The sequence below is a fragment of the Pantoea sp. SYBGC1 genome, from assembly GCF_057197005.1.
On record NZ_JBXUNM010000002.1, the window covers coordinates 1 to 57,671 of the forward strand.

A 57,671-nucleotide genomic window follows, 5' to 3' on the forward strand; every position below is an offset into this window, starting at 1 on the left:
CAGGGTCGCATTAATGCGACCCCTACGGGGCATCTGTAGGGGCGGCATTCATGCCGCCCTGGTCACGTTCCGCACCTGACCCCAGGGTCGCATAAATACGCCAGGGTCGCATTAATGCGACCCCTACGGGGCATCTGTAGGGGCGGCATTCATGCCGCCCTGGTCACGTTCCGCACCTAACCCCAGGGTCGCATAAATACGCCAGGGTCGCATTAATGCGACCCCTACGGGGCATTTGTAGGGGCGGCATTTATGCCGCCCTGGTTACATTCCGCCCCCAACCCGCATCGCATCAAAATGAAAAATATGGTTTTTTTATCGAATTAACGGGTGTCTGAAGCCGTAACATTTTCTTGCAATAGTAATCTAAATGAGTATATTTCTCATTTGCTTTCTTAGCTATGCCTGCTCCAGGTGACCAGCAGGGTGCGCTGACAGATAATCAAAATGAGAATTAAGGATGGCTATGTCTTTTAAACCGATGCGCGTCCGGGCTGCGGCTGCAACGGCACAACCCGCGCTGAAAATGTCATTGCTGGCGATGCTGATTGCAGCCGGTGTCGCACAGGCGGCGGAACAGACTCTGATGGTGGAAACCAGCGCGTCTGACGTGGAAAATCAGAACGATCGGGATTACAGCATACCGGTAACGCGCGCAGGGACAAAAATGGCGCTGACGGCGCGCGATATTCCCCAGTCGGTATCGCTTATCAGTAAACAGCGTATGGCCGATCAGCAGCTGCAGTCGCTGAATGATGTTCTGTCCGACACTACCGGTATCAGGGGTGTTTCAGCGGATATGGATCGTACCAGTTACTACTCGCGCGGCTTTCTCATTGACAACTATATGGTAGACGGGATCCCGACTGCGTTTGCATCGCGCTGGAACCTGGGTGATGCCCAGACCGACATGGCGCTTTATGAGCGTGTCGAGGTGGTGCGCGGCGCGACCGGATTACTCACCGGACCGGGTAATCCTTCTGCGTCGATAAATATGGTACGTAAGCACGCTGACAGTAAAACCCCCACCGGATCGCTGGAAGCGAGCTACGGCAGCTGGAATAAACAGCGCTATGTTGCCGATCTCTCTGCGCCACTCACCCCTGAGGGTAACGTGCGCGGGCGCGTTGTGGCTGGCTATGAAGATAAAAACAGCTTTATTGAGCGCTACGGCTTTGAGAAAAAATTCATTTATGGCGTGATAGACGCCGATCTGACTGAGAGCACCACGCTTTCCGCGGGCTACGAATTTACGCAGGTCGATACCGATTCGCCAATGTGGGGTGGAGCGCCGCGCTGGTATACCGATGGCAGCCAGACGCATCTGCGTCGCGGCTATAATACCGCGCCGGAGTGGGCTTACAATGATAAAGAGAACCGCAAGGTTTTCGTCAATCTGCAGCAGAATTTTGATAACGGCTGGAACATTACGCTCAACGGCACGCATAACGAAATGCTGCTGGACAGTAAGCAGATCTATCTCGACGGCTATTTCAATAAGGTGACCGGCGCAGGCAGCTCTGCCTACGCGAATTATCCGGTCATCGGCGGAACTGGTTATAACACCGGCAAGCGCAAAGTGGATGCGGTAGATGCCTTTGCCAGCGGCCCTTATGAGCTGCTGGGACGCCAGCATCAGCTGATGCTGGGGGTTAACTACAGTCGTCAGGACAATAAATATTACAGCGCCTGGACCAACATCTCCTCTGCTGAACTGGGTAACTTCAACGACTTCAACGGCAACTATCCGGAGCCTGACTGGTCGCCGCGCGAACCTGCCACGGACAGCCAGCTGGTGCGGCAGAAATCGGTCTATATGGCTACGCGCCTGACGCTCGCCGATCCGCTGCATCTGATTGTCGGGGCGCGATATACCAACTGGAACCGTCAGGGCATTACCTCTGAACTGGAAGAGAACAATACCACGCCGTATGGCGGGCTTATCTGGGACATCAATGACGCCTGGTCAGCGTTTGCCAGCTATACCTCGGTCTTTCAGCCGCAGGATAATCTGGATGCCAGCGGCAGTTTCCTGACGCCAGTTGTCGGTAAAAACTATGAGACCGGGGTTAAATCGGACTGGTTTGATAGCCGTCTGACCACCACGATCTCTCTGTTCCGAACCGAGCTGGATAATGCGCCGGTTGATACCGGGCGTTACAGCGAGAGCGGAAGCGCTATTTATGAAACCACCGATGGCGTTGTCAGCCGCGGCGTTGAATTTGAGATCAACGGTGCGCTGACGGATAACTGGCAGATGACGTTTGGCGGTACGACCTACATAGCAAAAGACAGCAAGGGTGAGGCCTATAACTCCCAGCTGCCCCGTACCTCTTTCAATCTCTTTACGCACTATCGCCTGCCTCAGTTCGATAAACTGACGTTGGGCGGCGGCGTTAACTGGCAGTCAAAGACCTGGAAAGATATCGGCGGACCTGAGGGTAACGGAACCTGGCGTGTGCGTCAGGGAAGTTATGCGCTGGTGGACCTGTTTGCCCGCTACGACGTGACAAAAAATCTCTCCCTGCAGGCCAACCTGAAAAACCTGTTTGATAAAGAGTATGACGAGAATGTGGGCAGCAGCGGCATCGTGTATGGCGAACCGCGCAGCTACTCGGTAACGGCGAGTTACCGCTTCTGATCCCGGCAGGCGCGTGCTGAACGCGCCTCTTCTCTTCAGCCGGCTAATGGTTTATGTCCATCGCACTCCGCTTCCCCTTATGCTAAAGCGCAACCAGGCTGCATGGATCTTTTAGGCTCCGGACAAAGTCACGCACCTTACTGTTTAACGCGGTTATGCATTGATTCGCCTCTTTTGCCTGTATCACAGGCAGTCGCATGCAAATGCTTCCTGTGATGAATCAGGCCTGAAAGGCGCGGCCACGTTTAAAAGTATGATAAATAAAAGCAATATCCATCTCACTTACTTTTTCCGGCCCGTCATTAAGGATTAAATCTCTGTCTGGTATCAGATTATGCCAGGCGGGCTAATGTTATCAGTGCTAATCAAAAGATGATTTAATGATCGTTAATTTTAATTGATTGATAATGTCCGCTATGCATTCTGAAAGGGATATTTAATTAGCAAGCTATCAGTCATTGTGGTTATTTTAATATCTGCCGTAAAGATAATTAATATAAAATAACATGCTGAAATGCTTTTCGGGGAATAATCCGAATAAAAAATATGAAGGCTAATAAAGCATTATACTCGTCAGGCGATCTGCAATTTTTAACTTTTTGAATGCCGGGTTTGTAGTGCTTAAAGTTTATGGCCGGAGTCTAAAATGAAAATCATCATTAGCGGCAAGGGATATCCCGAAAAAAGAAATATTGTTACTGATGTTAAGAAAACGTATATCGATTTTCACTCCAGAAATATCTGGACGTATATTAATGCGTTCCGTGGGAAAATTCTTAAACGTAATAAGTTGTTTATATTTTCCGCTCCGCTGTGGTCAGCCGGTAACGAAAAAAAGGTCGTTCATCTCTTTAATGAAGTGTCAACCAGCCGTGAGCGCTGGGTGTCAACCTTTGAAACCGAGCTGCCGCGGGTATTGCCGGTACCGGGCGTCGTCAAAACAGCTAATCCGCTGTTAAAAAAGCTGATGCACTATGTTGCAGCACCGGAATGTGCCGGCATTATTGCTATCTCAGAGGCAACGCGAAAGATTGAGCTGAAACTGCTGGACGCTTTTCCCATTGAGCGGGAAGCGATTAGCGACAAACTGCATGTGCTGCACCCGCCGCAGCCGGTGCTCTATGAGGGCGGACGCACGCCAGCGGCCGATAAAATGATCTTCACCTTTGTTGGTAATGAGTTCTATCGCAAAGGCGGAGCCGAAGTGGTAATGGCTTTCTCCGAACTGATGGACGAGGGTGTGATATCAGCCGACCAGATCGGTGTTAACCTGATCGGCGACATTAAAAAGCAGCATAATATTGCGCATCGCGAGTGGCAGGACGATGCCGCTTTCCATCATCAAATTGAAACTCTGATAGCCGATCGCTCCGTATTCACCCACCATACCGCATTGTCCAATGATGAGGTGATGCAGCTGCTGCGTGAAACGCATGTCGGATTGCTGCCAACCTGGCAGGATACCTATGGCTTCTCCGTACTGGAAATGCAGGCGTGCGGCTGTCCGGTGATTACCACCAACGTCCGGGCGCTGCCGGAAATTAATCCGGCTCAGAGCGGCTGGCTGATCAACTGTCCGCTCAACGATATGTTTGAGCTAAATGTGGATACGCTGGCGGAGAAAATGGCGCTGCGCATATTAATTGTGTCGCAGCTCAAGGCGCATATTAAAGCGATACTCGAAGACCGGGCGCGCGTGGCTGATTATTCCGCGGCAGCCGTAAACAGGATCCGTCAGCATCACGATCCGGATAAATTTAACCGCGCGCTCTCTGCCATTTATGGCGCAAAAGATACGCATGGTTCATTTGATAGCAGTAAAGCAGGCGCACTTAAACGCTCTTAATCTATACCCGACAGGTATTCTTTTTTTAATCTGACTCCTGCAGCTGCTGCTGCAGGAGTTTTTTATTTCTGTTCCGATTAGCCGGGTGATATGCGCAAAACAGCAATAGAACTAACAATATGATGTTTTACGTAACGGAATCATAGCCTGCAAACTAAACGCCATATTCATCAGGACAAGGACAGGGCGTATGTCTTACCAATTAAGCGTGCTCGATAAGTCGCCGGTTGCGGCAGGAGAAAATGCGACACAGGCGCTGGCGCGCTCGCTAAAACTGGCGCAGCGGGCTGAGAGCTGGGGCTATAAGCGCTTCTGGGTTGCAGAACATCATAACAGCGAGCAGCTGGCCAGTCCGTCACCTGAGCTGCTTATCGCCTGGATCGCCGCGCAGACGCGCACCATACGCATTGGCTCTGGCGGCGTCATGCTGCAGCACTACAGCCCCTATAAAGTTGCAGAGAACTTTAATCTGCTGGCATCGCTGGCACCGGACCGCATCGATCTCGGCGTGGGCAAAGCGCCCGGCGGTTTGCCGCTTTCAACGCGGGCGCTTCAGCTCGGGGTTAACCCGGCTGAAAAAGGCAGTTTTGCTGAACAGCTGGCGCTACTCGATAACTGGCTGAACGTATCTCCCTCCGCTGACGAAGAGACGCTGCGCGCCACGCCACAGCCACCGCATCCTGCCAGCCGGTTTCTGCTGGGTGCCAGCGAAGCGAGCGCCGGGCTGGCCGCAGAGCTGGGCTGGCAGCTGGTTTTCGCTGCGCACCATAACGGCGATCCGCAGCTGATGGCGCGCGTTCTGCAGCACTATCATGCCCGCAGCCGCGGCGACCGTGCGCTGGTAGCGGTTCAGGTGGTTGTGGCGGATTCGCCGGCAGAGGCTGAATTGCTCACTGATGCGCTGCGTCTTTATCACGTCAGCGTGAAAAATGGCCCGGCGGTTAATGTTGCCAGTCTGGAACAGGCTGAACGTTACGTTCGCCAGGGAGGATACGCGGATTACGTGATAGAGCCGCGCACGCCGTCACTGCTAAAGGGCACGGCTGCACAGGTGCATGCTCAGCTGGAGTCGATGCATCATCGCTACGGCATTGACGAATTTATTATCGATACGCCACTCGCTGACGAAGCCGCCCGGTTTAAATCCCTGGAGCTGCTGGCCACCGCGCGACTGGTTGCGGCCTGAGGATAGCGTAATGATCCGCTCCGCTTTTCTTATCTGCTGCGCATTCTGGCATCGCTGCGAGCGATGTTGCCCGGTACCGATCTGATTCTGCCTGCATAACAACGTTTACCTTTTTCGCCCGGCAACCTCTGCGCTGCCGACGGCTCTGCTTTGTCAGGAGTTTATAATGAGTAAAAGAGAATTACGTCTCGGTACGATGCTACACGGCGCGTCAGGCAATATGTCCGCCTGGCGGCATCCGGCTGCGCAGGCTGACGCCAGCATCAGTTTTGACTATGCCAGAAAAATTGCGCGCAAGGCGGAAGCGGGCAAACTCGATTTTCTGTTTGTCGCTGACGGTCTCTATATCAATGAAAAATCGATTCCGCACTTCCTCAATCGCTTTGAACCGCTGACGCTGCTCTCAGCGCTGGCAGCTGTCACAGAGCATCTTGGCCTGGTCGGCACCGTTTCAACCTCTTACAGCGAGCCTTTTACCATCGCCCGGCAGTTCGCCAGCCTTGACCATCTCAGCGGCGGTCGCGCCGGCTGGAACGTTGTGACCTCACCGCTGGAAGGATCGGCGAAAAATTTCTCGCGTCAGCAGCATCCGGAACACGCGCTGCGTTACCGGATTGCGGATGAGTATTTGCAGGTGGTGAAAGGCCTGTGGGATTCCTGGGAAGAGGGCGCCTTTATACGCGACAAGCGCAGCGGTCAGTTTTTCGATCCGGCAAAGCTGCATACGCCCGATCACCGCGGCGATTTCTTTCAGGTGCAGGGGCCGCTGAATATTGAGCGTACGCCGCAGGGGCGACCGATCATTTTTCAGGCGGGCGCCTCCGGCGACGGACGGCGGCTGGCCGCGCGCCATGCGGATGCGATTTTTACCCACCATGCGACCCTGGAAGAGGCGCAGGCGTTCTGGCGCGATGTCAAACAGCAGCTGGTTGAAAACGGACGCGCCGCAGATGACCTCCATATCTTTCAGGGCGTCAGCGTGATCGTTGGTGACGATGCCGCAGATGTTGAGCGGCAGTACCAGGCTACCGCGCAGCTGGTCTCAGTGCCGGATGCGCTTAATTATCTGGGGCGGTTCTTTGACCACCATGATTTCTCACGTTACCCGCTGGATGAACCTTTCCCCGAACTGGGTGATATCGGCCAGAACAGCTTCCGCAGCACCACCGATGAAATAAAACGCAACGCCCGCGCGCGCGGTCAGACGCTGCGCCAGGCCGCGCTGGAAGCGGCCACGCCGCGACCGCTGTTTCACGGTACGCCAGAACAGGTCGCCGATGGCCTGCAGCACTGGTTTGAACAGGAAGCCGCTGACGGTTTCATTATCCAGGGCGGGACGCCCGACACGTTTGAACGCTTTGTCGATCGGGTTATCCCGCTATTGCAGGCGCGCGGGCTCAGCCGGCGCGACTATCCGGGCACCACGCTGCGCGCCAGTCTGGGTCTGCAGACCCCCGAAAATCAGTTCACATCATAATAACGATCAGGATGAATGCTATGCAGAAAAAATCATTGATAGCGCTGCTGTTACTGGGGCTAAGCAGCGCAGCCGGGGCGGAAAACGTCGCCGTTAACGGGCAGCAGGTCAGCGTGGAGGCGAATAAGACGCCCATTAACACCGCAAAAAATGCAGCGGCTATCGCGCAGATCCCGGCCGGACACCGGTTTGCTGTACCTGGCGCGTTTACCGTGGCGGTGGCCGCCCTTAATTCCCCTCCGCTTACGGTGTTCAGCGACGACAACAAAACGCTGCTCGGCAGCGAAGTGGATATGGCGCGTCTGGTGGCGGACAGCCTCGGCCTGAAGCTCAACGTCGTGCCGACCTCCTGGGAAGACTGGCCGCTCGGCGTGGCGTCCGGCAAATATGACGCGGCGATCACCAACGTAACCGTCACTAAGGCGCGCAAAGAGCGTTTTGATTTTGCCACCTACCGCAAAGACTCACTGGGCTTTTATGTGAAAAAGAGCAGCCCAATCGTTTCGCTCAGCAAAGCAGAAGATATTGCCGGCCTGCGCATTATTGTTGGCTCCGGGACCAATCAGGAGGCGATCTTACTGGCGTGGGATCAGGAAAACCGCGCAAAAGGCCTGAAGCCGTTTATCCCGGTTTATACCAAAGATGACGCAGCGCAGACGCTGTCACTGCAGGCCGGACGCGCGGATGCTTACTTTGGTCCCAACGTCATCGGCGCCTGGAAAGCGGCGCTTAACGGGCAGACCAGGCTGGTGGGCAGCGTGGACGGCGGCTGGCCAAAAGCGGCGCACATCGCGGTGACGGTGAAAAAAGATAGCGGGCTGGTGCAGCCAGTCAATACGGCGCTTAACGGCGTGATACAAAACGGCGACTACGACAAGGTGCTGAATCGCTGGGGCGAAGGCATTGAGCGGCTCGACCGCTCGGAAATCAATCCACCGGGCCTGGGCGACTAAGGGGGCAATATGCATTTTTTTCGTGACGTTTCACCCGCAGCGGCAGAGCTGCAGCCGATTATTACCGGCCTGTTTGGTGAATATGCTGCCCGCTACGGCGACTATTTCAGCAGCCAGAATGAGGTGGAGCAGGATGAGTGGTTTCTGCCTGCGCAGGGAGGCCTGTTTATTGTACTGGAGCGGGATGGCGAAATTATCGCCATGGGCGCCTACAAGCGCTATGACGCACAGACGGCGGAGCTGAAACGGATCTGGACGCGCGCCGATCTGCGCCGGCAGGGCCTGGCACTACTGATCCTGCAGGAGCTGGAGCGTCGTGCGCTGCGCGCCGGCTATCAGCGTGTCTGGCTGACCACCGGTTTTCGTCAGCCGGAGGCGGTGCGCCTCTATATCGGCCACGGTTATCAGCCGCAGTTTGCCCTGCTGGATGATATGGAGATCTACGGCCGGCCACCCCACGACGGCCGCCTGCGCTTTCTGAAGATAATTGATGTCCACGCTGCGGCGCAGGCGAGCTGAGGAGCTGAAAATGAGCGAGACGCAAAAACTGACCGTGGTGCCGGCGCGCTATCCGGCGCGCAGCCTGGGCGCCGTAGCGGCGCTGTTTATTCTGGCGGCGGTGGTGGATTCCATCGCGTTCAATCCGCGCTGGGAGTGGGGGGTGTTTGCGCGCTGGTTTTTTGACCCGGTGATCCTGAATGGGCTGGGTCAGACGCTGCTGCTGACGCTGGCGGGCACCGTACTGAGTCTGATTTTCGGCGGTCTGCTGGCGCTGGCCCGGCTCTCCTCCTCGTGGCTGCTGAGCACGCTGGCGTTTGGCTATATCTGGCTGTTCCGCTCGCTGCCGCTGATTGTGGTACTGATCATTCTCTATAACTTCTCCTACCTCTATGACACGTTATCGCTGGGGATCCCGTTTACGCCCTGGTCGTGGGGACACTTCCAGACCATTAATGTGCTGGGGCAGTTTCCGGCCGCGGTGATTGGCCTGACGCTGGTGCAGAGCGCCTATAGCGCAGAGATTATCCGCGGCGGATTCCTCGGCGTGGATCACGGGCAGTTTGAGGCGGCATCAGCGCTGGGGCTTTCTTCTTCGCGCCGGACCTTCCGCATCATTCTGCCGCAGGCATTGCGCGCGATCATTCCAACCACCTTCAATGAAATCATCAGCCTGGCAAAAGGCACGTCGATGGTTTACGTGCTGGCGATGCCAGAGCTGTTTTACACCATTCAGATGATCTACAACCGCACTCAGCAGGTGATCCCGCTGCTGATGGTAGGCGCCGCCTGGTATCTGATTATTACTACGGTGCTGTCGCTGCTACAGCACAGCGTTGAACGCTCGCTGGCGCGCAGCGTAACCCGCGAGCCGCAGCCATCGCGCTGGCGGCAGTGGCGTAATCGTTATTCAACCCCTGCTGTTATTGAGGAGCGCTCTCATGTCCGAAGCCATTGATTATCGCCCGTCCTATGCTGCCGGGGCGGTTACCATTACCGGCGTCAGCAAGTCGTTTGGTAAACACAAAGCGCTGGACGCGGTCTCGCTGTCGCTGGCGCCGGGATCCGTAACGGTTATTCTCGGGCCTTCCGGTTCGGGTAAATCAACGCTGCTGCGCACTATTAATCACCTGGAGCGGGTCGATGAGGGCTTTATTCAGATCGATGATGACTATATCGGTTATCAGCGCCGCGGCGATAAACTCTATGAGCTTAAAGAGCGGGCGATACTGCGTCAGCGGGTCAACGTCGGCTACGTTTTTCAGAATTTCAATCTTTTCCCGCACCTTACCGTGCTGGAAAACCTGATTGAAGCGCCGATCGCACATCGTCAGCTTACGCGACGCGCGGCCATCGAACGCGCCGGTGAGCTGCTGGACACGGTGGGACTGCGGCATAAAGCTGACGCCTGGCCACGCCATCTTTCGGGTGGCCAGCAGCAGCGTATCGCGATTGCGCGTGCGCTGATGCTTAATCCGCGCGTGATGCTGTTTGATGAGCCGACGTCGGCACTGGATCCGGAGCTGGTGGGTGAAGTACTGGATGTCATTAAAAAGCTGGCGCGCTCCGGCACCACGCTGGTGATTGTGACGCATGAGATTGGCTTTGCGCGTGAAGTGGCAGACAACGTGGTGTTTATGGTTGACGGCCGCGTGGTTGAGCAGGGCAGCAGCGTGCAGGTGCTGAATCAGCCACGCCACGAGCGCACCCGACGTTTTCTGGCGCGGGTGCTGTGATGAAGCGGTTTGTTCTGACGCTGGTGGCATCCGGCCTGCTGCTTTCAGCTGCACAGGGCGCGGCGCTGGATGCGGCTAATAATGAAATGGCGATTCATATCGCCGCCGATCCGCAGGCGATTGCCAGAATTCCGGCAAACTTTGCGTTTGTTCACCCCGGTTTTCTGACGGTCGCGACCAGCGCCACTAACTCACCACCCATTGGATTGTGGGCGTCAGATAACAAAACGCTGATTGGCAGCGATCCCGATATGGCACGATTGCTGGCTGAAAGTCTGGGCCTTAAGTTGAAGCTGGTGCCCGCCTCGTGGGAGGAGTGGCCGCTCGGCATCAGCGCCGGCCGCTATGATGTTGCCATGTTTAATATCGCCGTGACCGAGGAGCGTAAACGCAAATTTGACTTTGCCACCTATCGGGCTGACAACCACGCCTTTGCCGTGCGGAAAGGGAGTGCCATCTCTGCGATTACCGGACGTCAGGATGTCGCGGGCCGGCGCATCATTGTCGGGTCCGGTACTAACCAGGAGAAGATCCTGCTGGGCTGGGATGCGAAAAACCGGCAGGAGGGATTAGCGCCGGTGCAGCCTGTCTATCTTAATGATGACGCCTCTGCCACGCTTGCGCTGTTGTCCGGACGCGCCGATGCCACTTTTGGTCCGCAGGCGGTGGCGGCGTGGAAAGCGGCGTCGCGCGGGCAAACAGCGGTTGTTGGCCACGGACCGTACCGGGCATGGGTGGCAGTTACAACCAAAAAGGGTAACGGGCTGGCTCCGGCGCTGCAGCAGGCGGTCAATCACGCCATTACCAGCGGACAGTATCAGCAGGTGCTGACGCGCTGGGGAGAGCAGGATGAGGCGGTAGCGCAGTCGCAGATCAATCCGCCGGGAATTGTCTATCAGTAAAGACGGGTCGCGCTGCGGCCCCGTTTGTCACCCTGATATTTTTTCACCCAGCTTATCACCTCTGCCGCTGGCAGAGGCCGGGCAAAGTAATAGCCCTGAAAGAGCTGGCATCCCCGGCTGCGCAGATAGTCAAACATCTCTTCACTTTCAACGCCTTCAGCCAGCACGTTCAGCCCCATTTCGCGCGTCAGCTCAATGGTTTTATGTACCACGATAGCGGCAGATTCATTTTCAAAAATATGCATAATCAGTGACTTATCAATTTTAATATCATCAATCGAAAAATCGCTGAGCGATTTCAGCGAGGAGTAACCGACGCCAAAATCATCGATCGCCCATTTGACGCCGAGCTGGCTGAAGTGCGCGATAACAGAGCTGATATGCTGCTGATCGTAGATAAAGGTGCTTTCGGTGATCTCAAATTTAAGCCGCTCTGGCTGGATCCTGTAACGCGAGAGCAGCAGCAGGGTTTCAGCGGTAAAGTCGCGATGCATTAGCTGCAGAGGACTGATATTGACAGAAAACACCAGGCTATCGGCGTGCCGGAGATTCTCCCAGGCAGCCATATGCTGCAGCGTTCTCTCCATAACCCATCGGCCAATATCAATCATCAGGCCGCTCTTTTCCGCTACCGGGATAAAAACGTCCGGTGCAATAAATCCTTTAACCGGATGTTTCCAGCGCAGCAGAGCTTCAAATCCGATCAGATGTTTACCGGCATCTACTTGCGGCTGAAAATAGAGTTCGAGCTGATCCAGGCCGATAGCGGCAGAGAGCTCGCGCTTTATCAGATCGGTTTCAGAGTAATCGCCGCGGAAAGTGAGCGCGGTCAGCAGCAGAGAGACCACGGGCACAATAGAGTTAACGATGTAGAAACTCGCTTCCGCTGGCAGCGTAAAATGAAACGATCCCTGCTGCCAGCTCAGGCCGGTCAGGGTAAAAATGAGGTAACAGGCGAGGCAGATTAGCGGAAATATTTTGCTGAGATAACGCGGCTGCTGCCGCAGGACGAGCGCCGAGCCAATGGTCAGGGCGATCAGATAATTACAGGCAGAGGGTTTAACGGCAGGATGGTCATTGTCCAGCAGCAGCAGAGCTGTAATGATAAACAGCAGCGCATGCGTGACGATCGCCAGATGCCGCTGCAGTTTGCCGTGAAAGGCAACGGCGCAGATATAGAGACCCAGCGCCGCGCCCAGATAGTAGAGCGACGGTATTGCTGGCGAATGGCTATGAGCGTTAAGCAGCGCCATACAGATGCCTGAGGTAGTGCTGGCCACACCCGCAATCAGCAGCGTAAAGCGCAGCTTCTTTTCTGCGCTCTCTCCCTTCAGGCTAAAGGGCAAATTACGTACACGCGAATAGCCCGCAGTCAAAAACGCGATCATCATTCTGCTCTGTAATTGATTAGTTTTATTGTATTCAGGAGCGCTATCTTAGCGCTAAGCGAAGCGGCTGTCACAGCGCTTTCTCTGTGCGCTAATCTGCTCCGGAGATTTGACATTAGGGATGATATTTATGCGTGGCGGGGGGTTATCACGCAACTTTTCACGGAAGCGAACCGCTATCTGCCTGCGCTTAATTGCGCGCGCGGTTGTTCCTTCTGCCGGTCACAGAGTAGAATCACTCCCGGCACAGGCGGATGTGCTAAATATAACAATAGGCGAAAAACAGCCGTATCACCTCACTAATGCAGTTTAACCCTACTTAACATTACTGGTTGCAATGAAAATTCGTTTCTTATCGGCTAACGAGCTGAAACTCTCTGAAGTGCGTACCATCCTTGAACCGGTAGGGGTGGAAGTGGTGCCTATCGCCCGGCGAATCGAGGAGATCCAGACGGAAAATGAGGTTGAACTGGTGCGCGATAAGCTCACCAAAGCGTTTTCCATTATCGGGCGGCCGCTGTTTGTAGAACACACCGGCCTGTTTCTGGACGGGCTTAACGGTCTGCCAGCCGGACTGACGCGTATCTTCTGGAGCCGGCTCAATGCCGATCGCTTTACCAAACTGGTACGCGGCCTGGATACGCCCTGCGTGACGGCAAAAACCGTGCTGGGGTATTGCGATGGTCGCAAGATGTATCAGTTTGAAGGGCAGCTGCGCGGTCGCATTGCGCCAGAGCCGGCCGGGCCGCAGGAGTTTCAGTGGGACTGCGTGTTTATCCCGGAAGGGTATACGCAAACCTTTGCTGAAATGGGCGATCTGAAGAATGAGATCTCTAATCGGCGCCTGGCGCTGGATCGCTTCGCCGCCTTTCTTAAAACCGCGCGGGGTTATGTATGAAGCCTGAACTCAAACGCGCCTACGATGCCGGCAAACTGATCCTGTTTGCCGGTGCCGGCATCTCACGCAATCTTGGCCTGCCGGAGTGGCACGAGCTGATTGCCCATCTGGCAAAAGAGCTGGGCTACGATCCGAAAATATTCAACACTTACGGGACACATCTGTCGCTGGCAGAGTATTACAAGCAGCGCAAAGGCTCACTGGGGCCGCTGCGCAGCTGGATGGATCGCGAGTGGCACCGGCCCGATATCGACGTGCGCAGCTCCGAAATCCATACCATGATCACCCAGGGTAATTTCTCGCGCATCTACACCACTAATTACGATCGCTGGCTGGAGATGGCTCACGAGGCGCACAATGTGCCCTATAGCAAAGTGGCTAACGCCGCCGATCTCGTCTCGCTTACTGAAGATAAGCGCCATATCATTAAGCTTCACGGCGATTTCGATGACGATACGTCGATTGTGCTGGATGAGAGCAGCTATTTTGAACGTCTCTATTTTGATTCCCCACTGGATATCAAACTGACGCACGACGTGATGGGTAACTCGGTGCTGTTTGTTGGCTACAGCATCAGCGATTTCAACATCCGTCTGCTGTTCTACCGGCTGACTAAAATGTGGGGACGAACCGGACTCGCGACGGCCCGGCCTAAATCGTATCTTTTTACCAATCGCAATAATCCGGTAGCTAAAGAGGTACTGGGGCAGTGGGGAATTGAGATGATTGTCTCGGAAGAAGATGATCCCCGAAAAGCGCTGGCCACCTTTCTGGAGGAATTACTCGCCTGAAACGCGGGCAGACTTGCTCATCGCCGCATAACAGAATATACTGTATATAAATACAGTTAATGAGGTGCATCATGGCAGTCGAAACCAAATACGTTGTAGTCAGAAAAGGTGAAGAGAAGATGACGTTTGCCAGTAAAAAAGATGCCGATGCCTGGGACAAGATGCTCGATATGGCAGATGCCTTTACCGACTGGCTGCAGCAGATCAAGCCAGAGCTGGCGGATGCGGAAGCGGAAACCTGGGGCATGCTGCTGGCAGAGCAGAAAGACGCGGTACAGCATATTCTGCGCACCAGCAAACTGCCTGATGCAGCGGCAGACAAAGAGGTTAAATCTGACGTGAAAGAGAGTGATTCTGCCCCTGAAAAAAAGGTGCGTGCGGTTAAAGCGGCCTGATCGTTATGATGCACCCGGCGCCGTCTTCCTGACGGCGTTTTGCTGTCGCCTTATTCACCTTTGCCACTTTCTGAGTAAGCATGAAAAAGCCCGGCGTGCGGGCCATTTTATCAGTGTGAAAAGAGTGAAAAGGTTCCTGAGTAGTAGCTAACCATCCAGACAACATAAACCAGCCACACCAGTAAAAACCCGGTTAACCCCATTTTACCTGTCATTGTATGCTCCTGAAATCGTAAGGGCGGAAAGCCTGCAGGAGATACGTTGACAGCAGTTGCGCGTAAAGTTCTTGCGCCAGATCAATCCGCCAGTGAAAGACGTCATAAATCCCGCAGGGGCGGCATTTATGCCGCCCTGGCCGCGTTCCGCACCTAATCCAGGGTCGCATCAATACGCCAGGGTCGCATAAATGCGACCCCTACGGGCGTTTCTGTAGGGGCGGCATTCATGCCGCCCTGGCCGCGTCCTGCACCCAAACCGGGTCGCATAAATGCGACCCCTAGGGGCGTTTCTGTAGGGGCGGCATTCATGCTGCCCTGGTTACGTTCCGCACACCCAACCCAGGGTCGCATAAATGCGACCCCTACGGGGCATCTGTAGGGGCGGCATTCATGCCGCCCTGGTCGCGTTCCGCACCCAACCCAGGGTCGCATAAATGCGACCCCTACGTGCGTTTCTGTAGGGGCGGCATTCATGCCGCCCTGGTCACGTCCTGCACCCAACCCAGGGTCGCATAAATGCGACCCCTACGGGGGCATCTGTAGGGGCGGCATTAATGCCGCCCTGGCCGCGTCACGCACCGACCCCTGCGGGGCAACAATATTGATTATTTTTTAATCCGGGTGCGGATGCCATCAAGTTCAGCACGGTTGAGCCGATAGAGTGATAAAGGATCGCTGGTGGCCCAGGATGTGGCGCAATTATTGCTCTGATTTGCCAACCTCAGGAGCGCCATCATGGCCACAAAAGCACTTATAACGCGAAAAATGCGTACCCGTACTCAGATGCTGCTGACGGGCGCGGTCACAATTACCCTTGGCTTTGCTATCACCATCGGCGTGCTCAGCTGGCAATCCAGCAGAGAACAGAAGTCGCTGGCGGAAAGCTATTTGCAGCAGATTGCGCAGAGTCAGGCGTTGCAGATTCAGCAGGAGCTGAGTTATGCGCGCGATGTTGCGCATAATCTGGGACATAGCCTGATTGCGCTGCCGGCGGCGGGGATCAGCGATCGAAAGGTGGCGGATCAGCTTCTTATCTCTACTCTGCGTGACAATCCCGACTACCTCTCCATCTCTGTAATATTTGAACATAATGCGTTTGATGGCCGCGATGCAGAGTTTGCCAGCCAGCCTGGTGCTGCACCGCAGGGACGCTACGCCTACTTTGTTGATCGCGACAGCAGCGGCAGCTTCAGGCTGCATCCTCTGGCCTCCATGCTGACGCCAGGGCAGGGAGATTACTATCTGCTGCCACAAAAAAGTCGCAAGGATACGCTGATTGAACCTTACAGCTACGCCTATAACGGGGTGCCTGTGTTACTCACTTCCGTTGCCGCTCCCATTATCAGTCAGGGCAAGCTCTGGGGCGTAGTGACTTCTGATATCTCACTGGCGGCGCTGCAGGCGCGCATCAACAAGATCAGGCCCTGGGAGGGCAGTGGCTACGCGATGCTGCTCTCCAGCGGTGGCAGAGTGGTTTCTTATCCGGACCAGACGCAAACCGCGAAACCCTGGAAAGGGGAAACGCATGCGTTCAGCCGCGCCGTTACTGAACAGCATGACGCCATACTGGGGGAAGCGGCGCTGATAACCTGGCAGCCAGTGACTATCGGCAGTAGCGACCAGCACTGGTACCTGGGCGTTGTTGCACCGGTGAGCAAAGTGATGGCGGCGGCGCATCGCCAGCTGATGCACGCGCTGGTGCTGATGCTCATCAGCATCGTTGCCGTGAGTGTGCTGCTGGGATGGGTATTTAGCCGCAAAGTGCTTAAGCCGATTGGCGGCGAGCCGGCCGAAGCCACGGCTATCGCGCTGGCAGTGGCCGGTGGCAGGCTTAATAATACGATTCCGCTGGCGTCGCAGGATCGCAGCAGCCTGTTTTACGCGCTGCATACGATGCAGACGCAGCTGCGCGATATGGCGAGCCAGATTCAGGACGCCAGCGCGTCAGTGCGGCAAGGCGCGGGCGAAATCGCCAGCGGCAACCTCGATCTTGCATCGCGAACCGAAGAGCAGGCGGCTGCGCTGGAGCAGACCGCGGCCAGTATGGAGCAGATTACCGCTACGGTGAAACACAACGCGGCGAATGCGCATCAGGCAACCACGCTGACAGAAAACGCCACGCATATTGCCAGCCGCGGCGAAACACTGGTGGGTGAAGTGGTGCAGACGATGGCGCAGATAGATAACAGCGCGAAAAAAATCGGCGATATTACGGCCATTATCAACAGCATCGCATTTCAGACGAATATTCTGGCGCTCAACGCGGCGGTGGAAGCTGCACGTGCCGGTGAGCAGGGGCGTGGCTTTGCCGTTGTGGCCTCTGAAGTTCGTAATCTGGCGCAGCGCAGTGCCAGCGCGGTAAAAGAGATTGCTGCGCTGATCGAAGAGTCCGGAGAGCGCGTCAGCAGCGGCGTCGGGCTGGTTCAGCGTGCCGGTAAAACCATGACTGAAATGACGCAGGCGGTAAACTCAGTGCGCAATATTATCGATGAAATTGTTATTGCGTCTGATGAACAGGCACGCGGCATCAGCCAGGTGACCATTGCAGTAAATGAGATGGATAGCGCTACGCAGCAAAATGCGGCGCTGGTTCAGCAGATGTCGGCAGCAGCAAGTTCGCTGGAAGATCAGGCGGCGCAGCTCGCGCGCACCGCCGCACGGTTTACATTAAGCTGACTGACGCAGCCCGGCCGCGTGCCGGGCTGCCGTTAGCGCGGCTTGCGCGATGGCATCATGCGCAGCAGCGTATTGTCCCTGAACAGATAGTGATGCGCCAGCGCCGCCAGCGCGTGCAGGCCGATTAACCAGTAACCCAGCGGTACCAGCGTTTCATGCCACTCAATCAGCGTATCGGCCAGGTCGGGATCGGGCGCGGCGCTGACCGGCATCGGAATGCCAAATAGCCACCAGTCGCGGCCAAGCCAGAATCGGGAGAGAATGCCCAGTACCGGCAGGGTAATAAACAGCAGGTAGATCGCCAGATGAGTAAGGTGTGCCAGGCCGGTCTGCCAGTGGGCGGGCTTCGGCACAATAGGCGGCGTGCGATGGCGAAACCGCATCACCAGACGCGACAGCATCAGCAGCAGCACGCAGCTGCCAGCAGAGAAGTGCGTCACCACCATAAAGAGACGCTGCCAGGAGCCGCGCGGCGCCAGGCCGCGAAACTCCATCGTGCAATAAGCGAGAACAATCAAAATAAAGGTCAGCCAGTGAAGCAGAATCTGCGCGGGGGCATATTTTGTGCTCATTATTCCATTCCATTCGGTACGAAGCGGTAGCGCTACAATAGCCGAAAGCCGGATGAAAAAAATGCCCTTTCTGCGTCATTGCTGCCTGAAACTCAGCGTCGTGCGACCTGCTGCGCCTCATTGCCTGACTTACCGGCCGCCGCAAGCTCATTATTGAAATGTGCGGTCAGTACGGAGTAGGTCTCCTCAGCTTTCATACGATAGAGCTGTTCAGAGGGATGGATACAGTCAGGTGACATCAGCGACTGCCACTCTTTCATTTGCAGAATACGCTGATACTGGCGTGCCAGCGGCAGCGACTCGGCGCGCGCCAGTGCGTCCAGCTTCGTGACATAAGGCGCAACGTTCCACTTTTTTGCCCCGCCACAAATCGGGTGCGGCTCCTGTAACACCACCTGTTTACCCTCTTCACGGGCAATCGCGATCAGCTCCGTCATCACTTTAGTATATTGATCCGGGCTGACGATATATTTCGCTTCGGTATCTTTGAAATGAAAGTGTCGCGCATCGTTAGTTGCGAAGTTCAGCAGGATTATTTTAGCGGGGGAACGCTGCATCTCTTCACGCCAGCTTTTATTCTTTTTATAAAAGTATTTCGGGTGCAGCAAATCCATTGCCTGCGCTGAGGCCGCGCCCTTATTCACTACGCGGATGCCCGGACCATATTTTTCGCCAAGCCATTTATTTATCAGGGCAATCTCATTGTCTCTAATGTTGATGTTATGTTGCTTGCCATTCTCTCTGACTGCCATTGCGCCCAGCGTACTTGAACCACCGTAAGCTTCAATAATAAAGTTATTACTGGTATCAGGCGTCTCTGCCCATGCAGTATTTTGCAGGATAAATCCGATAACCAATAATGAAGCAAAACGAATCAGTGAATAAGGCATAACAAATTTCCCGTCTGGTGAGGCTCAATAATATTTAATGGATCGGATAATTAAAGCGTGAAATGTAACCATAACAGCTGTGATGCAGGTCATACAATCTTAAAGCATCCGGGAAAAAGCAAAATCAGGTTAATTCTTAAACCCTGGTAATCACGCTGAGAAATTATCTGCTTAATCATAAGGATGTACAAAACGCCTGCAGAATAGAGTGGACCTGATTTTCGGAGAGGAGGAGTGGCCTGTTCTGCCGCTTCAGGATAACCATGCTAAACATTTTTATAATTTTTCGGCTGTCAGGTTCTGATGCCGGAAAAGCGCTCACGCCAGCAGGGCTGCGATTATACGCCAGGAAATTTGCTTGCCAGCGCGGCACCCAGCTTGTTCAAGGCATTAACTCCCTAACACTTTCAAACAGATAACGCTGCTTTACTGAACAGGTCCGTAAAAAAGTTACAACTTTTACATAATAGCGAAATTCCTAATCGTTAGTCACAGGAATGTATACAGAATTTTCTGGTATTACCCTGTCCATGATTCCCCTATATTCCGCTCACTATCCCTATCAAGGTATGCGATGTGAAAACACAATCCTTTTTGTCCAGCCGAAATATCGGTCTGGACCTGCTGCGTGCCGGGCTAATTCTGGAAGGTGTCTTGTTACATGCCTCAAGAAGTTTGCCCGGCGAGAATCCCTGGTATTATACGGCTCAGCGCGATCCTGCTGAGATATTTACTGCGCTGTTGAGCATGTTTCATACCTTCAGGATGGAAGTCTTTTTCTTTTTATCAGGGATGTTTTCCGCCCTCATTATTCTCCGTAAAGGACAGCAGTTTTTTAACGAGAACCGTCGCAAGCGCGTATTTATTCCGCTTGTTTCAGCCTATCTGTTTATTCCGCCGCTGATGTATTTTATCTCCGGACAGATAAATGATCGCCCTTACTCAGCGGAAGGCTGGCTGAACAGCTACACCATGATGCATCACCTGTGGTTTCTGGTATCGCTGAGCATTATGTCGCTGGTCGTACCCGGCAGTTTTTATCAGTGGAGCGCGCGCCAGCTGGGCAAACTCTCACTGCCTGCGCTTATCGCGCTATTAGTTGTGCTGGGTAACGCCTGTTTTGTACTGAAATTCCTGGTAAAAGGGCGAGGCGAATTTATCGAGCTAATCCCGATTACGGCGCGCTTCCTGGTCTACTATACGGCGGGTTATGCGCTCTATATCAATCGCGAGAAGATTGCGCATTACGCAAGCAGTAAGCTGATGAATAACTGGCTGATCGCCGCGCTGGTGGCTGCCGTCTGGGCGGGCTGCTACTACGTTGCGCATAATCATATCGGCGGCGTGGTGAAGTATGTGCCGGTGATGATGGGCAGCGTGCTTTCCGCGATGCTCTCTTACTGGATGGTGTTCACCTTCGAAAAAATCCAGGTTAAAGAGAATCGCATACTGACCGCTATCGTAGATTCCGCACTGATCATCTATCTGCTGCACTATCCGGTGGTGATTGCATTCTCCTGGCTTATTGATGACTGGCTGCCTGCCAACTATGCCGTTCTGTATGTGCTGATTGACTGTGCTATCGGCATCGGCCTGAGCGCCGTCTGCTACTGGTTTATCAAGCGTTCACGCGTTGCCTCTTTCATGTTTGGCCTGAAGCCAAAAGCGAAGAAGGTGCCGGTGCCGCTCGAAGCCCGCATGTAATCCATTTCGCCCGTCAGCACACCTGCTGGCGGGCGCTGCTTTATATCGCCCTGAACCCGATTATTCTGACGGATACCGCAAATCCCCGGTCACAATCTGGTAAATGCCTCTCTGAATGTCTACACCTTTTCTGCAATACCACGGCGCCTGCGGATGAGCCGCATGCCTGGTTCGCCCGTCTCGTCGCCAGCGTGGCGATGGGGTATTTCAGGAGTCCGATATGCATCATTCCCGTTTTACGCCCCTGGCGCTTGCCGGCGCCATTGCTGCCACTCTCGTTGCCTCTGCGCCTGCTTACGCCTGGAATAGCCTGACTGTATTTGGCGATAGCCTGAGCGATGGCGGCAATGTCGGTCGCTTTACATATGATGGTGCGCAGCATCCCCTGTATGACGAAATTCTGGCAGCAGACGCTGGCCTGTCACTGCGTCCTTCATCGCAGGGCGGGAGTAACTATGCTCAGGGTGGCGCCGTGACCGTTCCGGCGCTTAACCCGGCGTTTAATACGCAGGATCAGCTTGCGCGCTGGCTGCAGCGTAACAACGGCCGCGCGGAGCGCAATGGCCTCTATATTTACTGGGCAGGCGCCAATGACATTGCGGCGGCGGTACTGGCAAATCCGCTGACTGCGCCACAGACCGTTGCTGCCAGCGCCAGCGCGGCGGCGGCACAGATCAGAACACTGCTGGATGCAGGTGCCGGTACGGTAATCGTGCCGAATGTGCCGCAGCTCGGCACAACCCCGCTGATGATTGAGACCGTGCTGCAGCTGACAGGCCCCCTGGGAGATTCAGCGCTGCAGGCGGCGTTTCAGTCGCTGAACGCAACGCCTGTGCTGAGTCAGGCTGCCCGCGAGCAGGTAATTCAGACCGCATTCAGCCGCGCGGCGGGAGAAGTCTCTGCGATCCCTGCCGTACGCGATGCGCTGGCGCAGCAGCTATTCGCGCTCTGGCAGGTGCTGAGTGAGCAGGTGACGGCACTCTCTGATGGATTTAACCAGCAGGAGGAAGCGGGGCTGGCTGCGCTCAAAGGCAATATCGTGCGTGCTGATATCGCTGGCCTGCTCAGCGAAGTGATCGCTGACCCCGCGCGGTATGGTTTGAGCAACACCATCGGTATGGCCTGCCCGCCAGGCACGTCCGCCGCACAGTGTACCTCCGCCACGCCAGGCTTCAGCGAGGCGCAGCGCTTTCTGTTTGCTGACCGGCTGCACCCCTCACCGGCGGTACATGCGATGATTGCCGATTATATCCGTTCGATTCTCGATGCACCGGCGCTGGTCTCATCGCTCACCGCAGCGCCGGCAGGCGCGGCCCGTGATATGCAAAATACGCTGGAGGGGCATCTGCAGCAGCAGCGTCAGCAGGCGCAGAGTGCCGGTGAGTTCAGCCTGTTTGGTGGCTACGCCGGGCAGCATGCTGACTATCGCCGCAGCGATCTGCTCACGGGTGATGCCACGCAGGCCAGTCTGACGCTGGGTATGGGGTATCAGCTGACTGATAGCTGGCAGGCGGGTCTGCTGCTGTCACGCAGCGACCAGCGCCAGCATCCCGACGATCGTTACTCATTTAAGATGCGCGGCAATCTGGTGGCGCTTTACAGCCAGCTTACGCTGTCTGAGCAGGGCTGGATCAACGCAGACGTGCACTATGGCGATCTCAGTTATGACGCTATCGAGCGCCGTATTCCAATCGGGCCGGCCACCCGTACAGAACAGGGAAGCAGCAGCGGTAAACTGCTGGGTTTTCGCGTGCAGAGCGGCTGGGACTTCCCGCTAACCGCACATCTCTCTACCGGTCCGGTTGTGCGCTATGCGCTCGATTACGCGCGCGCCGGTGGCTACCGTGAAAACGGAGAGAGCAGCACCGCAATGCGTTTTTTCGATCAGACCCGGCATACCCAGACCGGCGCAGCCGGCTGGCGTATCGACACCGCGCGGTGGCCCGTCAATCCCTGGGCGGAGATCAGCTACAACCGCCAGTTTGGTGACGCTGAGAGCAGCGTGCGTGGTGGACTGAAATCAACGCGCACGGCGTTTACCCGCACGGTGAGCAATGGCGATGATAGCTGGCTGGAGGCGGCAGCGGGTGCATCGGTGCCGCTGACTGACGCCGTCAGCGCGTTTACCGGCGTTTCTGCGATCGGCGGTAACAGCGATCGGCGGCAGATAACATGGAATATAGGCATTAATGCCGCGTTTTAATCGGTGAGATTGCCGGCTGCTGCAGATATCCGCTCACGCGGATGCGGGTGGTCGGTACAGCCCGGTGAATAACAGGTATAATCCGGCAGATTAGCCAACAGATTCAGGATCGGACATGACCAAACTTACTCTTCAGGAGCAGATGCTCAAAGCCGGATTAGTCTCCAGCAAAAAAATGGAAAAGGTGCAGCGCACGGCCAAAAAGTCACGCGTGCAGGCGCGCGAAGCGAAACAGGCCGTTGAAGAGAATAAAAAAGCGCAGCTTGCGCGTGATAAGCAGCTTAATGACCAGCAGCGTCAGGCAGTGCTGGAAAAAGAGTATAAGGCGCAGGTAAAGCAGCTCATTGAGATGAACCGCATCACCATTGGCCGGGGTGATATCGATTTTAATTTCACCGACAACAATCTGATCAAAAAAATTACCGTTGATAAAACGACGCAGACGCAGCTTATCAACGGACGTCTGGCCATTGCCCGGCTGGTTACAGAGAAAAGCGACTACGCCATTATTCCGGCCAGCGTGGCGGATAAAATTGCGCAGCGCGACGCCAGCGCGATTGTGCTGAACAGCGCGCTGAGTCAGGAAGCGCAGGATGAGGACGATCCGTACGCTGATTTTAAAGTGCCGGATGATCTGATGTGGTAAGCGATCTGGCGTTCAGAACGGGGCCGGTAGCTGCAGATGCAGCGGCTGCTGGCTGACCGGGTGAACAAACCGGATCGCACTGGCGTGCAGCATCAGACGCGGCGCCTCTTCTGTTCCCGGCAACTGCCGGCCACCATAAAAGTCGCAGCCCAGAATCGGGTAACCCAGCAGCTGGCAGTGCAGACGCAGCTGATGGGTACGTCCGGTTTCGGGCATCAGCATCACCCGCGTCAGCGGCGGCCCTTCAGGCGGGCAAATGCGTGCAGTCACCTGATAACGCGAGCGCGCCGGTTTACCCTTCACCGGGCAGACTGACATCAGCGGAAAGTGCGCGGGATCCTTTGCAATCGGCGCATCTATCACGCCTGCGTCATCGGGCAGATGACCGCACAATAGCGCGGTATAGGTTTTTTCCACGCGGCGCGTACTGAACTGCGCGGAGAGCGCAGCGTTAATGGTTTTGTTCCGGGCGATGATCATCAGACCGGATGTGCCAAAGTCGAGCCGGTGCACCAGCGAACAGCCGGGATAGCGCTGCAGCAGCCGGTAATGCACCGAATCGCTATTCTGCGGGTTCTTACCGGAGAGGCTCAGCAGACCGGCGGGCTTACCTATCACCAGCAGGTGCTCATCCTGACAGACTACCGCGATCTGTTCATGGCACGGCGGTGCGATAAACGCATCAAATTCAGCAGACATAGCGCATCCAAATCGGGCTAACGGGCGCTGATGATAGCGGATTGATGCGGGTCAGTCGCGGCTTTTCCAGCGATCCTGCAGATAGCGCACGGCCTCCTGCGTCTGCGGCTGCGACAGATACCCTTCCCGGAAGAGAATGGTGCCATCCACATCCGGCAGCGACTCATTCAGCTCAATCTGCTTTTGCAGTTCGGGGACTCCATTCTGACGCGTCCAGTCGGGCTCCATTTTAGAGGCCACGCCCACTTTATAGAGCGCAACGCCAATGTAGAGCTGCACCGGCGTCGGACGGACCACGTCTGCCCACCAGCGGGTCAGCACGTCATAGCGCGCTGCTGCGCGGGCAAACGGCCAGTATAGCTGCGGCGCGATATAATCCAGCAGACCACGCTGAACCCAGAGGCGCGTATCGGCGTAGGCCTCGTCGTAAGCGGCCGCCCCGCGCGTATCGGAACCCGCCGGGTCGTGAGAGAGATTGCGCCATACTCCAGCCGGGCTGACGCCAAACGCCACGCCGGGCCGCACTTTTTTAATCGTGCGTGAAACCTGCTCAATCAGCTGTAGCGTGTTATTGCGCCGCCAGTCAGCTTTAGAGGTAAAACCGGCGCCATATTGCCGAAAAGTCGTGCTGTCATTCAGAGGAGAGGCCGCGGTTTCCGTGTAGAAATAGTCGTCAAACTGCACGCCATCCACGGCGTAGTGCGCAACAACTTCAGCCACGATGCTGGTGATCCAGTCGCGAGCGGCGGGAATACCCGGGTCCAGTACCAGCCGGTCGCTGGCAGTGCGGATCCAGTCAGGATGCAGCACATAGACGCTGGCAGGCTGCTGCGCCAGCGTACGCTGTAATTCTCGCAGGGTGCCGGGTTTGACGTTAGTCGAGACGCGGTAGGGGTTAAACCAGGCGTGCACTTTTATGCCACGCTGATGGGCTTCTTTCAGCAGAAACGCCAGCGGATCGTAGCCGGGATACTCACCGATATGGCCGGTCAGCGTATCGGACCACGGCAGGATCTTTGAGGACCAGAGGGCGGTACCGTCAGGCTTGACCTGGAAAAACACCGTGTTGATTCCGAGCTGTTTTACCTGGTCCAGTTTTGCGATGAGCGACGCCTGCTGCAGACGCACACGCTCTGCAGGTGCAGCCGTCACCGATGTCACCGGCGGCCAGTCGAGGCGCGAAACGGTGGTGAGCCATACGCCGCGCATCGGCACGCGCCGGGCGTCCGGAGTAGGCGTTACCGGCGGCTTCGCCGCGGGCGGCAGCGGCAGCGGCGTCACCAGCGACTTCGGTGGAGTGCCGGCACAGCCTGCCAGTAGCAGCGCCAGCGCGGCGGTGCGCAGCAGCGCTGTCAGATGAAAACGCGATAAACAGGCTATGGTAAACTCCCTTTATAAACGGCTAAAACTGGCGCTGCCATTGTCAGGGCATGCGGCAGAAAGTCAACCTTAACGGGTGGTGCAGTGTCGCCATCTACACGCGGGAATAAAAAATATGCAATATGAAGATCTCTATCGCCGCATCGGACAGATTATTTACAGCTGCGGACCTGAGAACGCACGTCAGCTGACGGTACAGGCTGAGCTGTTTGCTGATGAGGAGGGGGGACAGTATCAGTTTAACTATCTGGATGAGCAGGGCGAACCTGACTGGTTTGAACCTGATGCGCGTGCCGTAGGCGACCTGACGGAAGCACTGAAAGCGTTTCAGCGCTATTTCATCGAGCATGAGCTGTCACCGGGCCAGCCCGTCTGGACGCACTGCGTGGTGAAAATTGATGTGCCGGAGTCAGCCATCAGCATTGACGTGTACTGAAACCGGGCATCCCTGCCCGGCACTGTAACTCAGGAACGAACGGCGACCATTCTGGCGTGGCGGCGTGCCGCGCGTTTGCGGTGTACCAGCCGGCTGGCAGCCAGCACCAGCAGCGTCAGAATAGCGGTTGCGATGATCTCCGGGCGATGCTGCTGATTAAACAGCATGGAGCCCAGCACGCCGATGATAAACACAATGGTTGCCCAGGTGAGTCCCGGGAAGAGCCACATGCGGTAGCTCAGGACTTCACCACGCGCCTCGCGCTTTTTACGCAGCACCAGGTGAGAAGCTGCAATAACCAGATAGACCAGCAGCGCAATGGCTCCGGAGCTGGCCAGCAGGAACTCAAAAACGGCGCTGGGTGCCACGTAGTTGGCAAATACCGCCAGAAACGCCGCTGCGGTTGAGAGCAATACCGCGACCCACGGCGTACCGCTGCGCGTGGTGCGTGATGCGGCCGCGGGGGCATCCTGACGGCGCGACAGCGAAAACAGCATACGCGAGGCGGTATAGAGCGCAGAGTTCAGGCAGCTGCAGACGGCAATCAGTACCACAATATCGACAATCAGACGCGCGTGCGGGATGTTCATCATCTCCATAGCGGTCTGATAAGAACCATTCTTCATTAGCGCCGGACTGTTCCACGGCACCAGCGAAATCACTAGGAAAATCGACAGCAGATAAAACAGCGCGATACGCCAGATCACGGAGTTGGTCGCCTGGGTGATCTGCTTTTTCGGTTCACGCGACTCCGCCGCGGCAATGGTGACAATTTCCGTGCCCATGAAAGAGAACATGGTGGTCAGAATAGCCGCCAGTACGGCGCTGACACCGTTTGGCATAAAGCCTTTGGTATCCCAGAGATGTGAGATCCCCTGCGTGTTGCTGCCGGGCAGCAGGCCAAATACTGCCAGGCTACCGGCCACCAGGAAGCCGACGATCGCCACTACCTTCAGCAGGGCAAACCAGAACTCAAACTCGCCATAGTTTTTCACGCTGAACAGATTGCTGACGGTCAGAAACGCCGTAATCGCCAGGGTATATTCCCAGACGTCCACCTGCGGAAACCAGCCGTGCAGAATAGTGCCGGCGGCGTTAGCTTCAAGCGGGATCACCAGCACCCAGAACCACCAGTAGAGCCAGCCGATGGTAAAACCGGCCCAGCGCCCCAGCGATTTATCAGCATAGGTGGAAAAAGAGCCGGAATCAGGCGAGGCGACGGCCATTTCAGCCAGCATGCGCATAATCAGCACCACCAGCGTACCGGCGGCAATATAGGCGAGCAGCACTGCCGGTCCCGCTTCGGCGATGGCGTGACCGGATCCGACAAACAGGCCGGCCCCGATAACGCCGGCAATAGATAGCATCCTCACGTGGCGCGGCTTCAGGCCTGGTGCCAGTACGTCGGCATTCTGAGCAGTCATAGTTTTTTCTCCGAATCGTCTCTCAGGCGACGCATAGCGCCGCCTGGCGTGAAGGTGGACAAGTCAGGCCTGCAGCGGACAGGCCTGAGGTGCAGCGCGGTTTAACGCTGCGGAGCGAGCAGACCGCCGAGAATATCGAGCGCCTGACGGAACTGCGCGTCCGGAATCGTCAGCGGATAGAGGAAGCGGATGACGTTGCCCTGCGGTCCGCAGGTCAGCAGCAGCAGCCCCTGCGCCATCGCCTGTTGCTGCAGTGCCTGCGCACTCTGCGCATCAGCAAACTCCACGGCCACCATGGAACCCAGCGCGCGGATATCGGTAATAGCAGGCTGCGTGGCGCGTACTCCCTGCAGAAATTCGGTCAGCGCGGCGCCAAGCTGAACGGAGCGTTCGCAGAGCTGCTCTTCAGCGATAACATCCAGCACCGCGTGCGCCGCTGCAATAGAGAGAGGGTTACCGGCATAGGTACCCCCCAGGCCGCCGGGGCCGGGCGCATCCATAATTTCTGCTCGCCCGCTGACGGCAGAGAGCGGCATACCGCCGGCGAGGCTTTTTGCCATGGTGATGAGGTCAGGCTCCACGTCATAGTGTTCCATGGCAAAGATTTTTCCGGTGCGGCCAAATCCGCTTTGTACTTCATCAGCAATCAGCAGGATGCCGTGCCGATCGGCCAGTGCGCGCAGCTGGGTCATAAATTCAGGGGGGGCGATATGGAAGCCACCTTCACCCTGTACCGGCTCCAGCACGATCGCGGCCACATCCTGCGGGGCGATATCCTGTGTAAAGAGGTCATCCAGACTTGCCAGCGCATCCGCTGTCGTGATGCCGGTGACGCTGTTTGGATAACGGGCGTGGAATACGGAGGCGGGCATCGGGCCAAAGTCGCGCTTATAGGGAGCCACTTTGCCGGTCATCGCCATGGTCATAAAGGTGCGGCCATGAAACGCATTGCCGAAGGTAATGATACCGTGACGCCGCGTGGCGGCGCGCGCAACCTTAACGGCATTCTCTACCGCTTCAGCACCGGTGCTGAAAAACGCGGTTTTCACTTTACCGGCGATAGGCACCAGATCGTTGATGCGTTCCGCCAGCGCAACATAGTTCTCATAAGGCGTGACCTGGAAAGCGGTATGGGTAAACTTCTCTAACTGATCTTTGATGGCCTGCACGACGCGCGGATGACGATGGCCGGTGTTCAGAACCGCGATACCGCCAGCAAAGTCGATCCAGCTATTACCTTCAGTGTCGCGCAGCGTGGCGTTCTCCGCCTGCTCAACAAACCACGGACACAGGTTGCCGGTGCCGCGTGGCAGGGCGTCATCTTTACGTTGTTGCAGCTGGCTGTTTTTACCTTCCATAACCTTTCCTTAGCGATAAGCTTCTTTACAAATCACGACAAACACGCTTATTTATGCCTGCAGCGGCACAGGTTGCCAGAGCCAATTTAACGAAAAAGGATGGAGCCAATTGCGGAGTTTGTATGCCGATCATGTTCTGGAACGTCTGCAATTTGTTGCAGAGGGCACGCTGCAGCAGCGCCTGCTTATCTGCATGCAGCAGGCGATTGCTGAAGGTATTTTCCCGCGCGCCTCGCGCCTGCCCGCCACGCGCGATCTGGCGCGCGAGCTGGGGGTGTCGCGTAATACGGTGCTGAACGTTTATGAAAATCTCATCGCGCAGGGTTACGTCACGGCGCGTACCGGCAGCGGCACCTGGATTGCTGAAACGCTGCCGGAGGGGTGTCTGAACAGCCCGCAGCGCGTTTCTGAGCCTGCTGCCGTGCTGACAAAACCCGCTGCGCTGTCGCGACGGGGTGCAACCCTGCTCGGCCATGCCAACGCCTCGCCGTGGCAGTGGGGCGCATTTGTTCCGGGCGCCCCCGATGTGCGTCAGTTTCCGCATAAGCTGTTCAGTCAGATCCAGGCGCGGCTGAACCGCGATCCGGAGATAGAGCGGCTAATCTACAGCAGCAGCGGAGGCTGTCCGCAGCTGCGTCAGGCGCTGGCAGAGTATCTCAGCGTGGCGCGTTCGGTTCGGGCGGACGCCGACCAGATCATTATTACCGAGGGGGTACATCAGGCGGTGGATCTGGTGACGCGCGTGCTGTGCGACGCGGGCGATCCGGTCTGGATCGAGGAGCCGGGCTACTGGGGAACGCGTAATTTGCTGCGTATTAACGGCCTTAAAATTCAGGCGAAAGCGGTGGATGAGCAGGGCATCATTCCCGATCTGACGCCGCGCAGTAAACCGCCAAAAATGATATTTGTGACACCGTCACATCAGTATCCACTGGGCGTGCATCTTAGCCTGGAGCGCCGCAGGCAGCTGCTTGATTTAGCGCGGAAACATAAAAGCTGGCTGGTAGAAGATGACTACGACAGTGAGTTTCGTTTTTCCGGACAGCCGTTTCCGTCGCTGCAGGGTTTTGAAGCGGATGCGCCGGTTATCTACATGGGTACGTTCTCTAAAACGCTCTATCCGGCGCTGCGGCTGGGCTATCTGGTCGTGCCCAAAACGCTGGCACAGCCGCTGCGGCTGGCGGCGGCGGAGCTGTACCGGGGCGGTCACCTGCTGATCCAGCGCGCGCTGGCAGAGTTTATTCAAAAAGGGCATTACATGGCGCATATCCGCCGCATGCGCAAGCTTTACAGCCAGCGGCGACAGTTTCTGACCGGGCTTATTACCCGCTATCTTGGGGAGGCGTTTATGCCTGCGGTGAACTATCAGGCGGGTCTGCATCTGGTACTGCCGCTGCCGCAGGGGTGTGATGACGTGGCGATAGCTGCGCTGGCGCTCAGGCGCGGCGTGAAGGTGCGGGCGCTGTCGCAATATTACATGCACCCGCAGGAGAAACGCGGTTTACTGCTGGGATATGCCTGCGTTGACGAGCGTCAGTGTCAGGATGCGTTTGGCGCGCTGAGAGGCTGCCTGCTGGAGGCGGGGGTGATAGCACGTGGCAGCGGCACGGAAAATCCGGCATAAAAAAAGCCGGCAACCCGTGAAGGTTGCCGGCCTGATGTCAGCCGGAGAATCAGGCGCTCAGCAGCTGATCGGCGGTTTTTTCCACCAGAGCCAGCAGCAGCTTAATATCATCCAGCGTCACGGTCGGATTCAGCAGCGTCAGCTTCAGGCAGGTCACGCCCTGATTTTCGGTCACGCCTACGTTAGCGCGGCCCGACTCCAGCAGCACATCGCCGATGCGCTGATTAAACAGGGCGATCTGCGCGATATCGGTGAGCTGCTGCGGACGATAGCGGAACAGTACGCTTGCCAGCTGCGGCTGCATCACCAGCTCCAGACGCGGTGTCGCTTCAACATACTGCGCCACTTCCTGCGCCAGCGTGACGCCGTGGTCGATAATCGCCGCATACTGTTTCTGACCCAGCGCTTCCAGACCCATCCACAGCTTCAGCGCATCGAAGCGACGCGTGGTCTGCAGCGATTTAGAGACCAGGTTTGGTACGCCCGCCTCTTCATCAAACTCCGAGTTGAGGTAAGCCGCCTGATAACGCATCAGTTCATAGTGACGCGCATCTTTCAGCAGAAACGCGCCGCAGCTGATGGTCTGGAAATATTGCTTATGGAAGTCCAGGGTAACGGAGTCCACCCTCTCCAGGCCATCCAGGTAGTGGCGATACTTCTCTGACAGCAGCAGCGCGCCGCCCCATGCCGCATCCACGTGCACCCAGATGTTACGTTCAGCAGCAATGGCAGCAATTTCGCGCAGCGGATCGATAGCGCCTGCGTCGGTGGTACCCGCCGTAGCAACAATCGCCAGTACCTGTTCGCCATTCGCTTCAGCCTGCGCCAGTTTGGCCTGCAGATCGTTGACATCCATGCGCGCAAAGTCATCCGACTTCACCTGAACCACAGACTGATAGCCGTGGCCGAGCAGCGCCATGTTCTTCTGTACGGAGAAGTGCGCATTTTCAGAGCAGAACACTTTCATTTTACGCAGATCGCCGGTGATGCCATCCTGCTGCACTGAATGTCCCTGGCGGGCAAAGAATGCATCACGCGCCAGCATCAGGCCCATCAGATTGCTCTGGGTGCCGCCGCTGGTAAAGACGCCCGCGTCGCCGGCAGCGTAACCTACCTGGGCACGCAGCCATTCAATGAGTTTGACCTCAATGATGGTCGCTGATGGGCTCTGATCCCAGGAATCCATGCTCTGGTTCGTGGCGTTGATCAGAACTTCAGCGGCCTGGCTTACTACCAGGCTTGGACAGTGCAGATGCGCCACACACTGCGGGTGATGCACTGACAGGCTGTCTTTCAGGAAATACTCAATTGCGCGCTCAATCGCAGCCTGGTTACCCAGGCCGTCAGGATTGAAGTCAAGCGCAATTCGCTCGCGCAGTTCGGCAACCGTTTTGCCCTGATACATCTCAGGCTGTTGCAGCCACTGCACAACCGCGGCGCTGCTCTGGGCAATCGCCTGCTGATACGCCTCAATGCTCTGCGCAGAGGCGGCCAGAATCGGATTCACTTCACTCATTTACTTTTCCAGTCAAACAGGTTTGACGCCAGCGCCCAGCAGCGCCTGCTCAAATTTATCCAGGAACACGGCCAGCTCTTCGTTTGTGATAAGCAGGGACGGCAGCAGACGCAGGACAGAACCGTGACGGCCACCGCGCTCCAGAATCAGGCCCGCTTCGAAGCATTTCTTCTGCAGCAGCGCAGAAAGCTCGCCATCTGCCGGGAAGCTGCCCATGTGATCGGCTGGCTCATCAGGCTTAACGATTTCAATACCGATCATCATGCCCATGCCGCGAATGTGACCGATAACCGGGAAGCGCTGCTGCATCTCTGCCAGCTGTGCTTTCAGCCATTCGCCCTGTTCCGCAACTTTGGCAGCAATATTCTGCTCGGTCAGCACTTTCAGGGTCGCCAGACCGGTCGCCATCGCCAGCTGGTTGCCGCGGAAAGTCCCGGTATGGTGTCCTGGTGACCAGGCATCAAACTGCTTTTTAATGCCCAGTACAGCGAGAGGCAGGCCACCGCCAACCGCTTTTGACATCACGATGATGTCCGGCTCGATGCCGGCGTGTTCAAAGGCGAAGAATTTGCCGGTACGGGCAAAGCCTGCCTGAACTTCATCCAGAATCAGCAGAATGCCGTGCTCCTGCGTAACTTTGCGAATGCGCTGCAGCCACTCAGCCGGAGCCGGGTTCACGCCGCCTTCACCCTGAACCGCTTCCAGAATAACGGCTGCCGGCTTGCGCACGCCGCTTTCTACGTCATTGATCAGGTTATCGAAGTAGTAGGTCAGCGCTTTTACGCCTGCGTCACCACCAATGCCCAGCGGGCAGCGGTACTGGTGCGGATAAGGCATAAACTGCACTTCCGGCATCATGCCGTTAACCGCCTCTTTTGGCGACAGGTTGCCGGTCACCGCAAGCGCGCCATGCGTCATGCCGTGATAGCCGCCTGAGAAGCTGATAATACCGCTGCGGCCGGTGACTTTCTTCGCCAGCTTCAGCGCAGCTTCAACGGCGTCCGCACCGGATGGGCCGGTGAACTGCAGGCAATACTCTTTGCCCTGGCCAGGCAGCAGAGAAAGCAGTGATTCAGAGAATTGATCTTTCAGCGGTGTGGTCAGATCAAGAGTATGTAACGGCAAGCCGCTGGTAATGACATTTTGGATGCTCTGCAGAACATCAGGATGGTTATGACCAAGTGCCAGCGTCCCTGCGCCAGCCAGACAGTCAAGATATTGCTTATTCTCAACATCCGTAATCCACACGCCGCTGGCTTTAGCGATAGCTAAAGGCAATTTGCGCGGGTAACTCCTGACGTTTGATTCAAACTCAGCCTGACGGGCTAAGAATGCGTCGTTGTTTCCGTTGAATGAGCTGGCACCAAAATTATCAATACGGACTTTATCCGTCATCATATCTCTCCTTCAACCGGGGCTCGCAGTGGCTGGCCGATTGACTAATTGAACAAAAAAGTATCAGTAATGTAAAAAGCGCGGCCAATATAGAGCCTTTTGCCTCACATCACAATGATTAATTTTGTGTAGAATTGTTTATTCTTTTCATATACGAATCATAACGTTGGACAGAAACTGGCCGCTGTTATTTCTCCGCTAAAATGGCCAGCTTTAAATTATTGAATGAATAAAGAGACTTATGCCCGCCAGTGAAAGCCACGGACCAAACGGGACAGGGCGGCCTGGCTGCTGAAAACCGCAGGGTTTGATAAAGATCACAAAAATCAGCGCGCTGCCACAGGCGATAAGCAACAGCGCCGGCAGTGACGTCCAGCCAAGCCAGGCGCCCAGCGCCGCCATTAATTTTGCATCCCCCCGCCCGATGCCCGGCTGGTTTCTCAGCAGCTGATAGCACCAGCCGGTAAAGCGAATCACGCTATACCCGGCCGCTGCGCCGGTAACGGCATCACGAAGCGTACCGGGCATTACATCACCGGCATGCAGTAGCAGACCAAGCCAGAGCAGCGGCAGCGTAATCGCATCCGGCAGCAGCAGATGCGTCATATCGATAAGCGAAAGCGCCAGCAGTGACCATGCCAGCAGCAGTGCGGCAATCAGGCGGCTGTCCGCGGGCAGCAGCTGCATCAGCAGCAGGGCGATCAGCGACGTTGTGGCCTCAGTAACCGGATAACGACCGCTGATAGGGCCGCAGCAATCGCGACACCGGCCGCGCAGCAGCAGCCAGCTCAGCACCGGGATCATGTCATACCAGCGCAGGACGCGTTCACAGTGTATGCAGCAGGAGGAGGGGGCCAGCAGGGAAGTGAAGGTGGGCGCCCCGGTAATATGCCGCGGCAGCCGATACACCACAACGTTAATAAAACTGCCCGTCGCCAGCGACAGTAGCGTCACCATTACCAGCACCATATTACCCTCCTTCTCACATGACGTAATTCATCTGCGGGCAACCTACCTTTTATCTGGCTAAAGCGGTATTAAAAATCAACAATTTCAATGCGTTGCATGAGTAATTGCGCGTCATATCCAGAAAGTTGAGCGTGTGAAAATCTCAACGGCAGCCCTGCTTTTGTCATACCGCGATCTGCACGTTTATCAATCAACCCTAAACGCTGAAGAAGTTGGCTGAGTAAACGCCGCAAATTTAATGTTGCGTTAAGTTTTGGCGCTTAAGGTGATTACGCAGGAAAAATAGCAAGGCCGCTAATGTTTTAGTCGATCGGCTATGTCAGCACTGAGCCAGTGAATGGGCACGATGTTATCCGGTTTTTCACTGTGACACGTTGAGAGTGCGTTGAAGTTGCGCAGAGTGACAAGTGCAGAGTGTGTTCCTGCATTAAGGTCAGAGCATAATTGATAAGGTGGATTTATGTCTTTCTTACCCTTTTCGCGCCCCGCTTTGGGCGAAGAAGAGCTGGCCGCCGTCAGCGCGGTGTTCGCTTCGGGCTGGATCACCACCGGCCCGAAAAATGCTGCGCTGGAGCAGGCTTTCTGTGAACTGACCGGAAACCAGCACGCCATTGCCGTCAGTTCAGCGACTGCCGGCCTGCACGTCACGCTGCTGGCGCTGGGCATTCAGCCCGGAGATGAAGTGATCACCCCTTCATTAACGTGGGTCTCTACGCTCAATATCATCACGCTGCTGGGAGCCACGCCAGTCATGATCGATGTTGATCGCCATACGCTGATGGTGACGGCGCCGCAGATTGAAGCGGCGATTACATCACGCACCCGGGCAATTATTCCGGTGCATTACGCCGGTGCGCCGGTTGATCTGGCGTCAATCTGCGCGCTGGGTGAGCGCTACGCCATTCCGGTGATTGAGGACGCCGCGCACGCGACCGGCTGCCACTATAACGGCCAGCATATCGGACAGCGCGGCACCGCGATCTTTTCACTGCACGCCATCAAAAATATTACCTGTGCCGAGGGCGGCATTGTTGTAACGGATGATGCTGAACTGGCCGACCGGGTGCGCAGCCTGAAGTTTCACGGCCTGGGGGTGGATGCCTGGGATCGCAATATGCACGGGCGTAAACCGCAGGCAGAGGTGATAGCACCCGGTTTTAAATACAATTTGCCGGATATCAATGCCGCTATTGCGCTGGTCCAGCTCGGTAAGCTTGAGGCGATTAACCGTCGCCGCCGGGAGATTGCGCAGCGCTACCTGCAGGCGCTGGCGGATACGCCTTTTCTGCCGCTGAAACAGCCGGACTGGCCGCATCAGCACGCCTGGCATCTGTTTATCATTCGCGTGGATGAAGCGACCTGCGGCATCAGCCGCGATGCGCTAATGGAGGCGCTGAAAGCGGAGGAGATCGGCACCGGGCTTCACTTTCGCGCGGCGCACACGCACAAATATTATCGTGAACGTTATCCACAACTTTCCCTGCCTGATACGGAATGGAACAGCGAACGTATCTGTTCGCTCCCGCTGTTTCCCGATATGCAGGATGAGGATGTCAGCCGGGTAATCAGCGCGCTGCGTACGCTGGCAGGAGGCCGCCATGCTGGATGAAAAGCCGCTTCAGAAAATCTCTGTGGTTATTCCGGTCTATAACGAAGAGGAGAGTTTGCCGGAGCTGGTACGCCGCACCAGCGCAGCCTGCGGCACGCTGGGTCTGAACTTTGAGATCCTGCTGGTGGATGACGGCAGCAGCGACCGCTCGGCGCAGATGATCGCCGATGCCGCTGATATGCCAGGAAGTCACGTCGTCGGCGTACTGCTTAACCGAAATTATGGTCAGCACTCTGCGATTATGGCGGGTTTCGCCCATGTATCGGGCGACCTGATTATTACGCTGGACGCCGATCTGCAGAATCCGCCTGAAGAGATCCCGGCGCTGGTCAGGGCTGCGCAGCAGGGCTACGACGTGGTGGGCACGGTACGGCAGAACCGACAGGATAGCTGGTTTCGCAAACGCGCTTCACGCGCCATCAATCAGCTGATCCAGCGCGTCACCGGCAAAGCGATGGGCGATTATGGCTGCATGCTGCGCGCCTATCGCCGGCACATTGTTGACGCCATGCTGAACTGCCATGAACGCAGCACCTTTATTCCCATTCTGGCCAATACCTTTGCCCGCCGCACCATTGAGCTGCCGGTCGCACACGCCGAGCGCGAGTTTGGCGATTCCAAATACAGCGTCATGAAGCTTATCAATCTGTTGTATGACCTGGTGACCTGTCTGACCACGACGCCGCTGCGCCTGCTGAGTATTGCTGGCAGCCTGATTGCGCTGGCGGGCTTTGCCTTTTCACTAGTGCTGGTGATTTTACGCCTGTTTTTTGGCGCCGGCTGGGCCGGCGACGGTCTGTTTATGCTGTTTGCGGTGCTGTTTATTTTTGTCGGCGCGCAGTTTATCGGAATGGGCCTGCTGGGCGAGTACATCGGGCGTATCTACAACGACGTACGCGCACGGCCGCGCTATTTCATTCAGCGGGTGATCCACCCGCAGCAGGAAACTCCTCAGGTTCAGGAAATCAAACCATGAAAACAGTTGTTTTTGCCTATGCGGAAATGGGTTGCGCAGGAATCAACGCGCTGCTGAAAGCGGGTTTTGAGATTGCGGCGATCTTTACGCACACCGACACCGGCGCAGAGAGCCATTTTTTTGATTCCGTCGCGCGCCTTGCCGCTGAGCGCGGCATTCCGGTACATGCGCCTGAAGAGGTCAATCACCCGCTATGGATTGAACGCATTCGCGCCTTGCAGCCCGATTATATTTTCTCCTTTTATTACCGCGCCATGCTGAGCGACGCTATTTTGGGATGTGCGGCACGCGGCGCGTTTAATCTGCACGGCTCGCTGCTGCCCGCCTATCGCGGACGCGCACCGCTTAACTGGGTGCTGGTTAATGGCGAAAAGGAAACCGGCGTGACGCTGCATCGCATGGTTAAGCGGGCCGATGCCGGTGACATTGTCACGCAAGAAAAGGTGGCGATCGATGAGCAGGATGACGCGCTAACGCTGCACCGTAAGCTGGTTGCCTGTGCCACACAGCTGCTGGAAGGTGCGCTGCCAGCGCTAAAGCGCGGCGAAATAGTTGCCCGGCCGCAGGATGAGCGGCTGGCAACCCGGGTCGGACGCCGCACGCCGGAAGATGGACGTATCCGGTGGGAGCAGAGTGCGCAGCAGGTGAATAATCTGGTGCGCGCGGTAACCTGGCCGTGGCCCGGTGCTTTTGCCTATGCCGGTACGGTGAAGTTTATGGTGTGGAAAGGACGTGTGCACGCCGGCGCGCCGGGTGCCAGAGCCGGAACCGTACTCTCTGTCGATCCGCTGCAGGTCGCCTGCGGCGAGGGCGCACTGGAAATTATCACCGGCCAGTGTGACAACGGCGTGTTTATGAATGGCAGCCAGCTGGCGCAGAGCCTGGGGCTGGTACCCGGCGCGCTGCTTTACTCTGAGCCGGTGGCGGCTGTTAAACGCCGCACGCGGGTGCTGATCCTCGGGGTGAACGGCTTTATCGGCAATCATCTGACTGAACGCCTGCTGCAGGATGATAATTTTGAGGTTTACGGGCTGGATATCGGCTCTGATGCGATAAGCCGTTTTCTGAACGAGCCGCGTTTCCACTTTGTTGAGGGCGACATCAGTATTCATTCCGAATGGATTGAGTATCACATCAAAAAATGTGACGTGGTGCTGCCGCTGGTGGCGATTGCTACGCCGATTGAGTACACCCGTAACCCGCTGCGCGTATTTGAGCTCGATTTTGAAGAGAACCTGAAAATCATTCGCGACTGCGTTAAATATAAAAAACGCATCATTTTCCCTTCTACCTCTGAAGTGTACGGCATGTGCACCGATCGGCATTTTGATGAGGATAGCTCTAACCTGGTGGTCGGTCCGATTAACAAGCAGCGCTGGATCTACTCGGTTTCCAAACAGCTGCTCGATCGGGTGATCTGGGCCTATGGTGAAAAAGAGGGCCTGCGCTTTACGCTGTTCCGCCCCTTTAACTGGATGGGCCCCCGGCTGGATAACCTTAATGCTGCACGCATTGGCAGCTCGCGCGCCATTACGCAGCTGATCCTCAATCTGGTAGAGGGATCGCCCATCAAACTGGTGGATGGCGGGGCGCAAAAGCGCTGCTTCACCGATATCCGTGACGGCATTGAGGCGCTGTTCCGCATCATTGAAAACCGCAACGGTAACTGTGACGGGCAGATCATCAATATCGGGAACCCTGAAAATGAAGCCAGTATCCGTGAACTGGCGGAGCATCTGCTGGCAAGCTTTGAGCGCCATCCGCTGCGCGACCGTTTTCCGCCGTTTGCCGGGTTCCGCGAAGTTGAAAGCAGCAGCTACTACGGCAAAGGGTATCAGGATGTGGAGCATCGCAAGCCCTCGATAAAAAATGCGCGCCGGCTGCTGAACTGGGCACCGGATGTGGATATGGATACCACCATCGACAACACCCTTGATTTCTTTCTGCGCACCGTTGAACTGCAGGAGAAGCCATGAAAAAAGTGGGGCTGCGGGTCGATGTTGATACCTGGCGCGGCACCCGGCTGGGCGTTCCGGCGCTGCTGGAGCAGTTCAGCCTGCATCAGCTGCAGGCGAGCTTCTTTTTCAGCGTCGGGCCGGACAATATGGGGCGCCATATCTGGCGCCTGCTTAAGCCGCATTTTTTTCACAAAATGGTGCGCTCGCGGGCGGCATCGCTCTATGGCTGGGATATTCTGCTGGCCGGTACCGCCTGGCCAGGACGCCACATCGGGCGCGGCCAGGCGGACATTATTCGCGCCACCGCCGATCATCATGAGGTTGGCCTGCACGCCTGGGATCACTTCGCCTGGCAGACCTGGGCGGGCGTCTGGTCAGATCAGCGGCTGGCGCAGGAGATCGGGCGGGGCAGGCAGATGCTGGAAGCGCTGACAGGTGACGCCGTCACCTGTTCAGCCGTTGCCGGCTGGCGGGCAGACAGCCGGATTATTGCTGCAAAAGAATCCTTCCATTTTCGGTACAACAGCGACTGCCGCGGCAGCGGCCCGTTTATCCCGCTGCTGCCGGACGGTACGGAAGGCACAGTTCAGATCCCGGTCACGCTGCCTACCTGGGATGAAGTGGTGGGGCAACAGGTGAGTGCTGCGCGCTTCAACGATTTCATCCTTGAGCACATGCAGCACGCTACGGGCACCGCGGTTTATACCATTCATGCCGAAGTTGAGGGGATCGCCGCGCGCGACGCCTTTAGCAACCTGCTCGATCGCGCCCGACAGGCCGGTATTCACTTTTGTCCGCTCAGCGAGCTTCTGCCTGCCGATCTCTCCACTCTGCCGCGCGCGCCTGTGGTACGCGGCCGGATTGCAGGTCGGGAAGGGTGGCTGGGCTGTCAGGCAGAAAATTAATCAGGGAGTTCTGATGCGTACAGGCACCAAAATCACGCTGCTGCTGATGCTGTTTGCGCTCTATTATCTGCTGCCGGTTCCATTTCGCGATCTGTGGCAGCCCGATGAGCTGCGTTATGCAGAGATCAGCCGCGAGATGCTTGTCAGCGGCAACTGGGTTGTGCCGCACTTTTTTGATTTGCGCTACTTTGAAAAACCTGTCGCCGGCTACTGGATAAACAACCTGGGCCAGCTGCTGTTCGGACACACTAATTTTGGCGTCCGCGCCGGTGCGCTCTTTAGCACGCTATGCAGCGGCCTGCTGATTTTCTGGCTGGGATGCCGGATGTTTGCCAGCCGCCGCGTCGCCCTGCTGGCCAGCACCGTTTTTCTGACCTCGCTGCTGGTTTACGGAATCGGCACTTACGCGGTGCTGGACCCTGTTCTGCTGCTGTGGCTGACGGGAGCGATGTGCAGCTTCTGGTACGCGGCTCAGGCACGCACATTCCGGCAGCGCTTCTCCGGCTATCTGCTGCTGGGGGCGGCCTGCGCCATGGGGTTTATGACCAAAGGCTTCCTGGCGCTCGCGGTCCCGGTGCTGGCGATTGTGCCGTGGATGGTGTGGCAGCGCCGCTTCACGGAACTGCTGCGCTGGGGGCCGCTGGCGCTGCTGACCGCGGTACTGCTGAGCCTGCCGTGGGCGCTGGCGATAGCGCAGCAGGCGGGAGATTTCTGGCACTACTTTTTCTGGGTTGAGCATATTCAGCGTTTTGCTGAGGAGAACGCGCAGCATAAAGCGCCTTTCTGGTACTACCTGCCGGTGCTGGTTGCAGGCACGCTACCCTGGCTGGGGCTGCTGCCCGGCGCGCTGATAAGCGGCTGGCAGCAGCGTCGCCAGCAGGCAGGCGTGCTCTATTTACTGAGCTGGGTCGTGCTGCCGCTGCTGTTTTTCAGTATTGCAAAAGGCAAGCTGCCAACCTATATCCTGCCCTGTTTTGCTCCGCTGAGCCTGCTGATAGCAGGTTATGCATCAGGAAACAGCGCACGCTTAAGCACTGCGCTGCGGTTTAACGGCTGGATTAACCTGCTGTTTGGCGCACTGGCCGCGCTGGCGGTGATAAGCGTACTGGCGCCGTGGGGGCTGGCACACCGGCCGCTCTACAGCAGCGACGAGAAACTGCGTGCGACTCTGGCTGCGCTCGCTTTTACCGGCTGGGCGCTGGCGGCAGGTGTCAGCCTGCGCACCGGGCGCTGGCAGCTGGCGGCGCTCTGCCCGCTGGCGCTGGCGCTGCTGGTGGGATTTGCTATTCCTGACCGGATACGGGACGCCAAACAGCCGCAGAACTTTGTCCGCCACATACAGGAGCGGCTTGCGCAGAGCCGCTTTATTCTGGCGGATAACCCCGGCGTCGCCTCGGCGATCGCCTGGCAGCTCAAACGCAGCGATATCTTTTTTTACAGCAGCAAAGGCGAGCTGGAGTATGGTCTCAGCTATGCCGATGCCCGAAAGCGCTATGTTGGCGGAGCGGAGTTTGCCGACTGGCTGCGCGTCCGGCGCAGAGAGGGTGATGTCGCACTGGTGCTGCTGCTGGATGCCGGGCAGAAAACGCCGGATGCGATGCTGCCGGTGCCGGATGATGTCTGGCAGCAGGGACGGCTGGTTTATTACAGCTACCGTCGCGCGCTATGAACCTGCTGCTGATTGTTCTGGTCAGCCTGCTCAGCTGTGCAGCGCAGCTCTGTCAGAAGCAGGCCGCGCTGATGGCGTCAGGCGGCAGACGCATGGCGCACTGGGTTGCGCTCAGTATGCTGCTGCTCGGGACGGCGATGCTGCTCTGGCTGCTGGTATTGCGCAGTGTGCCGGTCAGCCAGGCTTATCCAATGCTCAGCCTTAACTTTGTGCTGGTGGCGGCCGCCGCACGCCTGATCTGGCGCGAAGCCTATACGCTGCAGCAGTGGCTGGGCACGCTGCTGGTTGTCGCGGGGGTGGCGCTGATGGGGAGTCAGCTATGAAAGGTACAGGGCTGGCGCTCGTAAGTGTAGCGCTGGTGACGCTGGCGCAGCTGATGCTGCGCAGTGCGATGATGGATGTTCCCGCGGTCAGTACGCTGCTGCAGGGCGGCGCACGCCCTGTGCTGATGCTCTGCGCCGGCATGGCAGCCTACGGGTTATCGATGCTCTGCTGGCTTGCCGCCCTGCGCTATCAGCCACTCAGTCAGCTCTATCCGCTACTCAGTCTGAGCTACGTAGGGGTCTGGCTGGCTGCTGTGGTTCTGCCGTGGTTTCATGAGCCTTTTCGCTGGAGTAGCCTGGCGGGTGTAGTACTGATTGTGGCGGGCCTGCTGGCGGTATCGCTGCCACGCGGTAGAAAATAGAGCTGCGGATATCTGCTTCGCGACCGTCAGCGGCAGCGCAATACAGCGCTGATGTAAATCACTCAAAGAAGCAGCGGAGCCGCTCAGCCTGATGTTTTAGTATCGCTTCAGTTGCCTTCCAACCCGTACGCATCAGGACTGAATATGACCGGTAAACTAAGCAGCGACCGCCTCTGTATTAACCGCAAAATTGCTCCCGCTCTGAGCATCAGTGAATTTTTTGCGCTGGTGGCAAAACTGGGGCTGCACAAGGTTGAAATCCGCAACGACATGAAAAGCGGCAGCGTGACCGACCATCTCGGCGGCGCGCAGGTGAGCGCGCTGGCGCGCGAGCACGATCTGACTATCGAAACGATCAATGCGGTCTATCCATTTAACCAGCTCAATGATGAGGTGCTGGCAAAGACCCGCAGCCTGCTGAAAGACGCAGCTGAAAGCGGTGCCAAAGCGCTGGTGCTCTGTCCGCTCAACGATGGTACGCCGGTCAGCGACGCGCAGACTATTGACGCGCTGCAAACGCTGGCGCCACTGTTTGCAGAGTACGGCATTCAGGGGCTGGTTGAGCCGCTGGGCTTTCCGCAGAGTTCGCTGCGTTCTGCCGCGCAGGCGCAGCAGCTGATCAAACAGGCCGGGGTGCCGTTCAAAATTGTGCTGGATACCTTCCATCATCATCTTTATGAAGGTGCCGAAGCGGACTTTGCCGGGCACGTCAACGTGCATGAGATTGGCCTGGTTCACCTGTCCGGCGTGACCGATACGCGGCCGGCGGCAGAGCTGACGGATGAAGAGCGTATTATGCTCAGCGCCGATGACAGACTGCAGACAAAGCAGCAGGTGGCCCGCCTTGAAGAGATGGGGTATCGCGGGATCTATGCCTTTGAGCCTTTCTCATCGGTGATGGAGAGCTGGAGCGCTGCTGAGATTGAGCAGCAGATCCGCAGCAGCATCGACTATCTCAACCGCTAACCGCAACCGGCTCAGGAAACAGACTATGACACTCAATATTGGCGTAATTGGCACCGGTGCAATCGGCCGTGAACATATCCGGCGCTGCAGTCAGGTACTGCAGAACGCGCGCGTAGTGGCGCTAAATGATATCGACCGCCGTCAGTGTGAAGAGGTAGCAGCTGCGCTACAGCTGCAGGCGGAGATCTACGACAGCGCGCACGATCTGATTAATGCGCCTGACGTACAGGCGGTGCTGGTGACCTCCTGGGGGCCCACTCATGAAGAGTTTGTGCTGGCGGCGATCGAAGCGGGCAAGGCGGTGTTTTGTGAGAAGCCGCTGGCCGTGACGGCGCAGGGCTGTATGAACATCGTTGAAGCGGAGATGGCCGGCGGTAAAAAACGCGTACAGGTCGGCTTTATGCGACCGTATGACAGCGGCTACCGTGCGCTGAAGCAGGTGCTGGAGAGCGGGGAGATTGGCGCGCCGCTGATGCTGCACTGCGCGCATCGCAATCCGGAGGTGGGTGACAGTTACACCACGGATATGGCGATTACCGATACGCTGATCCACGAGCTGGATGTGCTGCGCTGGTTGCTGAATGATGATTACGTCAGCGCGCAGGTGATCTGGCCACGCAAAACGCGCCACGCCAGTTCACATCTGAAAGATCCGCAGATTGTTCTGCTGGAAACGGCGCAGGGTACGCGCATCGACGTCGAAATTTTTGTTAACTGCCAGTATGGCTATGACATTCAGTGTGAAGTTGTCGGAGAGAGCGGTGTTGCCCGGTTGCCGGAACCTATGGCGGTGCAGACGCGCAGTAACGCGGCGCTCTCTGTGGCCATCCTGACCGACTGGAAAAAGCGCTTTATCGATGCATACGATGTGGAGCTGCAGGCGTTTATCAACAATGTGCTTGCCGATGAGCTGACCGGGCCTTCTGCCTGGGATGGTTATGCGGCGGCGGTGGCAGCAGACGCCTGTGTCGCCGCTCAGAAGAGCGGCGATATTGTTCCGATTACGATGCCGCCCCGTCCGGCTTTTTATCAGTAACCCCGCCTGAACTGCGCGCCTGCTCTGCAGGCGCGCTGCTGTCATCATCTGCTTACAACCCTGCCCGCCGGTTTTTGCGCTTTGTACTCTACATACTAGTACATGATGTGTATCATCCCGCCTTTGCTAATTTTCTGAGTCGTCTTAATGTCAGTACCTCAACTCACGCCGCGCCAGCCCTCAGTCTGGTGGGGCGCTATGATCATCTGTGGCACCGTTGTGGGTGCCGGTATGTTTACGCTGCCTGTTGTTATGGCAGGAAGCTGGTTTGGCTGGGGCGTGCTGCTGCTGTTTATCAGCTGGGGCGCGATGCTGCTCTCCGGGCTGCTGTTTATGCGCGTCAGCCTGCACTATGCTGCCGGCGCCGGTTATGACACGCTGGTTCGCGATCTGCTGGGGCGCGGCTGGGCAAGGCTTAACGGGTTAAGCATCCTGTTTGTACTGGGCATTCTGACCTACGCCTATATTTCAGCCAGCGGTCCGGTCTATCAGCACTCCCTTAATCAACTGGGGCTGCCGCTGACAGCGGCCGGTGCAAAAATTGCGCTGACGCTGCTGGTTGCAGGGGTGGTGCTGCTCGGCACGCGTGGCGTGAGCCGGCTTATGACCTTCTGCGTAGTGGCAAAAATCGCACTGCTTATTTTGCTGTTTGGCGGACTCCTGATGCAGGTTGACAGCGCCTCACTACTGCAGCCAGCGCCAGAAGGCAGCGCTTACTGGCCCTATGCGCTCGGCGTGCTGCCTTTCTGCCTGGCCTCTTTCGGGTATCACGGCAATATCACCGGGCTGGTGAGCTACTACCATCGCGACCGGCGCAGGATCGCACGCGCGCTGCTGCTCGGAACCCTGATGTCGCTTGCGCTCTACCTGTTCTGGATCGTCAGCACGATGGGAAATCTGCCACGTAGCGCATTTCCGGGTATTGTTGCGCAGGGCGGGGATATCGCCGCCCTGATGGCGGCGCTGGGCTCGCATCTGCAGGTACCGGCACTAACCCTGATGCTGTCGCTCTTTTCCCATTTTGCCGTTATCGCTTCGTTTCTTGGCGTCACCGCAGGATTGTTCGACTATATCGCCGACCGTATGGGGCAGGGGGATACGCGCCGGGCGCGGGTGAAAACGGCACTGCTAACCTTTTTGCCGCCGCTGCTGGCGTCGATTGTCTGGCCACACGGGTTTGTAGCGGCCATCGGCTATGCCGGATTGTTTGCCATACTGTGGGCGGTAGCGATCCCCGCCTTACTCGCATTACGCGCAGAAAAGCGCTTCGCCACGCATAAAAAATCCTCGCTGGCGATTACGCTGGTACTGCTATTCGGGGGACTGAACATTGTGGCCTGGCTGCTGAGCTGGCTGGGGTGGTTGCCGCTGTTTGGCGCAGACTGAAAGGAGCGCGCGCTGGTCTGACGCCAGCGCGTTTTAACAATCAGTTACCGCGATAGGTTGAGTAGCCATACTGGCTTAACAGCAGCGGGATATGGTAATGCTGATCGGTTTTCTCAAGGTTAAAAATCACCGGAATTTCCGGAAAGAAAGTCTGCTGATTAACCGACTTATAATACTCTCCGGTTTTAAACACCACGCGATAAATACCTGACTGCGCCATTTTATCTTTCGGATAGAGTGCCGGGATCCGCCCCTGCGCATCCGTGGTGGCTTCCGCCAGTTTTGTCCAGTTATCGCCTGCTTTCTGATCCAGTTCTACTTTCACGCCGGCAGTGGGGATGCCGGTCTGCAGGTTGAGCACGTGCACGCTCACCGGGTTTTTCATGGTATCAGCCGCGGCGACGCCAGCGGTGCAAAGTAAAACAGCAGAAAGCAGAAGGTGTTGAGGTTTCATTTCATCGTCCTTTAATGTGAATGCGTGAAATGAAGCATAGAGGGTAAAGGCCGGAGCGCCTCACGCTGGCCGCAATCTGTGAAATTTCCCAGAGGGGTGCGGCAGGCGGAGCGCCTGCCGCAATGGATCACTTGCCGTTCTGTACCAGCGTGCCTTTCAGGCCGTGCGGCTCTGAACGCAGATACTGCGGCGGAGCCTTAACGGTAGCGCCCAGCTCAGCGGCAGCGTGCCACGGCCAGTGCGGATCCCAGAGCATGCCGCGCGCCAGCGCAATCAGATCCGTATCACCGGTGTGCAGAGCCTGTTCCGCCTGCTGCGGATCGGTTATCAGTCCGACACCGATTACCGGGATCTCCACCACTTTGCGTATATCGCGCGCAAATGAGAGCTGGTAGCCCGGGCCGATATCGATCTCCTGATCGGGCGACAGCCCGCCGCTGGAGACGTGGATATAGGCACAGCCTGCTGCGGCCAGCTGCTGGCTGAACGCTATAGACTGCTCATTATCCCAGCCGCCTGTAACCCAGTCAGTTGCGGAAATACGCACGCCTACCGGCACGGAATCTGGCAGAGCATCACGTATCGCCTGAAACACCTCCAGCGGATAGCGCATGCGGTTTTCCAGCGATCCGCCATACTCATCATCGCGCTTGTTACTGAGCGGAGAGAGAAACTGATGCAGCAGATAACCATGGGCGGCATGCAGTTCAACCAGCTCGATACCGATGCGAACCGCGCGCTGTGCGCTGTCAACAAAGGCCTGTTTCAGGCGCATCAGCTCCTCTTTACTCAGCGCGTGTGGTGCCTGTTCGCCCGACTGGTAAGCCTCTGCGGAAGGCGCCACCGTCTGCCAGCCGCCCTGTTGGGCCGAAAGCTGCTCGCCGCCTTCCCACGGCACGGCACAGGAGGCTTTGCGACCTGCGTGACCCAGCTGGATACCTATCGGCAGGGTTGCCCACGGACGGATATCCTCCAGCACGCTGGCCAGTGCCGCCTCAGTCTCATCGTTCCACAATCCCAGATCGCCCGGCGATATGCGGCCAATATCCTCAACGGCTGTTGCTTCGATAATCAGTAAGCCCGCACCGGACAGGGCGAGCTGCCCCAGATGGATACGGTGCCAGGCGGTGGCTTTACCCGCCTCAGCGGAGTACTGACACATGGGCGCAATAATAATGCGATTTTCCAGCGAGAGCTGTCCCAGTTTCGTGGCGCTAAATAACAGACTCATCTTAACCTCATGTTTTCAGGGGATCTCAGGTGAAATAAGTGTAGATGGTCATCAGCGAACAGAGGCGGCCCGGCACAGGGATTCTGTTTCTAAGCGTTAACTGAAGAGATTTGGCATCCTAGTTACAACATTCTAAGTGATGTAGTTAAACCATTTGCGGCCACAGCAATGATATCGCCTGACAGGGCGCGCGGTGGCCTTTCACTGGACATTTACCTCTGAAGCGAGCAGAGATAACGATAAACAGCGGCATCCTGCGGATCCGGTCTGAAGCGCTGCCCATTACGACACTGAGCACAGATGGTACGATAGTGCCGGTTTAGTCCAAGTTCGCATAAAATACGCAGCCAGCCATTGGCACCGTAGCACTGTTGTTCGTAGATTTTTTCCCGCATCTTCTTGACGTCGAGACGCAATAACACAGCATTCAGATCGCTGTACTCAGGATGTTTTTTGGTTTTGCCTACCCGGGTAAACATGAAATTGCGCATGTAAAAAGGCGCTACGTTCTCTTTAACCTGAATAAGCAGATCGTCAACCTGTTCCACAAAAATCGTATAAATCATAATCCTGAGATAGAGCATAAACACCAGATTGTCCTGCTGTTGCGTCTGCTTAACCGACAGCGTACCCAGCTCTACGACTTTCCGGTTCTCCAGCCCGAGGGCGGCTAGCTCAGCACCAAACAGCAGGGAGCAGGGCAGCTGCTGGTTTCGCTGAGCAATCACGCTGATTGTGCCAAGGATCTCCTGTTTTTTACGTGCCAGAAACAGGGTGCTGTCGGGATGAAGCAGGCCCTCATTATAAAGAAACAGCGCACGCTTGCTCTTGATAATACCGCTGCGCTGATAGGCGCTATGCGTGACTTCCATGCCTTTCAAAAAATCGAGAAAAGCGGTTGCCGGCGCAATATCGATCAGCTTATCGCTATCATTAAGTAATCTGCATAGTTTGAGCGTTCTTTTACTTAGAACGCCATCCGATACCGCGCTGACAGTCACTGATTTCCTGAGCGAATCCACAATTATCCCTGACAGTAGAATTTAGTTTCGCTAATGTATTCAGGGTATCTGATGAATGGAATTAGTTTTGATCGAAAATTTAGTAATCACTGCGTAAAGCAAAATCTGTTATTCAGCTTGAAGAGCAGCGGTGTCACCGCAGCATTTTATGCTAAGCGGTATGTCGCACGTGCCTGTGGCCTCAGCGCGTTCTTTCAAAGTGTCTGTAATAGATAATACTGGAAAAAACCTGCCGAACGTTCGCTATAGCCGCTTGTTATTTTGAGAGCAATGTTTTTGCCCCGCACATGATCTTTAACATCACAATTTACAGGGGTATGACCAAAAATAATTAAATACCCTTTCTTATTAAGCAGCGTAATCAGTTTATCGATAACAGATGCTGCCTGATCGTGTCTTATCACTTCATGATTGGCGAAGCGGCAAAAAACAATATCATACCTGTCACGGTCACCGGATTGCATAAAGTCGCTCTGTATAACCTGCGGCAGCTGCTGCCTGGCCTTCAGAACCATTTTCTCCGCGCGATCGGCAGCGAAATAGTTTAGCCGGGGAAGCTTTTGTTTTACGGAGGCAAGGAAGGTTCCGGTAGAGCAGGCCGGGTCAAATACGCGGCAGCCAGGTAAAGCAATCTCACGCAGCAGATTCACGGTATGCAGGCGGAAGTGCGCTTCCTGTATGTCCAGCTTCTCAGGTGTGCCGGCCATCTGGTCCCAGAATGATTCCGGGCATATAGCCTCATTCCCTTCATCATCCAGCGGCGGCCATGGAAAGTGAATATTGTAATCCGGGCAGGGGGGAAGTAATTTTTCACACCACGCCGGATTGTCCGGCACTCTGATGCCGAGGGTTATTTCATCTTTGGTTTCATCCAGCGAAATGAGCGGTCCTTTTATCATATCGGGAAGAATGATGCTGTAAGCCACGTGGGTTAACGGCTTTCTTATGCCGGCAAAAATCGATTCAGAGGTTGTCATGATAAAAATATCATGCCGTTCCCGATTCGGGATCCGGATATAGATTATTTTACTCATATCTGATCCTGATAGCTCCGGCAGGGAATAACGACGTTGCCCAAACTGACCAGGGCAAATCGCTCCATGCCGGGCATGACGGCACAGGCCAGTGATACGCCGGCAGGATCGCTGTCTATTTCTTTAAGCCATACTGGTAATCCGGCTATTTCGCACAAGGTTGTCAGGCGGTGAAGGTGCTCTTGCAGTGTCAGTACAACGCGTTTCTCAGGCAGGTCAACACTAACAGAAGCGAGGCTGCCAAAATCGGCAACAAGGCTGCGATATAATTTTTCATGCTCTCTCAGGTTATGCTGGTGTTTTTCCAGTTCCTCAGTGAAGCAGGTAAAATTATCGGCCAGTTTATGCAGCTGGACAAGTTCTTTGATAGCCCGCGCAACCGCATGGTCAGCATAAAGTGAACAGCCAGCGCCGTAGATGTTTATCCCCAGACGCGGCTTACTCTTACAGTAAGCAAGATAAACAGGAGGCAGTGACGGTTCTGAGGCATCAATAATATTGATTTCATCCTCTAAGGCAGACTGAGCATCATTGAAAAGTTTTTCAGCTGCAGGTGGTAGTGAGTCTGTATTAACCAGTCGGATCTCTTTTTGTACATCATAGAAAAATGTTTTTGCCAGCAGGATACCTGTGCAGTGGCGTTCTATTATTTCCCCGATGGCGTGAATCGCTGCTTCCGTAAAACCATAACCTGCAGCGATACCTGCATTACTGGTATAGCGTCGCGCTGCACTGTAGTCTGTAGTGTCTCCCTGAATGACATGGCTGAAATATTCGCAATCCGTTAAAAAAAGAGGCCAGAGCAGTGATGCACAACCCTTTTTATCTGTAAATTCCACTGCTGCAATTTTGGCGGGTGATGATTTCGCAAGAATAGTCAACGGTAACATCCCGCGAAGTTCTGCCTGCTGAATGACTGACCCGAAAGGATATAACCTGCTTTTCTCTCTGAGTGCCGGAAAGCTTCTGTAATGTTCATAAGCTTCATAGAGTGCACCAACGCTGGCTTCCTCTGCATAGCCTTTACCGCAGCCAGAGATCGGTTTGGTGCTACTTTCCCTGTTCAACAGCGTAACCGTAGCTGAAAGCGTATTGCCAAAGTTGTCATTTTTAATCTGTATATTCTGGCGGGAAAAATAACGCTCTATTGCGTTTCTTGACCGGGTAAGGGTGACAGATCTTTCAGGCAGAATAGTCATGATAAATGTCCATATTAAAGCGGCACAATAATGTGCCGCTGAAATGTTAGTCTTCAGACTGACTCTCTTCATCCGCCTGTGAGACGGACGCTAACACTTCCTCTTCTTCAATAGTGAGTACGGCTTTGTTCGCATTCTCGCTATTACTGTTGCTGATGCCTGAGTTTAAATATCCCATGATTAGACTCCTTTATTAGCAAGCCGCTGATTGCGGCAGGGATATATTTAATTAATATCCATTCTGAGTTCAAACCCTGAATAATATAAATGTGCGCCAGATCAATTTATGCTTATTGAAGCTTTTGGCAGTTTTATCTTTAATTTTTCATATTATTTTACCGGAAATATTACTATTTAAAAAATAACTCCTTACCGATTTATATTTCATTTTCCGGGTGATTGATTTCAAAGGTGATATCAGGATTTTTATCTGCGCGGCTATGCCTCTTTTTTTCTAAAGAATTTCCTGATGGAGTTGCATAAATCAATCATCTCTTATCCTGGGGGAGGTCGGGTTCAGTAAGAAAAAATGTTGATTATTTCCCTCGCCATAAAAAAAGACGGCCCGGGGGCCGTCAAACGCCCCAGCGGTGGTTAAACACCGGGGCAGCGAGGTCACACAATGATGAAGAGGTTAGCCTTTAACACCACCCGCTGTCAGACCGCTGACCAGCCAGCGCTGTGCCAGCAGGAATACCAGCGTTATGGGAATGGCAGACAGTACCGCAGCGGCGGCAAAGTCGCCCCAGAGATAGTTCTGCGGATTTAAATATTGCTGCATACCAACGGCCAGCGTATAGCTGTTAACGTCACGCAGCAGCAGCGAAGCGACCGGCACTTCGGTAACCGCGGCGATAAAGGCCAGAATAAAGACCACTGCCAGAATCGGCACCGATAGCGGCAGCAGCACCAGACGAAACGCCTGCCAGGGCGTTGCGCCATCCAGCGCGGCCGCTTCTTCAAGCGAGCCATCGATGGTTTCGAAGTAGCCTTTAATGGTCCAGACGTGCAGCGCAATGCCGCCAAGATAGGCAAAGATTACGCCGCCGTGCGTATTGAGTCCAAGAAAGGGGACATACTGACCCAGCCGGTCGAACAACGCATAAAGCGCGACCAGCGACAGCACCGCCGGAAACATCTGAAAGATCAGCATACCTTTCAGCAGGGTTGCGCGGCCGGCAAAACGCATGCGGGCAAAGGCGTAGGCACAGGTCGTGGATAGCGTCACGATACCCAGCGCGCTTATCGCTGCGATCTTCACCGAGTTCCACAGCCAGAGCAGCACCGGGAAGGGTGGCGGTGTGACGCTGCCATCCGGCTGAGTCACGCTGAATCCCAGCGCCAGCTTCCAGTGCTCCCAGGAGATCTGCTCCGGGATCAGCGAGCCGGTCGCAAAATTGCCGGAACGCAGTGAAATAGCGACCACCATCAGCAGCGGAAACAGGATGGCGGCAATAAAAACCAGCAGCAGCAGATGCGTCAGCAGCAAACGAAGCTTTTGTGATTTGGGTTGTACCATTGCCATAATTTGTCCTCAGTCAAACTTCATGCGCACGGCTTTCAGGTTGATGACCGCCAGTGCCCCGACCAGCATGAAAATCAGCGTTGCAATTGCCGCCGCGAGACCAAAGTCCTGCCCGCCGCCGCCCTCAAACGCAATACGCCAGGTGTAGTTAACCAGCAGATCCGTGTAGCCGGCGGGCGTGGTAGTCCCGATCCGATCCGGTCCGCCGTTAGTAAGCAACTGCACCAGAACAAAGTTATTAAAGTTGAAGGCAAAGCTGGCGATCATCAGCGGCATAAGGGGCTTAAGCAGCAGCGGCAGCGTGATGCGGAAAAAATTCTGCAGCGGACCCGCGCCATCCATCGCGGAAGCCTCATACAGATCGTCCGGGATAGCTTTCAACAGCCCCATGCACAGAATCATCATGTAGGGATAGCCGAGCCAGGTATTCACGATGACCAGCATGGTACGCGCCAGCGCGGGATCGCTGAACCAGGCAGGCTGGACGCCAAACAGCGCCCTGAGCATGACGTTAACTTCACCAAAACTCTGGTTAAACAGACCTTTGAAAATAAGGATGGAGATAAAAGCTGGTACGGCGTAGGGCAAAATCAGCATCACGCGGTAGATAGCCTTGCCGCGCAGCGCTTCCCACTGCACCAGACAGGCCAGCACCATGCCCACTGCAACGGTCAGGATCACCGTCACCAGCGAGAAGATCAGCGTCCAGCCAAAAATGGCGAGAAACGGTTTCTGGATCCCTTCGTCAGTAAAGACGCGCGCAAAATTTTTCCAGCCCGCACTGACGGTAAATCCGGGGCTCAGCTGTTCACTGCCCCAGCTGCCGTCAGCCGCAATCTGCTGGTAAAACCCCGTGTCCTGATTCGCCTGATAGCGTACGCCGGTTTGCTGATTTTCCAGCACGCCCTGGCGCCCGGCAACATAGAGCGGACGGGTACCCGAGAACTGGCGTAACGAGCTCATCACCAGCTCACGTCCATCCGGCAACCGGGCACGGATCTGGCTTAGCGCCTGGCGATGCGTGGTGATGACTTTCAGCGTGGCGCGCTGAGTAGCGGGCAGCGGCGCCTGCTGCAGCGTCAGGGTCTGCGCGCCGCCGAAATCGAACGGCGTGGAGACGTAGCGCTCACCGCTGCTGCTGTCGCTGAGCACCAGCTGCCAGCGCCGATCGGCCGGGTAGAGCGCAAAATTCAGCCCGGCGCCATCCTGATACTGCCTGCCAAGCAGCACCTGCTGCGCCCGCTCCTGCGAAAGCTGATTGGTACTGCTGTAATTGGTGAACGCGATAGCGATAGTACAGGCCAGCGGAAACAGCACAAAAATAGCCATGCCGGCCAGGCCCGGATAGACATAGCGCCAGGCATAAGCGCGGCGATTAGCATAAATCCAGATGCCGGTCGCGCTGACAATCAGCGTCATGAGCGCAAACAGATATTCTCCCTGCGCATACATTAGCACCAGCAGATAGCCGACTAACAGACAGCAGCCGCCAACCAGTACGCCTTTCAGCATCTGGCTGTACCGTTCCGTTTTTCCTGACATGATCCGAAATTCCTCAACAGCTGATAAAAAGCCGGACATCGCCGGCTTCAGACAGGGTTTACTTGTTCAGACGGGTCTGCGCATCTTTCAGCGCGGCGTCCACGCTCTGGCGTCCTTTCAGCGCGTTAAGGGTGGCGGTGCGCATGGCGTACCAGAAGGCGGACATCTGCGGGATGTTTGGCATGATATCGCCGTTCTGTGCGTTGCTCATGGTGGCGGCAATACGCGGATCTTTCTCCAGAATCGCCTGATACGATTTCAGCGCCACGGCGCCCAGCGGCTTATCTTTATTGACCGCCTCAAGCCCGCTGTCGGTCAGCAGATAGTTCTCCAGAAACTCTTTTGCCAGCTCTTTATTGGGGCTGGCGGCGTTGATACCGGCGCTCAGTACGCCGACAAAGGTTTTGGAGGGTTTGCCATTGAGCGTTGGCAGGGTGGTCACCCCATATTTGATGCCGCTCTTGTCGATGTTGCTCCACGCCCATGGACCATTAACGGTCATTGCCGTCTGCCCTTTATTGAATGCCGCTTCAGCGATGGAGTAGTCGGTATCCGCATTCAGCACTTTGGCTTTGACCTGATCCACCAGGAACTGCATGCCCGCTTTCGCTCCGGCGTTATCCACGCCGGTATCTTTGATATCAAATCCACTTTGCGTGGGTTTGAAAGCGTAAGCACCACCTGCTGCCAGCAGTGGCCAGGTGAAGTAAGGCTCCTGCAGGTTAAACATGATGGCGCTCTTGCCTTTGGCGCGCAGCTGCTTGTCCAGATCGGCAATGGCTTCCCAGCTTTTTGGCGGTTCGGCGACCAGATCTTTGTTATAAATCAGCGAGAGGGACTCGACAGATACCGGATAACCGATCAGCTTGCCGTTGTAGCGCACCGCATCCCAGGTAAAGGGAAACAGCTTGTCCTGCACATTTTTGTCAGGTGAGATCTCCGCCAGCAGACCTGACTGCGCATAGCCGCCAAAACGGTCGTGAGCCCAGAAAATGATATCGGGGCCATCACCGGTGGCGGCCACCTGCGGATACTTCTCCTCCATCTTATCCGGATGTTCCACGGTGACTTTGATGCCGGTCTCCTGCTCAAATTTTTTGCCAACCTCGGCCAGTCCGTTGTAGCCCTTGTCACCGTTGATCCAGATAACCAGTTTTCCCTCTTCGATCTTTGCGAGAGCCGAAGCAGAGAACAGCACGGCGGAGAGCGCGGAGAGGGCAAATAAGCGCGAGACGGTTTTCATTGTCATAAGTCCATCCTGTAAACGAAAGCGGGAAGTAAGCGTCCCGTTTATTGTCAGGTTCTGCAGCACGGTTTCATCCTCCTGCTCTCTACGCCTGCAGACGTAAACGCGTGATCCTGCCTGCAAAAACCGCTGTTTTTATGGGCTGGCGCACACTTTCTCCCGCTTTTTTCTGCGTCTGACATCACAAAAATTTCTTCATCCAGCTGCCGGCAGCCAGCCCGCATCCTTTCTCCTCCTCCCGGCTCATCCCCCGTGCATTCACGTTGTGGCGGAGGATGTCAGCGGCTGCCGGGGCTTTCATGATGAGCCACAGAATCGGCCAGCAGTCATATCAGCCAACAGGGCACGTTGAGAGGAAAAGTATTATGGCGAGCGTTGCGTTACGTCATGTCTCCAAAACATGGGGTGAAACCGAAGTCTCGAAAGATATCAATCTTGAGATTGCCGAAGGTGAATTTGTGGTGTTTGTCGGACCATCCGGCTGCGGTAAGTCGACCCTGCTACGGATGATTGCCGGGCTTGAAACCATCACTAAAGGCGACCTGCTGATAGGCGGCAAGCGCATGAATGAGGTCCCGCCAGCAGAACGCGGGATCGGCATGGTGTTTCAGTCCTATGCGCTCTATCCGCATCTGGACGTTGCGGAAAATATGTCCTTTGGCCTGAAGCTGGCCGGCGTCAGGCGTGCTGAGATCCAGCAGCGTGTAAACCAGGTAGCCGAGGTGCTGCAGCTGGCGCATCTGCTGGACAGGCGGCCTAAAGCGCTCTCCGGCGGTCAGCGGCAGCGGGTGGCGATTGGCCGGACACTGGTGGCTGAACCGCGCGTTTTTCTGCTCGACGAGCCGTTATCCAACCTTGATGCCGCGCTGCGCGTCCAGATGCGCATCGAAATTTCGCGGCTGCATAAACGGCTGAAGCGCACCATGATCTACGTTACCCACGATCAGGTAGAAGCGATGACGCTCGCCGACAAAATTGTGGTGCTCGAAGCAGGGCGCATCGCGCAGATTGGCAAACCGCTTGAACTTTATCACTACCCCGCCAATCGCTTTGTCGCCGGCTTTATCGGTTCCCCGCGGATGAATTTCCTTCCGGTAAAAGTGACCGCCACCGCAATCGATCAGGTTCAAGTGCGTCTGCCCAACAATCAGCTGGTCTGGCTGCCGGTCGAGAGCACCGACGTGCAGATCGGCAGCAACATGTCACTGGGTATCCGGCCTGAGCATCTGCTCTCCAGCGATATCGCCGATGTCACCCTGGAGGGAGAGGTGCAGGTCGTTGAGCAGCTCGGCAATGAAACGCAAATCCACATTCAAATTCCCGCCATCCGTCAAAACCTGGTTTATCGCCAGGAGGACGTGGTGCTGGCAGAAGAGGGCGCCCTGATGGGCATCGGCCTGCCGCCGGAACGCTGTCATCTGTTTCGTGAAGATGGCAGCGCCTGTCGCAGGCTGCATCAGGAGCCTGGTGTGTACCCTGCAAAACAATAAAAGCAATGATCTCAGGAGATAAATAAATGATAACTCTGCGCAAACTCCCCGTGGCGATCGCCATCGCTGCGGGTACCCTGTCCGCCTCCTCTATGGCGGTGGACTTCACCGGTTACGCCCGTTCCGGCATTGGCTGGACCGGCAGCGGCGGTGAACAACAGTGCTTCCAGGCGACCGGCGCACAAAGTAAGTACCGTCTGGGTAACGAATGTGAAACCTACGCCGAGCTTAAGCTGGGACAGGAAGTCTGGAAGGAGGGCGATAAGAGTTTCTATTTTGACACCAACGTTGCCTACTCCGTATCGCAGCAGAATGACTGGGAGGCAACTTCACCTGCTTTCCGCGAAGCCAACGTTAAAGGCAAAAACCTGATTGACGCTTTGCCGGGCTCTACCATCTGGGCCGGTAAGCGCTTTTATCAGCGTCACGACGTGCATATGATCGACTTCTACTACTGGGATATCTCCGGTCCCGGCGCAGGCCTGGAAGATGTTGACCTCGGCTTCGGCAAACTCTCTTTCGCCGCCACGCGCTCATCAGAAGCGGGCGGCTCCTACACCTTCTCCAGCGATCGCATCCGCGACTACGCAACCAGCACCGCAAACGACGTGTTTGATGTGCGCCTGGCGGGTCTGGAGACCAACCCGGATGGCGTGCTGGAGCTCGGCGTCGACTATGGCCGTGCCAATGCGCGCGACGGGTATCGTCTGGAGGATGGCGCGTCCAAAGATGGCTGGCTTTTCACCGCCGAACATACGCAGAGCATGCTGAAAGGCTACAACAAGTTTGTACTTCAGTACGCAACGGACGCGCTGACCTCGCAGGGCAAAGGGCTGCCGCAGGGCACGAATATCAACAACGACGGCAAAATGTACCGCGTGCTGGATCACGGTGCCATCTCGCTGGCCGAGCGCTGGGACCTGATGTACGTCGCGATGTATCAGAACACCGACCTCGATAATAATCGCGGCAACGAGTGGTACACCGTGGGCGTGCGCCCGATGTACAAATGGACGCCTATCATGAGCACGCTGCTTGAGCTGGGCTACGACAATGTGAAGTCGCAGCAGGTTGGCGATCGCAACGGGCAGTACAAAATTACCCTGGCCCAGCAGTGGCAGGCGGGCGACAGCATCTGGTCCCGTCCGGCGCTGCGCCTGTTTGCGACCTATGCCAAATGGGATGAGAAGTGGGGCTATAGCAAAAATGCAGATGGCAACCTGACTACGCTGGCCGCAGCTGACAGCACCGGTAACGGCCTGTTCACCAATAGCCGGGGCGACAATGACGAGTGGAGCTTTGGCGCACAGATGGAAA

General features: G+C 56.2%; 47 protein-coding genes and 1 pseudogene (1 of these 48 running past the window's edge). 29 read left to right on the forward strand and 19 right to left on the reverse strand.

Annotation, left to right across the window (positions count from 1 at the left end):
- The first annotated feature begins 466 nt into the window (after positions 1-466).
- The 8 genes and pseudogenes from fhuE to AC2CF9_RS05580 all read left to right on the forward strand — a co-directional run bounded on the left by fhuE (position 467) and on the right by AC2CF9_RS05580 (position 11,239).
- Positions 467-2,641 (forward strand): ferric-rhodotorulic acid/ferric-coprogen receptor FhuE, encoded by a 2,175-nt coding sequence (gene fhuE / locus AC2CF9_RS05545; RefSeq protein WP_484556448.1) that lies wholly within the window; start codon positions 467-469, stop codon positions 2,639-2,641.
- An 883-nt stretch (positions 2,642-3,524) separates the two neighbouring features.
- Positions 3,525-4,487, forward strand: a complete 963-nt coding sequence (locus AC2CF9_RS05550) for a glycosyltransferase family 4 protein (RefSeq protein WP_484556449.1) — start codon at positions 3,525-3,527, stop codon at positions 4,485-4,487.
- 190 nt (positions 4,488-4,677) lie between these two features.
- A complete protein-coding gene (locus tag AC2CF9_RS05555; RefSeq protein WP_484556450.1) occupies positions 4,678-5,673 on the forward strand; it encodes an MsnO8 family LLM class oxidoreductase in 996 nt (331 codons plus the stop codon).
- A gap of 166 nt (positions 5,674-5,839) precedes the next feature.
- Positions 5,840-8,103: pseudogene (locus AC2CF9_RS05560) on the forward strand (NtaA/DmoA family FMN-dependent monooxygenase).
- Between the two features lie 9 nt (positions 8,104-8,112).
- Positions 8,113-8,622: a GNAT family N-acetyltransferase gene (locus AC2CF9_RS05565; RefSeq protein ID WP_150016647.1), complete on the forward strand. Its 510-nt coding sequence runs from the start codon at positions 8,113-8,115 to the stop codon at positions 8,620-8,622.
- Between the two features lie 10 nt (positions 8,623-8,632).
- Positions 8,633-9,559 carry an amino acid ABC transporter permease gene (locus AC2CF9_RS05570; protein ID WP_150016646.1) on the forward strand — a complete coding sequence of 309 codons (927 nt, stop codon included), beginning with the start codon at positions 8,633-8,635 and terminating at the stop codon, positions 9,557-9,559.
- On the forward strand, positions 9,543-10,337 hold the full coding sequence (locus tag AC2CF9_RS05575) for an amino acid ABC transporter ATP-binding protein (RefSeq protein WP_040113455.1): 795 nt from the start codon (positions 9,543-9,545) through the stop codon (positions 10,335-10,337). Before AC2CF9_RS05570 ends, AC2CF9_RS05575 begins: the two co-directional genes overlap by 17 nt.
- Positions 10,337-11,239, forward strand: a complete 903-nt coding sequence (locus tag AC2CF9_RS05580; RefSeq protein ID WP_484556451.1) for an ABC transporter substrate-binding protein — start codon at positions 10,337-10,339, stop codon at positions 11,237-11,239. The genes AC2CF9_RS05575 and AC2CF9_RS05580 overlap by 1 nt, the downstream gene beginning before the upstream one ends.
- Here the strand turns inward: AC2CF9_RS05580 and AC2CF9_RS05585 are convergent.
- Complete coding sequence (locus AC2CF9_RS05585) at positions 11,233-12,630, reverse strand: putative bifunctional diguanylate cyclase/phosphodiesterase (RefSeq protein WP_484556452.1); 1,398 nt, start codon at positions 12,628-12,630, stop codon at positions 11,233-11,235. The genes AC2CF9_RS05580 and AC2CF9_RS05585 overlap by 7 nt on opposite strands.
- A gap of 334 nt (positions 12,631-12,964) precedes the next feature.
- Between AC2CF9_RS05585 and AC2CF9_RS05590 the strand changes: the two genes are divergently transcribed.
- The 4 genes from AC2CF9_RS05590 to AC2CF9_RS05605 all read left to right on the forward strand — a co-directional run bounded on the left by AC2CF9_RS05590 (position 12,965) and on the right by AC2CF9_RS05605 (position 17,605).
- On the forward strand, positions 12,965-13,525 hold the full coding sequence (locus tag AC2CF9_RS05590) for a non-canonical purine NTP pyrophosphatase (protein WP_040113457.1): 561 nt from the start codon (positions 12,965-12,967) through the stop codon (positions 13,523-13,525).
- Complete coding sequence (locus AC2CF9_RS05595) at positions 13,522-14,316, forward strand: SIR2 family protein (protein ID WP_034829783.1); 795 nt, start codon at positions 13,522-13,524, stop codon at positions 14,314-14,316. Before AC2CF9_RS05590 ends, AC2CF9_RS05595 begins: the two co-directional genes overlap by 4 nt.
- Before the next feature lie 71 nt (positions 14,317-14,387).
- Positions 14,388-14,711 (forward strand): YebG family protein, encoded by a 324-nt coding sequence (locus tag AC2CF9_RS05600; protein WP_150016644.1) that lies wholly within the window; start codon positions 14,388-14,390, stop codon positions 14,709-14,711.
- A gap of 953 nt (positions 14,712-15,664) precedes the next feature.
- The gene (locus tag AC2CF9_RS05605; RefSeq protein ID WP_484556453.1) at positions 15,665-17,605 is read left to right on the forward strand and encodes a methyl-accepting chemotaxis protein; all 1,941 of its coding nucleotides are present in this window, start codon (positions 15,665-15,667) and stop codon (positions 17,603-17,605) included.
- Between the two features lie 32 nt (positions 17,606-17,637).
- Here AC2CF9_RS05605 and cybB read toward each other — a convergent pair whose 3' ends face one another.
- Positions 17,638-18,177 (reverse strand): cytochrome b561, encoded by a 540-nt coding sequence (cybB, locus tag AC2CF9_RS05610; protein WP_484556454.1) that lies wholly within the window; start codon positions 18,175-18,177, stop codon positions 17,638-17,640.
- A gap of 92 nt (positions 18,178-18,269) precedes the next feature.
- Complete coding sequence (locus AC2CF9_RS05615) at positions 18,270-19,067, reverse strand: SGNH/GDSL hydrolase family protein (RefSeq protein WP_484556455.1); 798 nt, start codon at positions 19,065-19,067, stop codon at positions 18,270-18,272.
- 576 nt (positions 19,068-19,643) lie between these two features.
- Here AC2CF9_RS05615 and AC2CF9_RS05620 point away from each other — a divergent pair.
- The 3 genes from AC2CF9_RS05620 (at position 19,644) to AC2CF9_RS05630 (ending at position 23,620) form a co-directional block, all read left to right on the forward strand.
- Positions 19,644-20,771 (forward strand): acyltransferase family protein, encoded by a 1,128-nt coding sequence (locus tag AC2CF9_RS05620; RefSeq protein WP_484556456.1) that lies wholly within the window; start codon positions 19,644-19,646, stop codon positions 20,769-20,771.
- Positions 20,772-20,991: 220 nt separating this feature from the next.
- The gene (locus AC2CF9_RS05625; protein WP_484556457.1) at positions 20,992-22,974 is read left to right on the forward strand and encodes an autotransporter outer membrane beta-barrel domain-containing protein; all 1,983 of its coding nucleotides are present in this window, start codon (positions 20,992-20,994) and stop codon (positions 22,972-22,974) included.
- A 115-nt stretch (positions 22,975-23,089) separates the two neighbouring features.
- Positions 23,090-23,620, forward strand: a complete 531-nt coding sequence (locus AC2CF9_RS05630; protein WP_150017169.1) for a DUF2058 domain-containing protein — start codon at positions 23,090-23,092, stop codon at positions 23,618-23,620.
- 12 nt (positions 23,621-23,632) lie between these two features.
- On the opposite strand, the gene AC2CF9_RS05635 is transcribed toward AC2CF9_RS05630, so the two are convergent.
- Positions 23,633-24,319, reverse strand: a complete 687-nt coding sequence (locus AC2CF9_RS05635; protein ID WP_484556458.1) for an RluA family pseudouridine synthase — start codon at positions 24,317-24,319, stop codon at positions 23,633-23,635.
- A gap of 51 nt (positions 24,320-24,370) precedes the next feature.
- Positions 24,371-25,675, reverse strand: a complete 1,305-nt coding sequence (locus AC2CF9_RS05640) for a glycoside hydrolase family 10-like protein (protein WP_484556637.1) — start codon at positions 25,673-25,675, stop codon at positions 24,371-24,373.
- A gap of 139 nt (positions 25,676-25,814) precedes the next feature.
- Between AC2CF9_RS05640 and AC2CF9_RS05645 the strand changes: the two genes are divergently transcribed.
- Positions 25,815-26,135 carry a hypothetical protein gene (locus AC2CF9_RS05645; RefSeq protein WP_484556459.1) on the forward strand — a complete coding sequence of 107 codons (321 nt, stop codon included), beginning with the start codon at positions 25,815-25,817 and terminating at the stop codon, positions 26,133-26,135.
- A 29-nt stretch (positions 26,136-26,164) separates the two neighbouring features.
- On the opposite strand, the gene gabP is transcribed toward AC2CF9_RS05645, so the two are convergent.
- On the reverse strand, positions 26,165-27,559 hold the full coding sequence (gene gabP, locus AC2CF9_RS05650; protein ID WP_150017165.1) for a GABA permease: 1,395 nt from the start codon (positions 27,557-27,559) through the stop codon (positions 26,165-26,167).
- A 101-nt stretch (positions 27,560-27,660) separates the two neighbouring features.
- Complete coding sequence (gene gabT, locus AC2CF9_RS05655; protein WP_150017164.1) at positions 27,661-28,917, reverse strand: 4-aminobutyrate--2-oxoglutarate transaminase; 1,257 nt, start codon at positions 28,915-28,917, stop codon at positions 27,661-27,663.
- A 109-nt stretch (positions 28,918-29,026) separates the two neighbouring features.
- Between gabT and pdxR the strand changes: the two genes are divergently transcribed.
- The gene (gene pdxR / locus AC2CF9_RS05660) at positions 29,027-30,541 is read left to right on the forward strand and encodes a MocR-like pyridoxine biosynthesis transcription factor PdxR (protein ID WP_484556460.1); all 1,515 of its coding nucleotides are present in this window, start codon (positions 29,027-29,029) and stop codon (positions 30,539-30,541) included.
- Positions 30,542-30,590: 49 nt separating this feature from the next.
- Here pdxR and AC2CF9_RS05665 read toward each other — a convergent pair whose 3' ends face one another.
- The 3 genes from AC2CF9_RS05665 to AC2CF9_RS05675 form a co-directional block, all read right to left on the reverse strand.
- Positions 30,591-32,057, reverse strand: coding sequence for a pyridoxal phosphate-dependent decarboxylase family protein (locus AC2CF9_RS05665; RefSeq protein ID WP_484556461.1), 1,467 nt, complete (start codon positions 32,055-32,057; stop codon positions 30,591-30,593).
- Positions 32,058-32,069: 12 nt separating this feature from the next.
- Positions 32,070-33,452, reverse strand: a complete 1,383-nt coding sequence (locus tag AC2CF9_RS05670) for a diaminobutyrate--2-oxoglutarate transaminase (protein ID WP_071668318.1) — start codon at positions 33,450-33,452, stop codon at positions 32,070-32,072.
- A 213-nt stretch (positions 33,453-33,665) separates the two neighbouring features.
- The gene (locus tag AC2CF9_RS05675; RefSeq protein ID WP_484556462.1) at positions 33,666-34,421 is read right to left on the reverse strand and encodes a prepilin peptidase; all 756 of its coding nucleotides are present in this window, start codon (positions 34,419-34,421) and stop codon (positions 33,666-33,668) included.
- Between the two features lie 460 nt (positions 34,422-34,881).
- Between AC2CF9_RS05675 and arnB the strand changes: the two genes are divergently transcribed.
- The 10 genes from arnB (at position 34,882) to AC2CF9_RS05725 (ending at position 45,611) form a co-directional block, all read left to right on the forward strand.
- Positions 34,882-36,030, forward strand: a complete 1,149-nt coding sequence (gene arnB / locus AC2CF9_RS05680; protein ID WP_484556463.1) for a UDP-4-amino-4-deoxy-L-arabinose aminotransferase — start codon at positions 34,882-34,884, stop codon at positions 36,028-36,030.
- Positions 36,020-37,006 carry an undecaprenyl-phosphate 4-deoxy-4-formamido-L-arabinose transferase gene (gene arnC, locus AC2CF9_RS05685; protein WP_484556464.1) on the forward strand — a complete coding sequence of 329 codons (987 nt, stop codon included), beginning with the start codon at positions 36,020-36,022 and terminating at the stop codon, positions 37,004-37,006. The genes arnB and arnC overlap by 11 nt, the downstream gene beginning before the upstream one ends.
- On the forward strand, positions 37,003-38,982 hold the full coding sequence (arnA, locus tag AC2CF9_RS05690; RefSeq protein ID WP_484556465.1) for a bifunctional UDP-4-amino-4-deoxy-L-arabinose formyltransferase/UDP-glucuronic acid oxidase ArnA: 1,980 nt from the start codon (positions 37,003-37,005) through the stop codon (positions 38,980-38,982). Before arnC ends, arnA begins: the two co-directional genes overlap by 4 nt.
- Positions 38,979-39,869 (forward strand): 4-deoxy-4-formamido-L-arabinose-phosphoundecaprenol deformylase, encoded by an 891-nt coding sequence (gene arnD, locus AC2CF9_RS05695; protein ID WP_484556466.1) that lies wholly within the window; start codon positions 38,979-38,981, stop codon positions 39,867-39,869. The genes arnA and arnD overlap by 4 nt, the downstream gene beginning before the upstream one ends.
- Before the next feature lie 13 nt (positions 39,870-39,882).
- Positions 39,883-41,538, forward strand: coding sequence for a lipid IV(A) 4-amino-4-deoxy-L-arabinosyltransferase (gene arnT, locus AC2CF9_RS05700; protein WP_484556467.1), 1,656 nt, complete (start codon positions 39,883-39,885; stop codon positions 41,536-41,538).
- Positions 41,535-41,861, forward strand: a complete 327-nt coding sequence (gene arnE / locus AC2CF9_RS05705; RefSeq protein ID WP_484556468.1) for a 4-amino-4-deoxy-L-arabinose-phosphoundecaprenol flippase subunit ArnE — start codon at positions 41,535-41,537, stop codon at positions 41,859-41,861. Before arnT ends, arnE begins: the two co-directional genes overlap by 4 nt.
- Complete coding sequence (gene arnF / locus AC2CF9_RS05710) at positions 41,858-42,223, forward strand: 4-amino-4-deoxy-L-arabinose-phosphoundecaprenol flippase subunit ArnF (RefSeq protein ID WP_484556469.1); 366 nt, start codon at positions 41,858-41,860, stop codon at positions 42,221-42,223. Before arnE ends, arnF begins: the two co-directional genes overlap by 4 nt.
- A 144-nt stretch (positions 42,224-42,367) precedes the next feature.
- Positions 42,368-43,189, forward strand: coding sequence for a TIM barrel protein (locus AC2CF9_RS05715; protein ID WP_150017154.1), 822 nt, complete (start codon positions 42,368-42,370; stop codon positions 43,187-43,189).
- A 25-nt stretch (positions 43,190-43,214) separates the two neighbouring features.
- Complete coding sequence (iolG, locus tag AC2CF9_RS05720) at positions 43,215-44,225, forward strand: bifunctional inositol 2-dehydrogenase/D-chiro-inositol 1-dehydrogenase (protein WP_484556470.1); 1,011 nt, start codon at positions 43,215-43,217, stop codon at positions 44,223-44,225.
- A gap of 147 nt (positions 44,226-44,372) precedes the next feature.
- Entirely contained in the window at positions 44,373-45,611 is a 1,239-nt protein-coding gene (locus AC2CF9_RS05725) for an aromatic amino acid transporter (RefSeq protein ID WP_484556471.1), read from the forward strand.
- A 40-nt stretch (positions 45,612-45,651) separates the two neighbouring features.
- Here AC2CF9_RS05725 and uraH read toward each other — a convergent pair whose 3' ends face one another.
- The 9 genes from uraH to malE all read right to left on the reverse strand — a co-directional run bounded on the left by uraH (position 45,652) and on the right by malE (position 54,867).
- Positions 45,652-46,065: a hydroxyisourate hydrolase gene (gene uraH, locus AC2CF9_RS05730; RefSeq protein WP_071668326.1), complete on the reverse strand. Its 414-nt coding sequence runs from the start codon at positions 46,063-46,065 to the stop codon at positions 45,652-45,654.
- Positions 46,066-46,192: 127 nt separating this feature from the next.
- A complete protein-coding gene (locus AC2CF9_RS05735; RefSeq protein ID WP_150017151.1) occupies positions 46,193-47,296 on the reverse strand; it encodes an NADH:flavin oxidoreductase/NADH oxidase in 1,104 nt (367 codons plus the stop codon).
- 212 nt (positions 47,297-47,508) lie between these two features.
- The gene (locus AC2CF9_RS05740) at positions 47,509-48,297 is read right to left on the reverse strand and encodes an N-acyl amino acid synthase FeeM domain-containing protein (RefSeq protein WP_150017150.1); all 789 of its coding nucleotides are present in this window, start codon (positions 48,295-48,297) and stop codon (positions 47,509-47,511) included.
- Positions 48,298-48,512: 215 nt separating this feature from the next.
- Positions 48,513-49,352, reverse strand: a complete 840-nt coding sequence (locus tag AC2CF9_RS05745; RefSeq protein WP_150017149.1) for a class I SAM-dependent methyltransferase — start codon at positions 49,350-49,352, stop codon at positions 48,513-48,515.
- Positions 49,349-50,551: a YcaO-like family protein gene (locus AC2CF9_RS05750; RefSeq protein ID WP_190314943.1), complete on the reverse strand. Its 1,203-nt coding sequence runs from the start codon at positions 50,549-50,551 to the stop codon at positions 49,349-49,351. The genes AC2CF9_RS05745 and AC2CF9_RS05750 overlap by 4 nt, the downstream gene beginning before the upstream one ends.
- A gap of 46 nt (positions 50,552-50,597) precedes the next feature.
- On the reverse strand, positions 50,598-50,729 hold the full coding sequence (locus tag AC2CF9_RS05755; protein WP_255474547.1) for a hypothetical protein: 132 nt from the start codon (positions 50,727-50,729) through the stop codon (positions 50,598-50,600).
- Positions 50,730-51,185: 456 nt separating this feature from the next.
- Positions 51,186-52,076: a maltose ABC transporter permease MalG gene (gene malG / locus AC2CF9_RS05760; protein ID WP_094111587.1), complete on the reverse strand. Its 891-nt coding sequence runs from the start codon at positions 52,074-52,076 to the stop codon at positions 51,186-51,188.
- Between the two features lie 9 nt (positions 52,077-52,085).
- Positions 52,086-53,618, reverse strand: a complete 1,533-nt coding sequence (gene malF, locus AC2CF9_RS05765; RefSeq protein ID WP_150017146.1) for a maltose ABC transporter permease MalF — start codon at positions 53,616-53,618, stop codon at positions 52,086-52,088.
- A 58-nt stretch (positions 53,619-53,676) separates the two neighbouring features.
- Entirely contained in the window at positions 53,677-54,867 is a 1,191-nt protein-coding gene (gene malE / locus AC2CF9_RS05770) for a maltose/maltodextrin ABC transporter substrate-binding protein MalE (RefSeq protein ID WP_071668331.1), read from the reverse strand.
- Positions 54,868-55,229: 362 nt separating this feature from the next.
- Between malE and malK the strand changes: the two genes are divergently transcribed.
- On the forward strand, positions 55,230-56,354 hold the full coding sequence (gene malK, locus AC2CF9_RS05775) for a maltose/maltodextrin ABC transporter ATP-binding protein MalK (protein ID WP_150017145.1): 1,125 nt from the start codon (positions 55,230-55,232) through the stop codon (positions 56,352-56,354).
- 26 nt (positions 56,355-56,380) lie between these two features.
- A protein-coding gene (locus AC2CF9_RS05780; RefSeq protein WP_040113487.1) for a maltoporin crosses the window boundary here: on the forward strand, positions 56,381-57,671 show its 5' portion. The gene runs 11 nt beyond the window's last position; the window shows 1,291 of its 1,302 coding nt (coding positions 1-1,291); its start codon is at positions 56,381-56,383; its stop codon lies beyond the right edge, outside the window.

Excerpts from the sequence above, each read along its gene's own strand:
- fhuE (WP_484556448.1), top strand. The coding sequence starts at position 467 with ATGTCTTTTAAACCGATGCGCGTCCGGGCTGCGGCTGCAACGGCACAA.
- AC2CF9_RS05555 (WP_484556450.1), top strand. The coding sequence starts at position 4,678 with ATGTCTTACCAATTAAGCGTGCTCGATAAGTCGCCGGTTGCGGCAGGA.
- AC2CF9_RS05565 (WP_150016647.1), top strand. The coding sequence starts at position 8,113 with ATGCATTTTTTTCGTGACGTTTCACCCGCAGCGGCAGAGCTGCAGCCG.
- AC2CF9_RS05570 (WP_150016646.1), top strand. The coding sequence starts at position 8,633 with ATGAGCGAGACGCAAAAACTGACCGTGGTGCCGGCGCGCTATCCGGCG.
- AC2CF9_RS05575 (WP_040113455.1), top strand. The coding sequence starts at position 9,543 with ATGTCCGAAGCCATTGATTATCGCCCGTCCTATGCTGCCGGGGCGGTT.
- AC2CF9_RS05580 (WP_484556451.1), top strand. The coding sequence starts at position 10,337 with ATGAAGCGGTTTGTTCTGACGCTGGTGGCATCCGGCCTGCTGCTTTCA.
- AC2CF9_RS05585 (WP_484556452.1), bottom strand. The coding sequence starts at position 12,630 with ATGATGATCGCGTTTTTGACTGCGGGCTATTCGCGTGTACGTAATTTG.
- AC2CF9_RS05590 (WP_040113457.1), top strand. The coding sequence starts at position 12,965 with ATGAAAATTCGTTTCTTATCGGCTAACGAGCTGAAACTCTCTGAAGTG.
- AC2CF9_RS05595 (WP_034829783.1), top strand. The coding sequence starts at position 13,522 with ATGAAGCCTGAACTCAAACGCGCCTACGATGCCGGCAAACTGATCCTG.
- AC2CF9_RS05600 (WP_150016644.1), top strand. The coding sequence starts at position 14,388 with ATGGCAGTCGAAACCAAATACGTTGTAGTCAGAAAAGGTGAAGAGAAG.
- AC2CF9_RS05605 (WP_484556453.1), top strand. The coding sequence starts at position 15,665 with ATGGCCACAAAAGCACTTATAACGCGAAAAATGCGTACCCGTACTCAG.
- cybB (WP_484556454.1), bottom strand. The coding sequence starts at position 18,177 with ATGAGCACAAAATATGCCCCCGCGCAGATTCTGCTTCACTGGCTGACC.
- AC2CF9_RS05615 (WP_484556455.1), bottom strand. The coding sequence starts at position 19,067 with ATGCCTTATTCACTGATTCGTTTTGCTTCATTATTGGTTATCGGATTT.
- AC2CF9_RS05625 (WP_484556457.1), top strand. The coding sequence starts at position 20,992 with ATGCATCATTCCCGTTTTACGCCCCTGGCGCTTGCCGGCGCCATTGCT.
- AC2CF9_RS05630 (WP_150017169.1), top strand. The coding sequence starts at position 23,090 with ATGACCAAACTTACTCTTCAGGAGCAGATGCTCAAAGCCGGATTAGTC.
- AC2CF9_RS05635 (WP_484556458.1), bottom strand. The coding sequence starts at position 24,319 with ATGTCTGCTGAATTTGATGCGTTTATCGCACCGCCGTGCCATGAACAG.
- AC2CF9_RS05645 (WP_484556459.1), top strand. The coding sequence starts at position 25,815 with ATGCAATATGAAGATCTCTATCGCCGCATCGGACAGATTATTTACAGC.
- gabP (WP_150017165.1), bottom strand. The coding sequence starts at position 27,559 with ATGACTGCTCAGAATGCCGACGTACTGGCACCAGGCCTGAAGCCGCGC.
- gabT (WP_150017164.1), bottom strand. The coding sequence starts at position 28,917 with ATGGAAGGTAAAAACAGCCAGCTGCAACAACGTAAAGATGACGCCCTG.
- AC2CF9_RS05665 (WP_484556461.1), bottom strand. The coding sequence starts at position 32,057 with ATGAGTGAAGTGAATCCGATTCTGGCCGCCTCTGCGCAGAGCATTGAG.
- AC2CF9_RS05670 (WP_071668318.1), bottom strand. The coding sequence starts at position 33,452 with ATGACGGATAAAGTCCGTATTGATAATTTTGGTGCCAGCTCATTCAAC.
- AC2CF9_RS05675 (WP_484556462.1), bottom strand. The coding sequence starts at position 34,421 with ATGGTGCTGGTAATGGTGACGCTACTGTCGCTGGCGACGGGCAGTTTT.
- arnB (WP_484556463.1), top strand. The coding sequence starts at position 34,882 with ATGTCTTTCTTACCCTTTTCGCGCCCCGCTTTGGGCGAAGAAGAGCTG.
- arnC (WP_484556464.1), top strand. The coding sequence starts at position 36,020 with ATGCTGGATGAAAAGCCGCTTCAGAAAATCTCTGTGGTTATTCCGGTC.
- arnA (WP_484556465.1), top strand. The coding sequence starts at position 37,003 with ATGAAAACAGTTGTTTTTGCCTATGCGGAAATGGGTTGCGCAGGAATC.
- arnD (WP_484556466.1), top strand. The coding sequence starts at position 38,979 with ATGAAAAAAGTGGGGCTGCGGGTCGATGTTGATACCTGGCGCGGCACC.
- arnT (WP_484556467.1), top strand. The coding sequence starts at position 39,883 with ATGCGTACAGGCACCAAAATCACGCTGCTGCTGATGCTGTTTGCGCTC.
- arnE (WP_484556468.1), top strand. The coding sequence starts at position 41,535 with ATGAACCTGCTGCTGATTGTTCTGGTCAGCCTGCTCAGCTGTGCAGCG.
- arnF (WP_484556469.1), top strand. The coding sequence starts at position 41,858 with ATGAAAGGTACAGGGCTGGCGCTCGTAAGTGTAGCGCTGGTGACGCTG.
- AC2CF9_RS05715 (WP_150017154.1), top strand. The coding sequence starts at position 42,368 with ATGACCGGTAAACTAAGCAGCGACCGCCTCTGTATTAACCGCAAAATT.
- iolG (WP_484556470.1), top strand. The coding sequence starts at position 43,215 with ATGACACTCAATATTGGCGTAATTGGCACCGGTGCAATCGGCCGTGAA.
- AC2CF9_RS05725 (WP_484556471.1), top strand. The coding sequence starts at position 44,373 with ATGTCAGTACCTCAACTCACGCCGCGCCAGCCCTCAGTCTGGTGGGGC.
- uraH (WP_071668326.1), bottom strand. The coding sequence starts at position 46,065 with ATGAAACCTCAACACCTTCTGCTTTCTGCTGTTTTACTTTGCACCGCT.
- AC2CF9_RS05735 (WP_150017151.1), bottom strand. The coding sequence starts at position 47,296 with ATGAGTCTGTTATTTAGCGCCACGAAACTGGGACAGCTCTCGCTGGAA.
- AC2CF9_RS05745 (WP_150017149.1), bottom strand. The coding sequence starts at position 49,352 with ATGAGTAAAATAATCTATATCCGGATCCCGAATCGGGAACGGCATGAT.
- AC2CF9_RS05750 (WP_190314943.1), bottom strand. The coding sequence starts at position 50,551 with ATGACTATTCTGCCTGAAAGATCTGTCACCCTTACCCGGTCAAGAAAC.
- AC2CF9_RS05755 (WP_255474547.1), bottom strand. The coding sequence starts at position 50,729 with ATGGGATATTTAAACTCAGGCATCAGCAACAGTAATAGCGAGAATGCG.
- malG (WP_094111587.1), bottom strand. The coding sequence starts at position 52,076 with ATGGCAATGGTACAACCCAAATCACAAAAGCTTCGTTTGCTGCTGACG.
- malF (WP_150017146.1), bottom strand. The coding sequence starts at position 53,618 with ATGTCAGGAAAAACGGAACGGTACAGCCAGATGCTGAAAGGCGTACTG.
- malE (WP_071668331.1), bottom strand. The coding sequence starts at position 54,867 with ATGACAATGAAAACCGTCTCGCGCTTATTTGCCCTCTCCGCGCTCTCC.
- malK (WP_150017145.1), top strand. The coding sequence starts at position 55,230 with ATGGCGAGCGTTGCGTTACGTCATGTCTCCAAAACATGGGGTGAAACC.